The sequence below is a fragment of the Rhodococcus sp. ACPA4 genome (genome assembly GCF_002300185.1).
Classification (GTDB): domain Bacteria; phylum Actinomycetota; class Actinomycetes; order Mycobacteriales; family Mycobacteriaceae; genus Rhodococcus_F; species Rhodococcus_F globerula.
Genome location: NZ_NSDY01000002.1, coordinates 1386675 through 1442668 on the forward strand (window position 1 = coordinate 1386675; position 55994 = coordinate 1442668).

General features: G+C 61.8%; 59 protein-coding genes and 1 riboswitch (2 of these 60 cut by a window edge). Of the genes, 29 read left to right on the forward strand and 30 right to left on the reverse strand.

Going from position 1 to position 55994, the window contains the following annotated elements; all coding sequences use genetic code 11:
* A protein-coding gene (locus tag CJ178_RS29590) for an MBL fold metallo-hydrolase (protein WP_143547553.1) crosses the window boundary here: on the forward strand, nt 1-564 show its 3' portion. Its footprint begins 507 nt before the window's first position; 564 of the gene's 1071 nt are visible here — the last part of the coding sequence; its start codon lies beyond the left edge, outside the window; it ends in the stop codon at nt 562-564.
* A gap of 17 nt (nt 565-581) precedes the next feature.
* On the opposite strand, the gene CJ178_RS29595 is transcribed toward CJ178_RS29590, so the two are convergent.
* The 3 genes from CJ178_RS29595 to CJ178_RS29605 form a co-directional block, all read right to left on the reverse strand.
* Complete coding sequence (locus CJ178_RS29595; protein ID WP_095888600.1) at nt 582-935, reverse strand: UBP-type zinc finger domain-containing protein; 354 nt, start codon at nt 933-935, stop codon at nt 582-584.
* 61 nt (nt 936-996) lie between these two features.
* Complete coding sequence (locus CJ178_RS29600; protein ID WP_095888601.1) at nt 997-2436, reverse strand: ATP-binding protein; 1440 nt, start codon at nt 2434-2436, stop codon at nt 997-999.
* A gap of 9 nt (nt 2437-2445) precedes the next feature.
* Complete coding sequence (locus CJ178_RS29605; RefSeq protein WP_095888602.1) at nt 2446-4122, reverse strand: FAD-dependent oxidoreductase; 1677 nt, start codon at nt 4120-4122, stop codon at nt 2446-2448.
* Nucleotides 4123-4313: 191 nt separating this feature from the next.
* Here CJ178_RS29605 and CJ178_RS33755 point away from each other — a divergent pair, with 191 nt between their 5' ends.
* From CJ178_RS33755 to CJ178_RS29625, 4 genes are read left to right on the forward strand one after another with little or no spacing between them, the layout of a single operon-like run.
* Nucleotides 4314-4826 (forward strand): DUF3558 domain-containing protein, encoded by a 513-nt coding sequence (locus tag CJ178_RS33755; RefSeq protein WP_373557495.1) that lies wholly within the window; start codon nt 4314-4316, stop codon nt 4824-4826.
* 26 nt (nt 4827-4852) lie between these two features.
* The gene (locus tag CJ178_RS29615; RefSeq protein WP_179300864.1) at nt 4853-5254 is read left to right on the forward strand and encodes a hypothetical protein; all 402 of its coding nucleotides are present in this window, start codon (nt 4853-4855) and stop codon (nt 5252-5254) included.
* 19 nt (nt 5255-5273) lie between these two features.
* Complete coding sequence (locus tag CJ178_RS29620) at nt 5274-5774, forward strand: DUF3558 domain-containing protein (RefSeq protein ID WP_095888605.1); 501 nt, start codon at nt 5274-5276, stop codon at nt 5772-5774.
* A 19-nt stretch (nt 5775-5793) separates the two neighbouring features.
* A complete protein-coding gene (locus CJ178_RS29625; protein WP_257013535.1) occupies nt 5794-6135 on the forward strand; it encodes a hypothetical protein in 342 nt (113 codons plus the stop codon).
* Between the two features lie 56 nt (nt 6136-6191).
* On the opposite strand, the gene CJ178_RS29630 is transcribed toward CJ178_RS29625, so the two are convergent.
* Nucleotides 6192-6653 (reverse strand): 6,7-dimethyl-8-ribityllumazine synthase, encoded by a 462-nt coding sequence (locus CJ178_RS29630; protein WP_033236033.1) that lies wholly within the window; start codon nt 6651-6653, stop codon nt 6192-6194.
* A gap of 46 nt (nt 6654-6699) precedes the next feature.
* A complete protein-coding gene (locus tag CJ178_RS29635; protein ID WP_033236034.1) occupies nt 6700-7212 on the reverse strand; it encodes an Lrp/AsnC family transcriptional regulator in 513 nt (170 codons plus the stop codon).
* Nucleotides 7213-7421: 209 nt separating this feature from the next.
* On the opposite strand from CJ178_RS29635, the gene CJ178_RS29640 reads away from it, so the two are divergent.
* Together CJ178_RS29640 and CJ178_RS29645 are read left to right on the forward strand one after the other, a co-directional pair.
* Nucleotides 7422-8540 (forward strand): Glu/Leu/Phe/Val family dehydrogenase, encoded by a 1119-nt coding sequence (locus CJ178_RS29640; protein WP_095888749.1) that lies wholly within the window; start codon nt 7422-7424, stop codon nt 8538-8540.
* Nucleotides 8541-8690: 150 nt separating this feature from the next.
* Complete coding sequence (locus CJ178_RS29645) at nt 8691-9809, forward strand: methyltransferase (RefSeq protein ID WP_095888606.1); 1119 nt, start codon at nt 8691-8693, stop codon at nt 9807-9809.
* A 10-nt stretch (nt 9810-9819) separates the two neighbouring features.
* Here CJ178_RS29645 and CJ178_RS29650 read toward each other — a convergent pair whose 3' ends face one another.
* Nucleotides 9820-11166 (reverse strand): T3SS (YopN, CesT) and YbjN peptide-binding chaperone 1, encoded by a 1347-nt coding sequence (locus tag CJ178_RS29650; protein WP_095888607.1) that lies wholly within the window; start codon nt 11164-11166, stop codon nt 9820-9822.
* A 147-nt stretch (nt 11167-11313) separates the two neighbouring features.
* Between CJ178_RS29650 and CJ178_RS32945 the strand changes: the two genes are divergently transcribed.
* Nucleotides 11314-11592, forward strand: a complete 279-nt coding sequence (locus tag CJ178_RS32945) for a hypothetical protein (protein WP_179300865.1) — start codon at nt 11314-11316, stop codon at nt 11590-11592.
* Nucleotides 11593-11943: 351 nt separating this feature from the next.
* On the opposite strand, the gene CJ178_RS29660 is transcribed toward CJ178_RS32945, so the two are convergent.
* From CJ178_RS29660 to CJ178_RS29680, 5 genes are all read right to left on the reverse strand, one after another.
* Nucleotides 11944-12552, reverse strand: a complete 609-nt coding sequence (locus CJ178_RS29660; RefSeq protein ID WP_045071421.1) for a LysM peptidoglycan-binding domain-containing protein — start codon at nt 12550-12552, stop codon at nt 11944-11946.
* Between the two features lie 226 nt (nt 12553-12778).
* On the reverse strand, nt 12779-13582 hold the full coding sequence (locus CJ178_RS29665) for an ABC transporter ATP-binding protein (protein ID WP_095888609.1): 804 nt from the start codon (nt 13580-13582) through the stop codon (nt 12779-12781).
* On the reverse strand, nt 13579-14382 hold the full coding sequence (locus CJ178_RS29670; protein ID WP_045071416.1) for an ABC transporter permease: 804 nt from the start codon (nt 14380-14382) through the stop codon (nt 13579-13581). Before CJ178_RS29670 ends, CJ178_RS29665 begins: the two co-directional genes overlap by 4 nt.
* Nucleotides 14360-15379 (reverse strand): ABC transporter substrate-binding protein, encoded by a 1020-nt coding sequence (locus tag CJ178_RS29675; protein WP_045071414.1) that lies wholly within the window; start codon nt 15377-15379, stop codon nt 14360-14362. The genes CJ178_RS29670 and CJ178_RS29675 overlap by 23 nt, the downstream gene beginning before the upstream one ends.
* Nucleotides 15376-16134 (reverse strand): TenA family protein, encoded by a 759-nt coding sequence (locus CJ178_RS29680; RefSeq protein WP_095888610.1) that lies wholly within the window; start codon nt 16132-16134, stop codon nt 15376-15378. The genes CJ178_RS29675 and CJ178_RS29680 overlap by 4 nt, the downstream gene beginning before the upstream one ends.
* Nucleotides 16122-16217: riboswitch (TPP riboswitch) on the reverse strand. It overlaps the preceding gene by 13 nt.
* A gap of 105 nt (nt 16218-16322) precedes the next feature.
* Between CJ178_RS29680 and CJ178_RS29685 the strand changes: the two genes are divergently transcribed.
* Entirely contained in the window at nt 16323-17891 is a 1569-nt protein-coding gene (locus CJ178_RS29685; protein WP_095888611.1) for a carboxylesterase/lipase family protein, read from the forward strand.
* Nucleotides 17892-17894: 3 nt separating this feature from the next.
* Here CJ178_RS29685 and CJ178_RS29690 read toward each other — a convergent pair whose 3' ends face one another.
* Together CJ178_RS29690 and CJ178_RS29695 are read right to left on the reverse strand one after the other, a co-directional pair.
* Nucleotides 17895-19142 (reverse strand): MFS transporter, encoded by a 1248-nt coding sequence (locus tag CJ178_RS29690; protein WP_233364420.1) that lies wholly within the window; start codon nt 19140-19142, stop codon nt 17895-17897.
* Between the two features lie 134 nt (nt 19143-19276).
* Nucleotides 19277-19552, reverse strand: coding sequence for a GNAT family N-acetyltransferase (locus CJ178_RS29695; protein WP_095888612.1), 276 nt, complete (start codon nt 19550-19552; stop codon nt 19277-19279).
* A 559-nt stretch (nt 19553-20111) separates the two neighbouring features.
* On the opposite strand from CJ178_RS29695, the gene CJ178_RS29700 reads away from it, so the two are divergent.
* Nucleotides 20112-20441, forward strand: coding sequence for a hypothetical protein (locus CJ178_RS29700; protein ID WP_033236037.1), 330 nt, complete (start codon nt 20112-20114; stop codon nt 20439-20441).
* A 23-nt stretch (nt 20442-20464) separates the two neighbouring features.
* Here CJ178_RS29700 and CJ178_RS29705 read toward each other — a convergent pair whose 3' ends face one another.
* Nucleotides 20465-21106, reverse strand: a complete 642-nt coding sequence (locus CJ178_RS29705) for a Type 1 glutamine amidotransferase-like domain-containing protein (RefSeq protein ID WP_095888613.1) — start codon at nt 21104-21106, stop codon at nt 20465-20467.
* A 13-nt stretch (nt 21107-21119) separates the two neighbouring features.
* Complete coding sequence (locus CJ178_RS29710) at nt 21120-21938, reverse strand: maleylpyruvate isomerase family mycothiol-dependent enzyme (protein WP_095888614.1); 819 nt, start codon at nt 21936-21938, stop codon at nt 21120-21122.
* Nucleotides 21939-22100: 162 nt separating this feature from the next.
* Here CJ178_RS29710 and CJ178_RS29715 point away from each other — a divergent pair, with 162 nt between their 5' ends.
* Entirely contained in the window at nt 22101-23639 is a 1539-nt protein-coding gene (locus CJ178_RS29715; protein WP_095888750.1) for an AMP-binding protein, read from the forward strand.
* A 7-nt stretch (nt 23640-23646) separates the two neighbouring features.
* Here CJ178_RS29715 and CJ178_RS29720 read toward each other — a convergent pair whose 3' ends face one another.
* Entirely contained in the window at nt 23647-24012 is a 366-nt protein-coding gene (locus CJ178_RS29720) for a DUF488 domain-containing protein (protein WP_095888751.1), read from the reverse strand.
* A gap of 276 nt (nt 24013-24288) precedes the next feature.
* On the opposite strand from CJ178_RS29720, the gene CJ178_RS29725 reads away from it, so the two are divergent.
* The 3 genes from CJ178_RS29725 to CJ178_RS29735 are packed head-to-tail and all read left to right on the forward strand — an operon-like array spanning nt 24289 to nt 27151.
* Nucleotides 24289-25398 (forward strand): Re/Si-specific NAD(P)(+) transhydrogenase subunit alpha, encoded by a 1110-nt coding sequence (locus CJ178_RS29725; RefSeq protein ID WP_045071404.1) that lies wholly within the window; start codon nt 24289-24291, stop codon nt 25396-25398.
* Nucleotides 25398-25721, forward strand: a complete 324-nt coding sequence (locus tag CJ178_RS29730) for an NAD(P) transhydrogenase subunit alpha (RefSeq protein ID WP_033236042.1) — start codon at nt 25398-25400, stop codon at nt 25719-25721. Before CJ178_RS29725 ends, CJ178_RS29730 begins: the two co-directional genes overlap by 1 nt.
* On the forward strand, nt 25721-27151 hold the full coding sequence (locus CJ178_RS29735; RefSeq protein WP_033236043.1) for an NAD(P)(+) transhydrogenase (Re/Si-specific) subunit beta: 1431 nt from the start codon (nt 25721-25723) through the stop codon (nt 27149-27151). Before CJ178_RS29730 ends, CJ178_RS29735 begins: the two co-directional genes overlap by 1 nt.
* A gap of 58 nt (nt 27152-27209) precedes the next feature.
* Here the strand turns inward: CJ178_RS29735 and CJ178_RS29740 are convergent, their stop codons facing one another.
* From CJ178_RS29740 to pdhA, 5 genes are all read right to left on the reverse strand, one after another.
* Nucleotides 27210-27848, reverse strand: a complete 639-nt coding sequence (locus CJ178_RS29740; RefSeq protein WP_095888615.1) for a hypothetical protein — start codon at nt 27846-27848, stop codon at nt 27210-27212.
* Nucleotides 27849-27888: 40 nt separating this feature from the next.
* Nucleotides 27889-28989, reverse strand: coding sequence for an MFS transporter (locus tag CJ178_RS29745; protein ID WP_245006186.1), 1101 nt, complete (start codon nt 28987-28989; stop codon nt 27889-27891).
* 113 nt (nt 28990-29102) lie between these two features.
* The gene (locus tag CJ178_RS29750) at nt 29103-30116 is read right to left on the reverse strand and encodes a dihydrolipoamide acetyltransferase family protein (RefSeq protein WP_095888616.1); all 1014 of its coding nucleotides are present in this window, start codon (nt 30114-30116) and stop codon (nt 29103-29105) included.
* A complete protein-coding gene (locus tag CJ178_RS29755) occupies nt 30113-31090 on the reverse strand; it encodes an alpha-ketoacid dehydrogenase subunit beta (protein WP_095888617.1) in 978 nt (325 codons plus the stop codon). The genes CJ178_RS29750 and CJ178_RS29755 overlap by 4 nt, the downstream gene beginning before the upstream one ends.
* Entirely contained in the window at nt 31087-32181 is a 1095-nt protein-coding gene (gene pdhA / locus CJ178_RS29760) for a pyruvate dehydrogenase (acetyl-transferring) E1 component subunit alpha (RefSeq protein WP_095888618.1), read from the reverse strand. Before pdhA ends, CJ178_RS29755 begins: the two co-directional genes overlap by 4 nt.
* A 233-nt stretch (nt 32182-32414) precedes the next feature.
* On the opposite strand from pdhA, the gene CJ178_RS29770 reads away from it, so the two are divergent.
* The gene (locus tag CJ178_RS29770; RefSeq protein WP_095888619.1) at nt 32415-33443 is read left to right on the forward strand and encodes a phosphotransferase family protein; all 1029 of its coding nucleotides are present in this window, start codon (nt 32415-32417) and stop codon (nt 33441-33443) included.
* On the opposite strand, the gene CJ178_RS29775 is transcribed toward CJ178_RS29770, so the two are convergent.
* The 3 genes from CJ178_RS29775 to CJ178_RS29785 are packed head-to-tail and all read right to left on the reverse strand — an operon-like array spanning nt 33440 to nt 35634.
* Nucleotides 33440-33904 carry an acyl-CoA thioesterase gene (locus tag CJ178_RS29775; protein ID WP_033236050.1) on the reverse strand — a complete coding sequence of 155 codons (465 nt, stop codon included), beginning with the start codon at nt 33902-33904 and terminating at the stop codon, nt 33440-33442. The two genes, CJ178_RS29770 and CJ178_RS29775, sit on opposite strands and share 4 nt — an antisense overlap.
* Nucleotides 33901-35124, reverse strand: coding sequence for a benzoate/H(+) symporter BenE family transporter (locus CJ178_RS29780; protein WP_095888620.1), 1224 nt, complete (start codon nt 35122-35124; stop codon nt 33901-33903). Before CJ178_RS29780 ends, CJ178_RS29775 begins: the two co-directional genes overlap by 4 nt.
* A gap of 36 nt (nt 35125-35160) precedes the next feature.
* On the reverse strand, nt 35161-35634 hold the full coding sequence (locus tag CJ178_RS29785) for an Lrp/AsnC family transcriptional regulator (RefSeq protein ID WP_045071385.1): 474 nt from the start codon (nt 35632-35634) through the stop codon (nt 35161-35163).
* A gap of 102 nt (nt 35635-35736) precedes the next feature.
* Here CJ178_RS29785 and CJ178_RS29790 point away from each other — a divergent pair, with 102 nt between their 5' ends.
* Together CJ178_RS29790 and CJ178_RS29795 are read left to right on the forward strand one after the other, a co-directional pair.
* Complete coding sequence (locus tag CJ178_RS29790; RefSeq protein ID WP_095888621.1) at nt 35737-36360, forward strand: LysE family translocator; 624 nt, start codon at nt 35737-35739, stop codon at nt 36358-36360.
* A 24-nt stretch (nt 36361-36384) separates the two neighbouring features.
* Entirely contained in the window at nt 36385-37221 is an 837-nt protein-coding gene (locus CJ178_RS29795; protein ID WP_033236133.1) for a sulfurtransferase, read from the forward strand.
* A gap of 3 nt (nt 37222-37224) precedes the next feature.
* Here CJ178_RS29795 and CJ178_RS29800 read toward each other — a convergent pair whose 3' ends face one another.
* Both CJ178_RS29800 and CJ178_RS29805 read right to left on the reverse strand, forming a co-directional pair.
* Nucleotides 37225-37686 (reverse strand): DUF6328 family protein, encoded by a 462-nt coding sequence (locus CJ178_RS29800; RefSeq protein WP_033236054.1) that lies wholly within the window; start codon nt 37684-37686, stop codon nt 37225-37227.
* 13 nt (nt 37687-37699) lie between these two features.
* Complete coding sequence (locus tag CJ178_RS29805) at nt 37700-38518, reverse strand: shikimate 5-dehydrogenase (protein WP_033236134.1); 819 nt, start codon at nt 38516-38518, stop codon at nt 37700-37702.
* Between the two features lie 129 nt (nt 38519-38647).
* Here CJ178_RS29805 and CJ178_RS29810 point away from each other — a divergent pair, with 129 nt between their 5' ends.
* The gene (locus CJ178_RS29810) at nt 38648-40219 is read left to right on the forward strand and encodes a molybdopterin-dependent oxidoreductase (RefSeq protein WP_095888622.1); all 1572 of its coding nucleotides are present in this window, start codon (nt 38648-38650) and stop codon (nt 40217-40219) included.
* A 1-nt stretch (nt 40220) separates the two neighbouring features.
* Here the strand turns inward: CJ178_RS29810 and CJ178_RS29815 are convergent, their stop codons facing one another.
* A complete protein-coding gene (locus CJ178_RS29815) occupies nt 40221-40919 on the reverse strand; it encodes an HNH endonuclease family protein (protein ID WP_095888623.1) in 699 nt (232 codons plus the stop codon).
* Nucleotides 40920-40957: 38 nt separating this feature from the next.
* The gene (locus CJ178_RS29820) at nt 40958-41914 is read right to left on the reverse strand and encodes an NADP-dependent oxidoreductase (protein ID WP_095888624.1); all 957 of its coding nucleotides are present in this window, start codon (nt 41912-41914) and stop codon (nt 40958-40960) included.
* A 40-nt stretch (nt 41915-41954) separates the two neighbouring features.
* Here CJ178_RS29820 and CJ178_RS29825 point away from each other — a divergent pair, with 40 nt between their 5' ends.
* The 3 genes from CJ178_RS29825 to CJ178_RS29835 all read left to right on the forward strand — a co-directional run bounded on the left by CJ178_RS29825 (nt 41955) and on the right by CJ178_RS29835 (nt 46392).
* Nucleotides 41955-44771, forward strand: coding sequence for a DEAD/DEAH box helicase (locus tag CJ178_RS29825; protein ID WP_095888625.1), 2817 nt, complete (start codon nt 41955-41957; stop codon nt 44769-44771).
* Nucleotides 44768-45538, forward strand: a complete 771-nt coding sequence (locus CJ178_RS29830) for an SWIM zinc finger family protein (RefSeq protein WP_095888626.1) — start codon at nt 44768-44770, stop codon at nt 45536-45538. Before CJ178_RS29825 ends, CJ178_RS29830 begins: the two co-directional genes overlap by 4 nt.
* 107 nt (nt 45539-45645) lie before the next feature.
* Nucleotides 45646-46392, forward strand: a complete 747-nt coding sequence (locus tag CJ178_RS29835) for a GntR family transcriptional regulator (protein WP_045071374.1) — start codon at nt 45646-45648, stop codon at nt 46390-46392.
* Between the two features lie 61 nt (nt 46393-46453).
* On the opposite strand, the gene CJ178_RS29840 is transcribed toward CJ178_RS29835, so the two are convergent.
* Entirely contained in the window at nt 46454-46915 is a 462-nt protein-coding gene (locus tag CJ178_RS29840; RefSeq protein WP_095888627.1) for a PTS sugar transporter subunit IIA, read from the reverse strand.
* On the reverse strand, nt 46912-47142 hold the full coding sequence (locus CJ178_RS29845; RefSeq protein WP_045071371.1) for a glucose PTS transporter subunit EIIB: 231 nt from the start codon (nt 47140-47142) through the stop codon (nt 46912-46914). The genes CJ178_RS29840 and CJ178_RS29845 overlap by 4 nt, the downstream gene beginning before the upstream one ends.
* A gap of 295 nt (nt 47143-47437) precedes the next feature.
* On the opposite strand from CJ178_RS29845, the gene CJ178_RS29850 reads away from it, so the two are divergent.
* The 8 genes in view from CJ178_RS29850 to CJ178_RS29885 are tightly spaced (at most 57 nt apart) and all read left to right on the forward strand, a layout consistent with a single transcriptional unit that may run on beyond the window.
* Nucleotides 47438-48781, forward strand: coding sequence for a PTS transporter subunit EIIC (locus CJ178_RS29850; RefSeq protein ID WP_095888628.1), 1344 nt, complete (start codon nt 47438-47440; stop codon nt 48779-48781).
* A 3-nt stretch (nt 48782-48784) separates the two neighbouring features.
* The gene (ptsP, locus tag CJ178_RS29855; protein ID WP_095888629.1) at nt 48785-50467 is read left to right on the forward strand and encodes a phosphoenolpyruvate--protein phosphotransferase; all 1683 of its coding nucleotides are present in this window, start codon (nt 48785-48787) and stop codon (nt 50465-50467) included.
* Nucleotides 50464-51666 (forward strand): N-acetylglucosamine-6-phosphate deacetylase, encoded by a 1203-nt coding sequence (nagA, locus tag CJ178_RS29860; RefSeq protein ID WP_095888630.1) that lies wholly within the window; start codon nt 50464-50466, stop codon nt 51664-51666. Before ptsP ends, nagA begins: the two co-directional genes overlap by 4 nt.
* Nucleotides 51666-52445, forward strand: coding sequence for a glucosamine-6-phosphate deaminase (nagB, locus tag CJ178_RS29865; RefSeq protein ID WP_095888631.1), 780 nt, complete (start codon nt 51666-51668; stop codon nt 52443-52445). Before nagA ends, nagB begins: the two co-directional genes overlap by 1 nt.
* Nucleotide 52446: 1 nt before the next feature.
* A complete protein-coding gene (locus tag CJ178_RS29870; protein ID WP_033236065.1) occupies nt 52447-53181 on the forward strand; it encodes a copper homeostasis protein CutC in 735 nt (244 codons plus the stop codon).
* 57 nt (nt 53182-53238) lie between these two features.
* The gene (locus CJ178_RS29875) at nt 53239-54756 is read left to right on the forward strand and encodes a CoA-acylating methylmalonate-semialdehyde dehydrogenase (protein WP_033236066.1); all 1518 of its coding nucleotides are present in this window, start codon (nt 53239-53241) and stop codon (nt 54754-54756) included.
* A 14-nt stretch (nt 54757-54770) separates the two neighbouring features.
* A complete protein-coding gene (locus CJ178_RS29880; protein ID WP_033236067.1) occupies nt 54771-55928 on the forward strand; it encodes an isobutyryl-CoA dehydrogenase in 1158 nt (385 codons plus the stop codon).
* Nucleotides 55925-55994: the 5' portion of an enoyl-CoA hydratase/isomerase family protein gene (locus CJ178_RS29885; protein ID WP_033236068.1), read on the forward strand. Its footprint extends 989 nt past the window's final position; only the first 70 of its 1059 coding nucleotides appear in the window; its start codon is at nt 55925-55927; its stop codon lies beyond the right edge, outside the window. The genes CJ178_RS29880 and CJ178_RS29885 overlap by 4 nt, the downstream gene beginning before the upstream one ends.

The window sequence follows — 55994 nt, forward strand, 5'->3', positions numbered from 1 at the left end:
TCCAACGGTGTTGCCGTGCACTCTGTTCGACACTTGCACTCCGCGCTGCGTGCCCCGCGAGGCGAGCAACCACCACTTGTTCTTGTGCCCGATTTCAGTCCGGCCATCGAACATCCGCCGACACCTCACGACACTGCACACCTGGCGTCGCATTTCAACGACGCCGAGGGTGGATCGTTGCTCTACCAGTTCGTGGTCGGTGACTTCGTACTGACCTGGCACGACAGCACAGGGCCGCTCTTCACCGACGCTCCGGAGATCCTGGACGCTATGCGTGCGTTGCCTGTGTCCACAGTTCAGATCGGGTCTATTCAGGGTTACAACCAATACACGAACGGGCTCAGTGACCCGCTCGACTACATCCGAGCACTGCGGCCTTCGCTCTTCGTTCCGGCGCACCATGACAATTGGCTCGCGCCGCTCTCCGCGCCGGCCGTCGCGTACGAAGAGCGGCTGCGTCAGGCACTCGCAGGCTTGCCGACGTCACCCGAACTATTACTGCTCACCGATCCGGCAGACTATGTCCAGCCACCACGGCTCACGTTCGACATACCGGTGAAGTGACAGACGTAGATTCAGATTCAGTGGATGTGCTCCTGCCAATCAGCTGGCACTCGGCCGGCCGGACCAGGAACCGGCTGGTTGGTGGGATGCGAAGTGGGCGGGGCTAATTCAGGTCCGTCGTAGGCTTCCTGCGTTTCGAAGCTCCAGAACCAATCCTCGCCAGGCTCGAAGCTCTGCATGAAGGGGTGCTTGGTAGCCGCGGCGTGAGCGCTGGCATGTTGTGACGGGGATGAGTCACAGCATCCGATGTGACCGCACTGAGTACATCGACGCAGATGCACCCACCAACCGCCAGCAGCGTCGCATTCGACGCACCCGGCACCGCTCGGCGGCACACTCGGATCAATTCCAGCTGGAAGTCCGTCGGTCATGGTCAGTCCCTTCGTTGAAGTGGCTCTGCTTATTCATCGTGCGCGCCGAGTCGGGCGTGCGCTACTCGGCATCGTCGACATGGTTGCGCTCTGGTCCAGAGATCGGCAGGAGAACACGGAAGCGGGTGTCCCCGGGTTCGGATGTGACCCGAAGTTCACCGTGATGTTTGCCGACAACGATTCTCCACGAAATGTCCAGGCCCAAGCCCGTTCCCTCGCCGACCGGTTTCGTGGTGAAGAAGGGCTGGAAGATTCTGTCGATGACGTCGTCGGGGATTCCCGATCCTGTATCGCAGATTTCGATGCAGACTCGATCGCCGTCGCGGCTGGTGCGAACAGTCAAGGTCCCAGTGCCATCCATAGCAGCGACAGCGTTGTCGATCAGATTGGTCCACACTTGATTGAGTTCGCCTGCATACGCATCGATGGGTGGGAGTGCCCGGTCGTATTCCTTGACGACGGCGATGTCACCGATTTTCTGTCCCAACATGATCAGCGTGCTGTCAAGCAATTCGTGAACGTCGATGGTCTGGAAGGGCGCGCGGTCCATTTGCGAATACTGTTTGGCCGCACCGACAAGCGTGGAGATTCGGGTGGTGGAATCGGCGATCTCGTTCATCAATAGCTCAGACTCGATGGTGTAGTTCAACCAACGGATTGCCCCCTCGAGCACGGACTCGTCCACTGCTGCGGCAACAGTCTCCAGCCAGTTGGTGTCGAGGCCAGCTTGGACGAAGGTTGGTGCTAGGTCCCAACCTTCGCGGATGGAATGGTCCTCGAACCATTCACCCAGGGAGTCTTCTCGATCGGATGCTTCAAGGGGCGTGAGCGTCGGAGCCTTGGCAACAACTTCGGCGACTTCCTCTTGCATATGCATGAGGGTGACAAGTGAGTCGCGATCGTAGAAGCCTGAGGCGATCATCCCCAGTTTGCGCCGCATGCCGGCGACGCGTTCGCGCAACGACGCGGTCGCCCGCACTGCGGCGGCCGCGGGATTGTTCAGTTCGTGGGTCAATCCGGCGGAGAGGGAGCCGAGGGCGAGAAGACGCTCACGTTGATCCATGATCTGGCGGGTGTTCTGGTTCCCGAAGAACACTCCTTCGAGAAGGTGCACAGCCATCGGAAACCATTCGCGCACTACAGCGCCGAACTTGTCGGCGTCGAGAACGAAGAAGGTCGACGGCTTCGTTACACGCAGCGACGCCGAATAGATTTGCGGGACACGATCACCCAAGTACGACGTCCAACCGCCGGAGTAGACGCCTCTCTGGGAGGTGCGCACCATCTCGATGTCTTCGCCGCCGGAGAGTTTCGACATGATTAGCTCGCCCTCGATCAGGACGTAGAAGCACGATGCCGGGTCGCCTTCGAGGTAGACCTGGCCGCGGTCGATTTCAGTGATGTGGCCACTCTGGCAGAGTGTTTCGAGTTGATCGTCGGTGAGCTCCTCGAACAGGAACAGTGTGCGAAGAAGTTCTGGACTGCATTCTGGGACAGACATCAAATCTCCCTATTGTTGAGCGAGATAGCGGTGGACGAACATCACGGCCATCGCTCCTTCACCGACAGCCGACGCGACCCGCTTGGCTGATTCGGCATGCACGTCACCGGCGACAAAGACTCCGGGAACACTGGTTTCGAGGTGGTGGGGTGCTCGGTCGAGGGGCCACCCTTGCGGTGTGATGCCGTCGGCGGCGAGGTCGGGGCCGGCGACGATAAATCCATGTCGATCGCGAACAACAACGTCGCCGAGCCAATCCGTCAGCGGAGCGGCGCCGATGAAGATGAACAGCCAATGTGCGTCGACGATCTCTTCTTCACCAGTTGCTCTGTTCAGCAGCGTGATTCGCTCGAGGTGATCGTCACCGTCAGCGGCGATTACTTCGGTGCAGGCGCGAACCGATATCTTCGGATTTTTCTCGATCTGCTGAATCAGGTAGTAGGACATGGATGCTTCGAGTGAAGCGCCCCGGATGAGGATCGTGACGGATCGTGCACCGCGTGAAAGATAAACAGCTGCTTGGCCGGCGGAGTTTGCCCCACCCACGATGTAGACATCCTGCTCGCTACATCGCGCGGCCTCGGTGACAGAAGACCCGTAGTACACGCCTCGGCCGGTGAACGTGTCGAGCCCGGGAGCCGAAAGTTGACGGTACGAAACACCCGTGGCCAAGATGACAGAATGCGCATCAACGGATGTGCCGTCGTCGAAACGAACTGTGCGGGCAGAGCCGTTGATTTCGAGACCCGTCACATCGCGGGCTGTGATGACCTCAGCGCCGAACTTTGTTGCCTGCCTCCGCGCGCGATCGGCCAACTGTGATCCGGAAACACCGTCCGGGAAGCCGAGATAGTTCTCGATACGCGAGCTTTGACCGGCCTGTCCACCTGTGGCGCGTCGTTCGATGAGGACAGTTCGCAAACCCTCCGAGGCTCCATAGAGAGCAGCACCCAACCCCGCCGGTCCACCGCCGATGACAACCAAATCGTAGAAGTCCTCGGACAGGGTGGTGCTCAGGCCGAGTTTGTCCGCGAGTTCGGTATCCGTCGGCTCGACCAGTACGTCACCATTGGGAGCAATGACGACGGGAAGGTTTAACTCGTCGACCCCTGCGGCGGTAAGGAGTCGTTGTCCCTCAGGCTCGTCCGACATGTACCAGCGGTAGGCAAGTTGATTGCGTGCCAGGAACTCTCGAACATCAGAGGATCGTCCAGACCAACGATGACCGACGACTTTGGTTTCCTCCGCAGGGTGGTGACTGGAGCCGGCCCAGGCGTCGAGGAGAGCGTCGATGACCGGGTAGAGCTTTTCTTCCGGTGGGTCCCAGGGTTTGAGCAGGTAGTGATCGAGGTCGACGACGTTGATGGCGTCGATCGCGGCCTCGGTATCTGCATACGCAGTAAGTAGAACGCGCCGAGCTATGGGGTAGAGATCCATTGCCTGCTCGAGAAATTCGATTCCGCTCAAACCGGGCATGCGGTAGTCGGCGACGATAACGGCGACAGCGTCTCCGCGAAGCTTCATTTCGCGCAGAGTTTCGAGCGCCTGATCGCCCGATTCGGCGCGGATGATCCGATATTTCTCGCCGTAGCGTTTACGAAGGTCGCGGACGACGGCGCGGGAAACCCCGGGGTCGTCGTCGACGCTGAGAATAGCTGGTTTGGCAGGTGCTTTCGGCGCGCTCACTCGGTGCCCTCCCGACGTTGTAGTCAACCCCTCCAGTATGCGACTGTCACGAGCAGCGTCAATCGCTACAGATGCGCTGCAAGCGAACATGGGGACGTGAACTGGGAATTTGTCGGTAGCGGGAACCGATTGAGTCGCCGGCGCATCAAATAGAGTGTGTTCATACCGAAGGGGGCCCGATGAGAATGTCGATGGGGGGTCGGCTTCTCGTGGCAGGGATATTGGTATGGGCTCTGGTCGGATGCGGCTCAGCCGTGGAGGGGGAGGCTGAGCCGCTATCCGGTCAAGCGGGACTATTCGATCCGTGTACGGACATTCCGGATTCTGCGATCAGGGGCGCCGGACTTGATCCGTATACGAAGGAGGTTGATATCGCCGGTGTTGAAATCCCCGGATGGAAGCTCTGCTCGTGGAAGGGCCCGTGGTACTTCGTTGTCGTTTTATCGAACGTGTACTCATTGCAAGATGTTCGGGCCAACACCGATTTCACCGGATTTCACGATGTTGAAATTGGCCAGAGGCAGGGTGTTCAGTACTCCCGAGCTCAGGATCAAGTTGGTGCGTCCTGTTATATCGCGACGCCAGTTAAGCAGGGTTCGATCTGGCTGCGGGTCTCCCGGATAGGCCTGCGTCTGATTGAGGAGCCCACCTGCACGCTTGCTGCGCGATATGGAGCCGAACTTGAAACCTATTGGCCACGTTGAAGATCAAATGAATGATGGGAGTTGTTGTGGCAAATCCTGATGGGTCGTTAGATGGCTCGCGACCGTCACAATGGGTAACTTGGAAAGGCGAAGTTGAAGGCGGCGCTATCGAAGTGGACTTTGAAGTGGCACGCAAACTCCGTGGCATTTGTGGGGCATTCCGAGCGGAGCTGGAAATGGCCTTTGGCGAGATCGATTCGGTATCAGATGTGAAGGGAATGGGCACGCTTCAATCGGGAATTGACCTGGCGCGCAAATTCTCCCTGAAGGCGTCCGGTGGCGAGGACTCGCTCGAGAAGTCGCTCCTCAGTCACATCGACGTTCTCAAGGAGATGGAAGCGTACTTTCAGGCATGCGTGACCCGCTATTTCGCTGTTGAGGCGGAGAATATGGATCGTCTAGCGCGACATGAAGTATCGGGATCCTAGATTGGCGCGCCTTCGGCTTATGCTGGCAGCCATTGTCATTGGGCTGTTTGCGGTGGGGTGTGATTCAACCGTCGAGGGTGAGCCTGAGCGCGCGTCTGGTCAGGAGGGATTGTTCAACCCCTGTACGGACATTCCGGACTCGGTGATCGAGGAGGTCGGTCTCACCCCTTCGACGGAGCTCATCGATATTGACGGTGTAGAGCAACCAGGATGGAAGATGTGTATGTGGAAATCGACGTGGTACTTCTTCACGATCATGTCGACGAAATACACGCTTGATGATGTGCGAAGCAATTCGGATTACACAAAATTCGATGAGTCGATAATTGCTGATCGAGTTGGACTGTGGTTTCAGCGGGAATCTGACGAAACCATCGACGGGTGCTACCTAGCGTTTGCGGCATCTCAAGGTTCGGTGTGGCTCAACATCGAAGCAGACGCGGGGACGCCGCACCAAGGCTCTACCTGTGGACTTGTCGAAAGTTTTGCATTGCAGCTTGTTTCGTCCTTGCCCCGATAAATCTCCGAGAGTAGGTCCAGTGGAGAGTCAGGAATCTGGCGAACTGTTCGTCGATCCGAAAGTGGCCAAACCAATGGTTGCAGCGTGTGACGCATGGATAGGTGAACTTAAGCTGATGGTCGTGCTCTGCGAGCGACTCAGCGACGTCAAAGGCATGGGAACTCTGGAATCGGGACGCGCCTTGGCGGACAAGTTTGCAAAGAAGGCCATTGGTGGCGAGGACTCGCTGGAGAAATCTCTCGACAGCCATATCGCCGTGGTGAAGGAGATGCGAGCCTACTTCCAAGCCTGCATCGACCGCTATGAATCCGTGGACACGGAGAATGCCGCCGCCCATGGGAGGCTCGAGATCCCCGGATAGGCACAAAAAATCTCGCTGAGCCGGAGGGCATCCGACTCAGCGAGACTGTGGAACGACTAGGCGGTGGGCAGAGACTTCAGCGAGGTGACCGTAGCGTCCACGGCGCGCGCTGCTTCGGCGCCCTTCTTCACGAAATGGGTGCTGAAGTAGTCGACATGCTCGGCATGCTCGTGGAAGTTGTGCGGCGTCAGAACGACCGAGAAGACCGGAACATCAGTATCAAGCTGCACTCGCATCAAACCATCGATGACGGCGGTTGCCACAAAATCGTGGCGGTAGATGCCACCGTCGACGACGAGGCCAGCAGCAACAATTGCCTGGTAACGGCCCGTCTGCGCCAAGCGGCGCGCATGCAGCGGGATCTCGAAAGCGCCCGGCACCTCGAAGAAATCGACTGAATCGCGGGCATAGCCCAAACCGACTATTTCGTCTGTGAATCCGTCACGTGCACGGTCCACGATGTTGCGATGCCACGTCGCCTGAATGAACGCGATGCGCTGTCCCTGGATGTCACTCATAACGACAAAACTACTGCACCAGGAAGCGTCGTCGCGAATGCATGTCTCAATCCTGCTGCCGCGGGAACGCCGTGGATCGCCCCCAGCCTGCATCGTTGGTGAGGTGCTCGAGCAGCGGCTGGATTCGGTAGGGAAGAGGATTGGTCAGCGCGATCGTGGTGGTGGAATGAGTGACACCCGGAAGGCTGACGATCTGCTCCGCCAACTTCTGCAGCGCAGCGTGGGTGGAGGTGGCTACGCGCACCAGCAGATCTTCGCGTCCCGTGGTGGCATGAATTTCGATCACCTCGGGCAACTCGGCCAAGCTCCTCGCGATGGCGCTGATCTTTCCCTGCTCCAGTTCGAGGCCCACAAATGCCTGGATGGGGATGCCAACTTCGGGGAGATCGAGATTGGGGCGGAACCCGGTGAGGATTCCGCCTGATTCCATGCGCTTCATCCGAGCCTGGACAGTGTTCCGGGCGACTCCCAACGAGTTTGCGAGTTCGGCGACACTCATGCGCGAATCCTTGCTGAGCAATCCGAGTAGCTGGACGTCGAGCTTGTCGATGCTGAGCACTTTGTGAACCTTTCTTCAGTGATCGAGGTCACTGGATGATCGTATTGCTTAGTTCAATAGATTTGCATTGACCAAATCGTAGCTCAGGAAGAGCATTGGTTCTACGAATTGCTCAGCGGAACAGTTTGCGTAGATCACTGTACCCATCGACGATTCGTCTCGATCTCACGCCTGTGTCGTACAAGTCCTTTGGAAAGGTCTATCTCACAATGACTCTCACCGCCGAGCCTGTGAACTCCGCCCACATCTCCGACGACACTGCCGGCGTATTCGATCGCGCAGACTATCTTCGCGATTACCCGCACGAGCAGGTGAGCTTCTTCCAGGATCCGGCGAGCGGACTCAAGGCGATTGTTGCAATCCACTCCACGACGCTCGGGCCGGCGCTCGGCGGCACCCGCTTCTACCCGTACGCGGACGAATCTTCCGCTGTCACAGACGTTTTGCGGCTCTCTCGCGGAATGACCTACAAGGCCGCGGTTGCGGGTGTTGATCTGGGCGGCGGAAAGGCCGTCATCATCGGCGACCCGGCAACGGCGAAGTCTGCCGAATTGCTCGGCGCCTACGCAAAATTCGTTCAGACACTTGGCGGCCGCTACATCACGGCCGGAGATGTGGGGACCAACTCGGACGATCTCGACGTGATCGGGCTCGGAACGGACTTCGTGGTGGGGCGCAATGCGAAGGCGGGCGGCTCGGGCGACAGCGCGCCGATGACGGCACTCGGCGTTTTCCAGTCACTGTTGGCGGCTGCGCAGGCTCACTGGGGCTCGCGTGATCTGGCCGGAAAGACGGTGGGCGTCGAGGGCACCGGCAAGGTTGGGTACGAACTCATCAAGCTGCTCCTGGCCGACGGCGCGACCGTCCTGGCCACTGATGTCAACGCGACGGCACTCGACCGCGTGAAGGCGGATTTCCCGCAGGTGCAGATCGTGGACAGTGTCATCGACGCCGATCTCGATGTTTATGCGCCCTGCGCAATGGGTGCGACGCTTTCGCACGCCACAGCAGAGGCAATCACTGCCGCGGTGATCTGCGGCGCAGCCAACAACCAGCTGACCGAACCCGAGGTCGAGTCCGTTCTGAGCGAGCGCGGCATCACGTGGGTACCTGATTATGTCGCCAACGGTGGTGGCCTCATTCAGGTTGCGGGCGAGCTGAAAGAGCATACGGCTGAGCAGGTCAGGGCTCAGGTGGAGAAGATTTTCGACACGGTAGCCGAGATTCTTGCCAAGGCGAAGGCTGAAGCAATCCTCGCGGGCGATGCAGCAGACTCCGTCGCCGAGGCGCGTATCGCACAGGCAGTTCGTTTGCGCACGGCGAGCTGAGACGCCCCGCGCGAGGTCATTAATTCGGCCGGTCCCGGCTAGTGTGGAACCAGACAAGCAGATGTGCAGAACTGGAACACGCGAGCCGGGACCGGCCGCAGTGCGTCGAACGCCCTATCCGCTCCATGTCCGACGCCGGAAGGGCCTTTGATGACCGAACAGTACGTTGTGTGGACCGAGAACGATACTGAGCGCCGTGCGCTCTGGGGGTCCACGAGCGGGGCACCGGCCCCCAAGCGGATACTGGTCGCAGACGACACGATGAAGGCGGACGAAGCCTACCGATTGGCGTGCGAGGGAACAGCCCTTCTATGGCGCGGTGACTTCCAGAATGCGCGTCAACTGTCCAAGGCTGTGGCTGCCCGGATGGATCGCAAACCGCGCAGAGACTCGGATGATCCGGCACAGGCCTTCCATCTTCACCGCCAGACACAGGGCCGGCGCGCACAGATTCTCGGCATGCTCCTGATTCCCCTCGACGCGGATCTCTCGATCCCATTGCGTCGTGCGCCCGACGCCCACGTCGCGTTCACCGAGGCATTCGGCGTCACGGATCAGCCGTCGGTTCGTTCGCTGCGTGATCTGTTGGGTGCAGTCGGCGCGCACGAGTGGAACCGCAAAGGCGTTCTGATTCCCGCGTTGGACGCTCGGATCCATCCGGCATTCGGAGTGTTCTCGCCCGTGCGCGGTGAGTACATCGACCTGGTGGCCGCTGCGCCGTTGCCGTCGACTGAAAGCGCTTTCGACATCGGCACCGGCACGGGGGTGTTGGCCGCTGTGCTCGCTGCGCGTGGAGTCACAGAAGTGACGGCGACGGATCAAGATCCCCGGGCCCTGCAGTGCGCGCGGTCCAACCTCGACAGGTTGGGTTACAGCGATCAGGTGACAGTGATCGAGGCGGATCTGTTCCCGGAAGGTGTTGCGCCACTAGTAGTCTGCAATCCGCCGTGGATTCCGGCAAAGGCAACCTCACCGATCGAGTACGCGATTTACGACCCGGCCGGAGCGATGTTGAAAGGCTTTCTGACCGGAGTGAGGGATCATCTCGCGGAGGGCGGCGAGGCCTGGCTGATTCTCTCCGATATCGCCGAACACCTTGGCCTGCGCACGCGGACCGAACTGCACGCGATGATCGCAGCAGGTGGATTGACGGTGATCGATCGCATCGACGTCAAACCGACGCACGCCAAGGTGAGTGACCGAACGGACGCTCTGCATGCCGCGCGTGCGCGTGAAACCACCTCGTTGTGGCGGCTTCGTCGGCGCTGAATTTTCGACGTCAGGACGGGTCGTCGAACAGCGTTTCCTGAGTGGGGTCGGCAAATAACCCCATTTGTTCTGGCTGCGGTTTTGCCGGCGGATCCGACTTGGCATCGGGCAACACAACCAGACGAAGTGCACCGCGCAGGCGATCGACCATGCGTTCCCACGTACTGACCTGATCATTGAATCCGGCGGCTTCTTCAGCGTCGTCGCGGCTATGTGCGTCGACGGCTTGGCTCCGCAACTGGATCTGCCACTCGTTGCTGATGTGCAGCAACTGCAGAATCAGGTCGCGGTCGCGTCCGCACACGTCGGCGACGGCCTCGAGGTCATCGGCAACATCGAGATCGAGATGAAGCAGCGTCTCGAGTTCCGGCGGCAGATCTTCCATGGTGAGCTCAGGCTGAAGTGTGCCAGACTCGCCGCCCTTGTTCGCGAAGAAGAGATCGCCGCCCAAGCGCGACGCGAACTCGTCGTCGACGGTACGAAGGAACGACGTCAACGAGGCGCACGTATCGGTGAGATGTTTGGGCACAAACGGTGAGCCCGCGACTTCGAGGAAGACGGACAACCTGTCGTCGATCAGAACAAACTTGATCCGGGACCATTTGCGGTTGAGGTCCGCGATGACCTCGCTGGCACGGGTGCGATCGCTGATGTCCTGTACCAGCGGTGAGAACAGTTGAACGTCAAGCGAATCCGAGAGCGGTCCGACGAACATGACGGTGGAGCCGACGCGAATGGGGATGTCTCCGTCGCTGTCGCGTTCGGGGAGACTGCCGAGCATGGGAACCAGGGCAAGGGTGACAAGTTCTTTGAGATGGTCGACGTCGTTGGGCAGGTACGCCGCACCGGGATCGAGCAGCGGTAACTCGTCGACGGTGGTGACCGACGGATCGAAATCCGGTGTCAGCTGATTGCCGGTGAGATCACTGGACAGAAACGCAGGGTGATGGACGCCGAAAACCGTGCGAAATGCCGCAACGGTCATCGAAGCCAGTTGGTCCGACCAGTTCTGCCTCTTGTCGACGCAGAAGGCGGGGGAGCTGTTGTCGGTATCGGGACCGTCCGACGGGGGAGCCCAGCCGAGCGCGACGAGAGTCTCGAGGCCGGACTCGTCGAGGGCGAACCGCGGGTGCAGAAAATTGTTGGAGGGAACCTCACACCGCACCATGTCGGTGTCCCAGATCAGGAACTGGACGCAGGGCGCTCCGCCTTCAGCGGTGTCGATGTCGGAGGTTGCAGCCTCGACAGCAAGGACGTCACCGTCCACCATGATCGAGATGTGGTCGGCCAGGCGTGCCTGAAATTCCGCCCACGCTCGGTCGACACTGATATCGAGGTCGAATCCGTGCACGGCCATCAGTCACCTCCTAACGCAACGCTGAGACCTATACGGTAACGCGAGGTGCCGACAAAGCAGCTGTTTGCAGGTAGGGGATGTAACGCCGGTCACCGTGATAGTTCACGGTGAATGTCTCAGTCTCCGCTGGACGGGCGCTCTGAATCAATGGTGACGACCGGGATTCCCGTGCTGGTCGGGACCGTCGTAGAAGTCACGGTCCCGGACGGGCGCGCTCTCGACGGCGTCGCTGACGCAGGAGTGGACGAAGCAGGCGTCGATGACACCGCAGTGGTGGAACTGGTGCTTGATACAGCGGTGGTGGACGTTGTCGTCGACGCCACTACGGATGTCAGCGGTACGTTGCGCGGGGCCGTGAGCTCGGGTGCGACCTGCCACGTCGGTGTCGGTGGAATCACGACGGTAGGTACGACTATCGAGGTGTAGAACGAGGCAGGTTCGATATCCGCAAGTGAGTCGACGGTGACGGTGGAAACCAGCGCTGGCGGGGTGACGATCGGGCCGCCGCCGCCGAATGCTCCGGCTGCTCCACCGAAGAGGAAGCCGGAAGCGACAGAAATGCCGGCAACTGTGAGCGCGCCGACCATGACAGTTCTGTCTCTCATGCACAACCTGTTCTCCGGGAGCAGTACGCAAAGCACTGTAGGCGAAATCGAACAGTAGTGGCACATCGAAAACTATTGGGTGGGACGCGAATAAGTGTGTTGTAGAACACAAAGGCCGCTTCATGTGCAAAACCCCGGGCGTTGAACGCCCGGGGCCTCGCGGCGAAACAGGCTATGCCGGGATGGTCAGAACCTGGCCGGCGTTGATGAGATCCGGGTTGGCAATACCGTTGGCATCGGCGATGCGCTGGTACTGGTTGCCGTCACCGTAGAAGCGTTCGGCGATCGCCCAGAGGGTGTCGCCGCCCTCGACCGTGTAGGTCTGCGCTGCCGGAGCGGCGGGAGCCGGTTCGGGCTCCGGTGCTGCCGGGGCGGGCTCCGGGGTGGGCTCAGGTGCGGGAGCTGCGACGGCGGTGTCAGTGGACCACAGGATGCGGTCGCCTGCGGACAGAACGACGTTGCGATCGTCCTGCACCGAGAGGGAGACCCCTTCGTTGCCGGAGGTCTGCGATGCCCAGACTGCGTCCCCGTCCTTGTAGAGGACGAAGTTGCCGTCGGCCTGCACGTCCGCGCGGTTAGCGCCCGATCCGTTTGTGCCGGCTGCCCAGACTGCGCGGCCGTCCTCGGAGAGAACCAGGTTGCCGTCTTCCTGCAGGGTGAGGGCGTAGGAACCGTTGTCGGACTTGAGTTCCTGGCCGATAGCGAGACTCTGGCCTGACTGCAGTGTGCTCACACTGTCCCTTTCCAAATCTGTTGCGGTGGGGTCCTGCCACGCAAGCATCACTCGCCAGTTACCTTGCGGTGAGTGGTTGCGTAGGCGGTCCACACTACGTTACCGGAGAGTTTTGTGGAACGTCCGACACACATACTTGAATTTCGGCGAGCGCGATCTCTCTGGTAGTGAGCAGTTTTGGTCGCCGAGAGATTCTTCCGAGGGTTGACCTGGGCGTCGATCAATCGGTCTGGCCTGAACTCTCGGTGAACTGCGTGTGACTCTCAGCTTATCTTCAGTAATCGCCAGGAGGGGACTGATCGGACAACGCGGCCAAAGTCTCGCTGTGCAGCACCCGGAGCAATTCGCGCTCGACCGCGGCAAATTCTGGCGAGGTGATCATGTCCAGTTCGCGGGGACGCGGAAGTGGCACGTCGACGACGCGTTTGACCGTGGCGGGCCTTGCGGAGAGAACGACGACGCGATCGGACAGATAGATGGCCTCACGAATGTCGTGGGTGATCATCAGAACTGTCCACCGATACTGCTGCCACACATCCTGGAGCCAGGACTGCATTTCGGTTCGGGTCAACGAGTCGAGGGCGCCGAACGGTTCATCGAGCAGCAGAACGGGCTTGCCCTGAACTACGGTGCGCAGCAGGGCAGCCCGCTGGCGCATGCCTCCCGACAGCTGCGACGGAGTGGCATTCTCGAAACCCGATAGTCCGAAGGCGGCAAACAGTTCTCGTGCCTTGTTGCGTGCGGTTTTCCGCGGCACACCCTGTACTTCGAGTCCCAGTGCGGTGTTGTCGAGAACCGAACGCCACGGAAACAGGAGATCCTTCTGAGGCATGTAGGCAGTCGGGATGCCGCTTCCCGAGTCCGGTAGACCAACGGAGACGGTTCCCGACGTGGGTGTTTCGAGTCCGGCCAAGACATTGAAGATGGTGCTCTTGCCGCATCCACTCGGTCCGATGATCGACACGAATTCGCCTGGGGCAGCGTAGAACGACACGTCGTCGAGAACCTGTCGCGTGTCTGCCCGGGTGCTGAATTCCTTGCTGAGTGAGGCCACGTCGACAATGCGTTCGGTGCTCATCGCGGTGTCCTTTCGCTCAGAGCCCACGGCGCAACGACGCGTTCCACCGCAAAGGTCAGTAGGTACAAGGTGACACTGATCAGAGCGGTCACCAGAACCGCAGCAAGGACCAGGTCGGTGCGGAAGGAATTCTTCTGGGTGCTCATGTAGATGCCCAAACCGGAGGTCGCGCCGACGTATTCGGAGAACACCGCCCCCACGACGGCGTAGGTGATACCGATGCGCAGCGCCGTGAAGAACCGTGGAATTGCCGACGGGAGTCGCACGTACCGGAATTCTTGCCAGCGCGAGGCACCCATGCTGCGCAGGAGGGCACCGGCTTCACGATCGGCCGCGGCAAAACCCTCGATCAAACCGATAGTCATCGGGAAGAACGTTGCCAGCGCGATCACCAGAACCTTCGGCAACAGTCCGAATCCGAACCAGATGATCATGAGTGGGGCGATCGCGATGATCGGCAACGTCTGCGAGACGACAAACAGTGGAACCAACGCGCGCGAGAGCCATGGTGAAAAGTCCACCACCACAGCAAGAATCCATGCGAGTGCCAAAGAGACGGTGAATCCGATCAGCGTCACCTGAAGCGTCGACAACGCATGGCCGGAGATCACGTCGCGGTTGTTCCACCCCTGCGAGAGCACTCGGCCTGGCGACGGCAGAACTTGGGGACGGATACCGCTGACATCGACGTAGATCTGCCAGGCCGCAACGAGCAGGATCACCACGGCGAGCGCAGGCAACGCTCGCCGTGTGACGGATCCCCATCGAGTCGCCACTTCAGGGCGCGTCGAGGTACTCATTGGTGAAGTATTCCGACCAATTCGGTTTCTGAGTCAGCGTATTGCCGTCCGGGCCTGCCAGTAGGCCGTTGTCGAAGAGGAAACCCGAATAGCCGGACCATGTTTCGAGATTCTGGGTTCCGACAACGCCGTTTGCGTCCAACATGTAATCAGCGGCAAGCATCCGTTGGCTGTCCCGCACGAGGTCCTCGTCGGTGAAGGCGCCGGGATTGGCATCGATGAGATCCTGTGCAGCGCGATCGGGATCCTCGGCGGCGGTCTGATATCCGCGCTGCACGGCCTTGACGAACTTGGCAGCTTCCTCGGGGTGATCCTTCATCCACTGCTGATTACCGTTGATCACAATGGAATACGCGTCGGGAAATCCGTAATCGGTGTACTGGAAGTAGCGCATCGGGGTTCCGTTGCGCTCCGCTTCGAGACCTTCCCACGCAAAGTAGGACACCGTGAAATCAGCCTGCCCCGAATACACGGCTTCGTAGGCCGACGTACCCAACGTGACGGTCGTGAAGTCGCCGGTCCCGCCGTCATTGCGAATCACCTGTTGCAGCGTTTCGACCTCGCCGGGATCGCCGAAGCCGGCGTAGACCTTGCCGTCGAGATCACGCGGACGGGTGATGTCCGATCGGTCGGCTTTGACGCCGATTCCCGTGGCACGGTGCTGAAGTGGCGCGATGACGGAGACCGTGTCCGCGCCCGCAGCGCGAGCGAACGTCGCCTGGCTCTGGGTGCTGATCCCGAACTCGGCGTTGCCGGCATCCACCAGGGTGTCGGGGGAGGTGTTGTTGTAGGGAAGGATCGACACGTCCAGTCCGGCGTCGTCGAAGTAGCCCTCCTGCATCGCGACGTAGAGCCCGGTGTGGTTGGTGTTGGGAGTCCAGTCGAGTGCAAACCGGATGGCATCCGAAGATTCTGTGCCACTGGAACATCCACTGATCATGGTCAGTGTGGCTGCGAGAGCTGCGGTCGTGGCGAGAACACGCCTTACCGAGATCATGACGCGGGCCAAGGCTGCGGGTGCAATGCCGAATCCCAGAACATCAGCTCGAATCGACTTGCGATTCGGAACGCCTCGCTCATCGCTTCTCGATCTGCTTCGGTAGCGGCGTCGGCTGCTGCGTCGACGAGCTCCCGTGCCTTCGCGACGGACTCGTGGAACTCCGGCGCGTCGTAGGTGCTGACCCACTGCGCGTAGGGATGCGTCGGATCTGCGTCCAGAACTTCCCGCGCTGACGCGGCGAGGTCGCGCCCGACCTCGGCGTAAATCCAGAAGCAGGGGAGTACTGCAGCGGCCGAGACGGCGTACGGCGCGGTGGCGGCAGTCGCGATCAGATAGGACACGTATCCCAAGCAGGCTTGTGAATGCTCGAGCCGACTGGTCTCGGCCGGCAGAATCCCGCCGGTGAGAAGGCCGTCATGCAGTGACGACTCGACCGTGGCTGCCGTGGATGCGGAGTTGGACCAGAATCCCGCTGCCTGCGGGTTCGGGGCGTGAGCGGCAACAAGAGACAGCGCTTGGGAGTACCCCTCGAGATAGAGCTTGTCTTGCTCGATGTAGGTGCGGAACGCGTCGAGCGGCAAGGTGCCGTCGCCGAGTCGGCGCAGGAATTCGAGTGAGTCGATGGACTCACGCAGCACTTTGGTCTCGTCCCAGAGGCGGTCGGTGAATCGGTCCGAAGTCGATTCGATGAGCGCCGTGTTCGAGACGGACGTATTTTCGGCAGAACTGTATGCAGGCTGTGTGGTAGCCATGACATCCCTTCGTCAGCATTACCTGATCAGGTTCCCGGGTTTGATCTCAGCCCCGCCCATGCGGAGCACCCCGTGTCAGAACAAGGCGACCTTAACACCGCCGCTTTCCGTTGCTCGTCCCCACCTCTCGGAAATTGGTAGGTTTGGGACAGATTCTCTCAAAGTCGAGGTCGTGAGGAGATTCAGGCATGGACACCGAAATTCGACCGGGAGACACAGGCGAGAGCACCCTTGTCGTCCACACCCCAGCCGGTGACGTCCGGGGATATGCCGATGGTTCGGTTTTCGCCTGGAAGGGTATCCCGTACGCGGCCGCCCCGACCGGGGAGCGAAGGTTCCGAGCGCCACTACCGGCCGAACCATGGGATGGCGTGCGGGATGGCCGCGCCTTCGGTCCCATCGCACCGCAGGGGCAAAGCCCGGCGGTGCCGATAGATCGGGCGTTTGTGGTCGACGAGGATTGTCTGTCCGTCAATGTGTGGGCGCCACGACCAGACGGCACGCCGCGGCCGGTCATGGTGTGGATTCACGGCGGTGCCTATTGTCTGGGTTCGGCAGCCCAAAGCATCTACGACGGTCGGCACCTGGCGGAGACCGGTGACGTTGTTCTCGTCTCGTTCAACTACCGCGTCGGCGCGATGGGGTTCCTTGACTTGTCTTCCTTCTCGACACCGGACGTGGTGTTCGAGTCGAATTGTGGCTTGCGCGACCAGATTGCAGCGCTCGAGTGGGTGCGCGACAACATTGCTGCGTTTGGCGGTGACCCGGGCGAGGTGACGGTATTCGGGGAGTCGTCGGGTGCCGGTTCCATCACGACGTTGATGACGTGCCCAACAGCCGAAGGCCTCTTTCATCGCGCGATCGCTCAAAGTCCACCGGCCACATCGGTATACGGCCGCGAACGCGCCCGCGCGGTGGCCATCCGCTTCCTCGAACTGATCTCGATTGCCCCAGGCGATGCCGGCGATCTGATCGACGCCGATCTCGAACTGATCATCAAGGCCGGTGACGAACTGGTCAACGAAATCCCGACCCGCATTCCAGGAACCCTCGCCATGGCCCCAGTGGTGGATCGAGATCTGGTGCCGCACTACCCCGTTGCAGCTTTCCAGAAGGGGTACGCCCACAGAATCCCACTGATCATCGGATCGAACAAGGACGAGGCGTCGATCTTCAAATTCATGAAATCGCCGTTGATGCCGGTGAGTGCGCAGTCGGTGGAGGCGATGCTGCAGGCGCTGGCCGACGACCACCCGGACATTTCGCCGACGCGGCTGGCCGAGATCATGTCCGCCTATCCTGATCACGCCAAACCCAGCGGCGCCTTGGCGCTCTCGCGTGACGCGGCGTTTCGGATGCCGACACTATGGATTGCCGACGCGCATGCACGGCACTCGCCGACGTGGCTCTATCGATTCGACCACGCCACGCCCATGCTCAAGGCCGCGCGCATCGGAGCCGGGCACGCAACCGAATTGCCGTATGTATTCGGCAATTTCGGAACCCTGGACGTCGATCCGACATTCTGGTTGGGTGGACGCAAGGCTGCAATGGAGGTGGCCGGTCGGATGCAACGACGGTGGCTGGCATTTGCCCGGCATGGAGTGCCGGCCGCGCTCGACGGGTCCAAACACTGGCCGCCGTATGACGAAGAGGCTCGATCCACGCTACTGATCGATTCGCCGGACTCGTTGGTCCACGACGCTGACGAGGTGCTGCGCATCGCCTGGGGGACCGAGGTGATGGGATTCAAATAGCGGTCAGGGGTGATCGAGTTCGCGCAGCACCGGAAGCGCCGCGCACACGATCGCGATGACAACGATCGGAATCGACAGTGCCACAAAGGTTGATGCAATACCGAGCTGATCGAGAAGTGGGCCGACAACGAGGTATCCGAGTGGACCGGCGGCGTAGGCCGTCGACGTCATCACACCGACAACCCGGCCTCGCATGTGCTCGGGGCTGCGAGTCTGCATGGCGTAGTTGGCTATCGGCCCCACCGGGCCGTACACAAGACCTTGCAGGCCCGCCAGGACCAGAATCACCCACAACGGCGGGAGCAGGGCCATCGCGAGCATGGCAACGCCGAGCACGCCGACTGCACAGATCATGATCAGTCGCCGAGACATCAGGGGAGCAAGCGGCGCGTACGCCAAGGCGCCCACGATTCCACCGATCGCCAACGCCATCAACACCGACCCGAGCTGTGCGGGTTGATCGAGCTCGGTGAAGTACACGGGGAAAACAACACTCTCCACCGGCATGTACAAAGCCACGACGGCCATGTCGACCAGTGCCAGAGTTCGGAGAAGCTTGTTGTTCCACACGAACTTCAAGCCCTCGAGTGTGCCGTGCCAGATGGACGCCGGACGTAGGCCGGGGTCTGGTGTTCCGGCGTCGGCCAGACGGATGAAGGCAACGACGATGATCGAAAGCACGAACCCCGCCGCAGTCACCCAGAGGGTGCTGACCGCGCCGATCGTGGCGATCAGGACGCCGCCGACTCCGGGACCGATCAGATACGCGACGTTGTAGTTCGCCTCGTACAGGCTGTTGGTCCGATCGAGCTTCCACCCCGCGGCGCGCGTCGCCGCCGGCAGCATCGATTCTCGCGCTGCCATGCCGGCCGGATCGAATGTTGCACCGAGCGCAGCGAGAGCGGCGATCACCGGAATGCTCAGACCTGAGGTGACCGCGAAGATGGGAATGGCCGAAGCCGACACAGCGGACAACGCGTCGGACACCAGCGAGGTGCGCCGACGACCGAATCGATCGACGAGAGTGCCGGAGAACAAACTTGCGATCAGTAGTGGCACGGCGGCGGCACCGGCAACAATTGCCGCGTCGGTGGCGCGCCCGGTGCGCTCGAGAACGAGCCAGGGGATGACCACCATGGAGATGCCGTTTCCGATTGCGGAGAACAGCGTCGCGAGGTTGATCAGAACCAACGGAAGGTAGTGGATCTGTTCGGACGTGCCCGCGCGTCCGAGTCGGGGCGTGACAGTCACGGACATTCCTTCCGGGCAGCGGGGCAGCAAAAGTGCTGTTTCCACCAACACTGCCCGACGCGCGTCATGTCCGCGACTGATTTTTGACGGCTCGCTCGGCCTCGGGGTCAGTTATCCCCGAGGCAACAAGCGAGTTACAGGAGGATCTGAAACTCCGGATTCTGCGCGACGAACTTTTCGACGTACGAGCAGGACGGGACGATCTTCTTGCCGTCCGACTGCGTTTGTGTGAGGGCTTGCCGCACGACGACGGCAGCGAGCCCACGGCCACGGAACTGCGGGTAGGTGACGGTGTGGTGGAAATCGCGCACACCATTCGATTCGGAATACTCCGCAAAACCTGCGAGTTCGTCGTCCGAATAAATATCGAAGCGGCTCTCGTCGACGTTGTGCACGATCTTGTCGGTCATTGTTGGTGGCTCCGTATCGGTGAGGGATGTCTCCTCGACGGTACCCGGGTCTGTGGACGGCGCGGGAGGCGCTTCGAGTCAGCGCTCTTCGATTGCTGCTCGCCCAATTGGACAGCCGTTCAAAGCTGATCGTGTAGGGCGTTGTGTCGTCAGAAATAGGCTGTGTACTAGGGATTCTTGGTGTGAAGATGCATGGGAAAACGGCGATACACATGATTTGCTACCGTAACGATCCCACCTGATGAGATAGTTGAAAAAGATTTTTTCGCAACCGGGCGTGTTGCTCTCATGGAGGCCGAAAAAACGGGCAAATCGCAGGTCAGGCCGACTGGCTCCAGATATGGACCAATGTCGTGAAGGCGATGGCCTTAGGTCTCGAATAGGCACTGACACGGCAACGTTTTCCAGAGCGCAACCCAAACGAAGCCTTGGGGGGTTAGCGTGTGCATCGTCGGGGATAAACGAAGCGTTACAGGGTCACCGGAAAAAAGGTCTCGGGTGTATCCAGGCAACGGGCAGTCGTCACATCGTCGTCGAACACTTCGAGGAAGGAACGCACATGATTTTCGGACAGCGTGAGTCGAACAGTTACCTGGCTGCAATATTTTCGTACGACTTCCTCGATGAGCACATCGGATACGAGACGATTGCACGCATTCACCGCGGCGAGATCGATGACTGGATCCGCGACCTTGCGGCATCCGGACTCTTTTCCGCGGCCGAGGTTCGCGCGGCAGAACTCGCGTGGCACAAGAACCCACGACTCCTTCTCGACGCGCTCCTCGAAGATGCGGACGAAGTGTCGGTCAAGCGGTGGGAAATCGCGTGGGCGCGACTCGATCGCCAGTCACATAGCGTTCACCCGGCGCCCGTCGCCGAGCACGGTTGAAGGGCAACTGACGACTGAGGTCGTCAGATGACGTCTGCCTCGCCGCCGTCGACAACCACAACCTGCTGATCGCTCAGCACCCTAAACGGAATCCGTTCTTTTGTAAGTATGACGATTGTTCGTGCCGTGGCCGCAGGATCCTCGAGTACAGAACCACCGCCGTGCGGAACAATCGCGAAATCGACGAGTCCGAGCCCGGTCCACACCGGCTCGATTCCGCACGTGGCCAGTACATCGGACGGATCATCGGTGACGTCCAACCCGGTCAAGGTCGGTGTGGCCACAGCAGCGCCGGCGCTGTATCCCGCGTAGGCAAGATCTCCATTACGGACAAGGCGTTCGAGGACGTCGTCCGCTCCCGTCCGCGCTAACTGCGCCCGCAGGACAAAGGTATTTCCGCCGCGGACCCAGACGCAGTCGAACGTCCGCAGTGCGCGCTCCAGTGCGTCGGGTGAGTGAGCGTAGTCGCGGATGTCGAGTTCCTCGGCGTCGTATCCCGCTCGGCGTAGTGGCGTCAGTTCGCTGGTGACCGCGGACGCTCGGGCGGCGGCCGGCCACGCGTCGGCGGCCGCCGCGATGACGGCGATCCGAGCGCCAGGGCCGACCAGTTCCGCGAAGCGTGTGTGGTGGTCGCCGAACCGGTACGACGCCAGGAACAACTTCATCGGACGGCGTGGTTCAGATCGTGAACGCAAGGTTGTCGAGGATGCGTTTGCCGAGCGCGTGATCGCCTACGATCGTGACCTCGTCAAGATGATCAGCCGCGCGGACCCGTCCGCAGGCAAGTCTCGTGAAGAGCGCGGAACTCATCCGCACGGTCACGGTGGGCGGCCCATCGAGCGTGGGAACCAGAGCGGCGCGACCGTCGACGGCGATGTGTAGTTCGCGGGCCAGCGGGCCGCCGAGATCGAAGGTGATGCGAGAGCCGTCCGGTGCCTTGCCCCGTTTGCCGACAACAAATCCGAGGGAACTCGAGATTTCCTTGAACGCCATTTCCGCGCGCGGACCGCCCTCGTCTCCGGGAGCGCTGACGGCGTCGCGGATGTCGAGCTCGTGGAGCCAGCAGTCGAACAATCGGATTCGCATGAAGCGGCCGTACGGCGCCGGGCCGACGGGAGTGGAAGACTCTGCATTCCAATCGGATTCGCTCAAAGTGCGAAGGGTAGCGGTGCGAGCAGACGTGATCTCGCGGTACTGCTCGAGTAGTTGCGGTGACGGGACTCGTCGAAGTCCCTCCACCCAGCGCTCGTTGAATGCGCCGATCTCGTTGTGAACGTGGGGGAGGGCGTGAACGTTGACGTCTGTGGTCGGCGGTTCGATTCCCGAGAGAAGCGATTCGGTTCCGATCAGGTGCGCGGTGATGTCGTGCACCGTCCACCCCGGCAGATTGGTGGGGGAGAACCAGCCGTCACCGTCGAGGGCGGAGAGAAGCGAGTCGATGACCTGCCATTGCTCGATCAACAAACCGGTGACGGATTCCTGGGGCCAGTCGCTCATAAGACTTTTCTCCGTAGATTTCGATGGTTCACTGACTTCTCACTGTAGGGCCAGAAAGTTCGGCCGCCGATCCAACGGTGCCGTTCTGCCGAAATCGAATCGGACCGCGCCGCCTTGTGATAGACCGGGGTGGACGGACGAGAAGCTGATTGAGGAGTGCGCGTGTTTCCTGGAAATTTTGTTGCTTCCACACCGGACAAGCCGGCGATCATCCGTCCGTCGACCGGTGAGTCGATCACGTATCGGGAACTCGACGAGCGATCGATCGCACTGGCCCGGCATCTGCGCGGGCTGGGAATGAAGCCTGGCGATCACGTTGCACTCATATCGAACAACGACCTGCGTGCGTTCGAAGTGTATTGGGCCGCACTGCGGTCCGGCTTCTACATCACCGCAGTCAACTGTCATCTGACGGCGCAGGAGTCGGCGTACATCGTCGACAATTGCGAGGCGAAAGTACTGATCGCGTCCGCTGGAGCAGCACACGCTGTTCCGACAGATCCGGCGCTGACGCCGCGAGTTCTCCACAGATTGGCGTACGGGGGTGAGCTGGCAGGATTCGAGGACTACGACGCGGCTGTTTTGGCGCAATCGACGGAGCCTTTGGATTCGCAACCCCGCGGCACCGACATGCTGTATTCCTCGGGAACAACCGGTCGCCCCAAAGGGATCAAGGGAGACCTCCCGGAAGGCGAGGTCGACGTAACGATGGATCCGTTCACCGCGGTGTTCGCACCGATGTACGGATTCGATTCCAGCACAGTCTATTTGTGCCCGGCGCCGATCTATCATGCTGCGCCGCTGCGGTTCTGCGGAGTCATCAACTCGGTGGGCGGCACTGTGATCTTGATGGACAGCTTCGACGCCGAGACGGCGCTGTCTCTGATCGGCGAGTACGGCGTCACGCACAGTCAGTGGGTGCCGACGATGTTTGTGCGGATGCTCAAACTTCCCGAGGAGACACGACTCGGATACGACGTGTCGAGTATGAAGGTGGCCATTCATGCCGCGGCGCCGTGCCCGCCGGAGGTCAAGGCGTCGATGATCGACTGGTGGGGTCCGGTGATCAACGAGTACTACGCGTCGACGGAAGGCGCGGGCGCGACATTCATCAACAGTGAGCAGTCGCTGTCGCACCCAGGTTCGGTCGGTCGCGACGGAGTAATGGGAATTGTCCATATCTGCGACGATTCCGGCGCGGACCTTCCCGTCGGTGAGATCGGCACAGTCTTCTGGGAACGTGAGAAGCTGCCGTTCCGCTATCACAACGATCCGGAGAAAACTGCGTCCGCGCAGCACCCCGATCATCCGAACTGGACCACGAGCGGCGACATCGGGTACATCGACGACGAGAGGTTCCTCTATCTGACCGACCGGGCGGCATTCACCATTATTTCGGGTGGCGTCAATATCTATCCGCAGGAGTCGGAGAATGTTCTGACTCTCCATCCGAAGGTTTTCGACGTCGCGGTAATCGGAGTTCCCGACGAGGAGATGGGCGAACAAGTCAAGGCTGTCGTCCAGTTAGTAGACGGAATTGAACCTTCGGCAGATGTCGCCGAAGAATTGCTGAAGTACGTGCGCGATCGCGTTTCGCATTTCAAGGCGCCGCGTTCCATCGACTTCGCCGACGAATTGCCTCGAACTGCCACGGGAAAACTTGTCAAGCACAAGCTGCGATCCCACTATGTGAACAGTTGACCAATCGTTACACGATTGTGCGGAGATAGTCGGCCAGTACCGACGCGTGGCTGTGGGCGAGGTCCTTGCTCGCCGTGAGCAGCACGATGGGGCGCGTGTCCGCTGTGGGTGTGACGCGCTCCAGGTACTCGCGGACGGGACGTGCGTCGAGTTCTGCGAGATATTTCGCGGAAAACGTGTCGAAGCGAGTCGCGTCGTGGCCGTACCACTTTCGTAGTTCGGTAGAGGGCGCCAATTCCTTGGCCCAGTCGTCGAACGGCAACTCGTCGCGTCGTATCCCGCGCGGCCAGAGTCGATCCACTAACAGTCGCACTGACTTTTCGGCGTCGGACATTTCGTAGACCCGTTCTACGACAATTTTTCGACGCTTCACGATCGACACCTCATGCATCGATTGTGGTTCACATCGTGGAATAGGTCGACACCTCGATGTGATGGGGCTCACATTATAATGACTTGTATCTAGGTAAAGATACTGTTCGGACTCGATTCAGATGAAGAAAGTAGTTCTCCGTGTTCACTTTCCACGGAGAAGTCTGGCTAGTATCAGTCACCATTCACCCAAAAGCGGGTCATCTTCCGCTCATCCCATGTTGGCCGCCGCTCATCGCAGCAGGCGAACCACCAACCGCAGAAGGTAATGGAACAAATGGAAACATCGAAGAGCGCACAAGTGCGTCCGTCGGTCGGCGTCCCTCGGGAGTCGAGTGACGGTGAGCGTCGGGTCGCGTTGGTGCCGAAGATCGTCGCGGCTCTGATCGGTAAGGGCGTCGACGTTGTTGTCGAGTCCGGTGCCGGTCTGGGTGCCTTGATCCCGGACGAGTTGTACACCGCTGCCGGCGCGAAGATCGGCGATCCGTGGACCGCCGATGTTGTTGTCAAGGTCGCGCCGCCGTCGTCGGACGAGATCGGCAAGATCAGCTCCGGCGCGAAGTTGATCGGGTTCCTGAACCCGCGCAACGCGGACAACCGCATCGCCGAGCTCAAGGCTGCCGGGATCGAGGGGTATGCGGTGGAAGCTATTCCGCGTATTTCCCGCGCCCAGGTGATGGACGCTCTGTCCTCGCAGGCAAATGTGTCCGGCTACAAGGCTGTATTGCTGGCGGCGTCGGAGTCGACGCGATTCTTCCCGATGCTCACCACGGCCGCCGGTACGGTCAAGCCCGCGACGGTGCTTGTTCTCGGTGTCGGTGTTGCCGGTCTGCAGGCACTGGCCACGGCGAAGCGTCTCGGTGGCCGCGCCACCGGCTACGACGTGCGACCTGAGGTAGCCGATCAGGTGCGCTCGGTGGGCGCTCAGTGGCTCGATCTCGGTATCGACGCAGCCGGTGAGGGCGGATACGCCCGTGAGCTCACCGACGACGAGCGCGCGAAGCAGCAGCAGGCTCTCGAAGACGCCATCAAGGGTTTCGACGTCGTGATCACCACGGCGTTGGTTCCGGGTCGTCCCGCTCCGCGTTTGGTGACCGCGGCCGCTGTGGAGGGTATGAAGCCCGGCAGCGTTGTCGTGGACCTCGCCGGTGAGACGGGTGGAAACTGCGAGTTGACCGAGCCGGGTCAGACCGTCGTCAAGCACGGCGTCACGATTTGCTCGCCGCTGAATTTGCCGGCGTCGATGCCCGAGCATGCCTCGGAGCTGTACTCGAAGAACATTTCCGCGCTGATCGAACTGATGTTGGTGGAAGGCGCACTCGCGCCCGATTTCTCCGACGAGGTTCTGGCCGGTGCGTGCGTCACCCGTGAAGAGAAGGGCGCCTGATGTACACATCGTTGTTGTCGAATATCGCGATCCTGGTGTTGTCCGGGTTCGTCGGTTTCGCGGTGATCTCGAAGGTCCCGAACACTCTGCACACCCCGCTGATGTCGGGTACCAACGCCATCCACGGCATCGTCGTCCTCGGCGCACTCGTGGTTTTGGGCAAGGTACACGATCCGTCCATCGGACTGCAGATCATCTTGTTTGTCGCACTTGTCTTCGGAACGGTCAACGTTGTCGGTGGCTTTGTGGTCACGGACCGCATGCTGGCGATGTTCAAGGCCAAGCCCGCCGCCAAGACTGTTTCGAAGGATGGTGACCAGTAATGGAATACCTGGTCAATGGTTTGTACATTGTCGCGTTCTCGATGTTCATCTACGGTCTCATGGGTCTTACCGGCCCGAAGACCGCGGTGCGCGGCAACCAGATCGCCGCTGTCGGCATGCTCATCGCCGTCATCGCGACGCTGATTTCCATCCGTGACACGGAGATGGGGAACTGGATCCTCATCGCGGCCGGTCTGATCATCGGTGTTGTGCTCGGTGTTCCGCCGGCGCTGCGCACGAAGATGACGGCCATGCCGCAGTTGGTGGCACTGTTCAACGGTGTCGGCGGCGGTACTGTCGCGTTGATCGCGTACGCAGAATTTCTCGACTCGGACGGTTTCACCGCGTTCCAGCACGGTGAGTCCCCGACGGTGCACATTGTCATCGCATCGCTCTTCGCTGCGGTGATCGGTTCGATCTCCTTCTGGGGCAGCGTGATTGCGTTCCTGAAGTTGCAGGAAACCCTGCCGGGTCGCCCGATCGGCATCGGCAAGTTGCAGCAACCCCTCAATGCTCTGCTGCTCATCGCCGCTGTTGCGTTCTCGGTGATCATCGGTATCAAGGCGATCTCCCCGGAAGGCCCGACCAGTTCCCTCTGGATCGTCGGTGTCCTCGTACTTTCGGGCATCCTCGGCTTGATGGTGGTGCTGCCTATCGGCGGCGCCGACATGCCCGTCGTGATCTCGCTGCTCAACGCCCTCACCGGTTTGTCGGCTGCTGCAGCAGGTTTGGCGCTCGACAACCAGGCCATGATCGTGGCCGGCATGATCGTCGGCGCGTCGGGCACCATCTTGACCAACCTCATGGCGAAGGCCATGAACCGTTCCATCCCGGCTATTGTTGCCGGCGGTTTCGGTGGCGGCGGCGGAGAAGCCGCATCCTCCGACGGTGTCGTGCGCACCGCGAAGGCGACCTCCGCGGCCGATGCTGCTATCCAGATGGCGTACGCCAATCAGGTGATCGTGGTTCCCGGTTACGGTTTGGCCGTGGCGCAGGCTCAGCACGCCGTCAAGGACATGGCGAAGTTGCTCGAGTCGAAGGGCGTCGAGGTCAAGTACGCCATTCACCCCGTTGCCGGTCGCATGCCCGGCCACATGAATGTTCTTCTCGCCGAGGCGGATGTCTCGTACGACGCGATGAAGGAAATGGACGACATCAACGACGAGTTCTCCCGCACCGACGTCACGTTGGTGATCGGCGCGAACGATGTCACCAACCCGTCGGCGCGTAATGATCCGAACTCGCCGATTCACGGGATGCCGATCCTGAACGTGGATCAGTCGAAGTCGGTCATCGTGCTCAAGCGTTCGATGAACTCCGGCTTCGCCGGTATCGACAACCCGCTGTTCTTCGCCGAGGGCACGTCGATGCTCTTCGGTGACGCGAAGAAGTCCGTCGCCGAGGTCACGGAAGAACTCAAGGCTCTGTAAGTTTTTCTGCTTCAGAAAAGGGCGCCTACTCACGAGGGTGAGTAGGCGCCCTTTCGGTTTACAGGTGGATGCTCCGATCGCGGGAGAATGCGATGGCTGCCGTATCCGGTCGTGCTGCTTCACGTTTGGCGGCGACCGGCGAGTGCTCCATCAGAATGGCTGCCACACAACCCCAGGCTGCTGCGATCAGGAGCCCGGCAACCACACCGAATATTCCGCTCATCTCGGTGGCGACCACACTGACCGCTACCGCGGCAACAGCTGAGATGCCCAGTCCGACAATGACGGGCCGCCACCGCGGCGCAGAGATCAGAACCGCCGAACCGTACAGCGCTGCTGCGGCAACAACATGCCCGCTGGGAAGCAAGGCCGTCGGCGCATCCGTGAGCCATGAACCCAGCGCAGCACTGGTCAGATTTGCGCCCACCCCGAGCATGAGTATGGCGCCGATACCGTACGGCAATGTGCGGATCATCGAGACCGCGGCGAGGGCGGCGGTGGCCGTCAATACCGCCGTGACGTCCACGATGCGGACGATCTGATCGGCAATGGATCTCAACGATTCCGGAACAGTGACCGTCGGTGAATCAGGTCGGAGAAAGTACAAAATACCGAGCGCTGCGGCACACAATGCGGCAAGGGCGAGGAAGCGGGTTGTAGCGGATGGGGAGTGGGGGGCGGAGGTCGAGACGGTCACATGTCCAGCATCCCTGCTTTGTCTGTGACAAGCGTGAGGATCAGCTGTGATCTCGGTGGGTGGTCGAAGAATCGCGACGAACGACACCGGCGGACAGTGCTGCGACCAGCACACAGAGAAGTGGGATGAGCATCGCTGTGGTGAGTGGCACAATCTGTGTCGCCCAGCCGATCGTCGCGGGGCCGGCAAGAAACCCGATGTAGCCCAAACCCACAACCCGAGACATGTTGGTACCAGCAGATCCTGAGCCCAGGTTGCCGGCGGTCGTGAAGATCTGGGGGATGCATCCGGACAGTCCGGCGCCGAAGAGTGCCCAGCCGAACAGCGTGAGCGGAAGCCACCCGGACAGAACGACTGTCAACATTCCCACCGAAGCGATCATGGCGCCGTAGCGAACAACCGCGACGGGGCCGAGTGCGGCACTGATTCGATCTGCCGTGAATCGGCCGACTGTCATCATCGCCGAGAAAGCTCCGAAGGACAGGGCTGCAACGGCATTCGAGACGCCGAGATCTTCCTTGACTTGTAGTGCACTCCAATCGTTTGCCACACCTTCGGCGAGCATGAGGACAAACGCCAGTGCGCCCAGTGCAAGCACCTTGGCAGAGAAGTGGCCGTGCGGTTGTTCCGTTGCGACGTCGTCGGCGTGGTGCAGGGCACGGGGCAGCAGTGGCCGGGAGCAGATTGTGACGGCACCAAAGCCGACCAGTGATGCGGCGGTCAGCGTAACGGAGGGTGCAAGGCCGAGTGCCAGAGTGCCCGCTCCGATGACCGAACCCACCACTCCGCCAACAGAGAACATGCCATGGAATGCGGACATGATCGGCCGCCGGTACAACTGTTCGGCCTCGACGGCTTGGGAATTCATCGAGACATCCAAGGCGCCGTTGGCAAAACCGAAAGCCACCAGTGCAGCGCCCAATTGCCACGCGTTGGTGGCAAATCCCGGACCGAGCACGGCGGCGGACAGGCCGGTTCCCGCCAGGATTACCATCCTTCGGCTCCCGTAGCGGTCGGCGAGCGGGCCACTGAGCTGCATGCCGGCAATGGCGCCCACGGCCAGCAGGAGAAGCAGAGACCCCAGCGTGGAGTGGCTGATGCCGACGCGGTGCTCGATCGACGGGATGTGCACCACCCACATCGCGAGCAGGAAGCCGTTGATACCGAAGATGCCGAAAATGCCGGCGCGTGCGCGAATCAGAGTGGGAGAGGGGGCGATGCTCACCGTGACAGTCTGCCAGGGCTGAGAGTGCGTCACAGATGGGCGAGTAGGACCGCGGGGTCGGCGAGCATCGACGCCACGAGCGTGAGGAACTGCGACGCCTGTTGTCCGTCGAGGGCGCGATGGTCGAATGTCAGCGAGAGCGTCGCAACATGTCGAATGACAATCTGCCCGCCGCGAACCCACGGTCGCTCGTTCACGCTCCCCAGAGCGAGGATGGCAGCCTCGCCCGGATTGAGGAGTGCAACACCACCGTCGACGCCGAAGACCCCGACATTCGTGATCGTGACCGTGCCGCCGGTGAGATGCTCGACGTCGGTTCGGCCGGCGCGGGCCGTCGACGTCAGTTCGGTGATGAGGCGTGCAATTTCTCGTAGTGTCAGGCTGCCTGCGTCTTTGATGTTGGGAACGAGGAGTCCGCGGTCCGACGCCACGGCAATTCCCAGATTGATCCGTGGATGCTCAACACTGCGTTCGGCCGCCTCGTCCCACGTCGCATTGATACTCGGGTGCGACGCTATGGCCGTCACCAGAGATTTCGCGGCAAGAGTCAACGGCGTGACCGAGCAGTTCTCGAAGTCGGCGGATGTGCGCAGTGTGTCTAAGAGTTTCATCGACGCGGTGACGTCGATCGTGACGAATACCGTTGCCTGGGGTGCGCGGGCGCTGCCGGTCATCGCCCGTGCCATCTCTCTGTGCTGCGCGGGTGCGGGCGGGACTCGCTTGCGTCGGCGGCTTGCATGAGCCGTCTGCGGCCCGTAGCCGACCAGGACAGGCGGAGTCGACGTACTCGCACCAGCCGAGTCCGTACTCTCGATGCGAATGATCGCCGCCCCCACTGCCACGGACTCGCCGGGTTCGGCAAGAAGTTCGGTGACAACTCCGGCGTACGGCGACGGAAGTTCGACTTGTGCCTTGGCGGTTTCGACGTCGGCAATCACCTGATCGATGCGCACGTGTTCGCCGACATCAACGTGCCACGACACCAATTCGGCGCTTGTGAGACCCTCACCGAGATCGGGAAGTCGGAACTCCGCGGTAGTCATGCGGCCAGCACTTCATCGAGTGCGTCGAGGATTCGATCCGCGTCCGGTAGGTGGAACTGTTCGAGTTTGGCTGGGGGATAGGGGATGTCGAAACCCGTCACGCGTCGCACAGGAGCCTTGAGGTCGTAGAAGCACTCGTATGCGGCATGCGCGGCGATTTCGGCGCCCATCCCGAGAAACATCGGTGCCTCGTGGACGATGACAAGCCGCCCGGTCCGTCGTACCGACTTGTCGAGCGTGTCGAAGTCGATCGGGGAGAGCGATCGAAGGTCGATCACTTCGAGGTGATGGCCTTCGTCCTCGGCGATTTCCGCTGCTTCCAAGGCTGTAGCCACCATAGATCCGTAGGCAACAACAGTGGCATCGCTGCCGGGGCGGATTACCCGCGCACTGTGCAGTGGCAGTGGCGGTTCCGCGCTCAGATCCACCTCAGCCGAGTCCCAGTAGCGCCGCTTCGGTTCGAGGAATACCACCGGATCGTCGGACTCGACGGCTTGCCGGATCATGTGGAACCCGTCGGCCGGATTGCTCGGGTACACCACCCTCAGCCCCGCAGTGTGGGCGAAGTAGGCCTCCGGTGATTCCGAATGATGTTCCACGGCACCGATTCCGCCGCCGCTGGGGATGCGAATCGTGATGGGTGCGCGCACCCGACCCTGGGTGCGGTAGTGGATCTTCGCGACTTGCGAGACGATCTGGTCGAAGGCCGGGTAGACAAATCCGTCGAACTGTATTTCGCACACCGGCCGGTAGCCGCGCAGCGCCAGGCCGAAAGCGGTTCCCACGATGCCGGATTCGGCGAGTGGCATGTCGATGACTCGGTTCTCGCCAAAATCCTTCTGCAGTGCATCGGTGACCCGGAAAACGCCGCCGAGCCGGCCGACGTCCTCGCCGAGGATCACGACATGGTGGTCACTCTCGAGTGCGCGTCGTAGCCCGGTGTTGAGGGCGGTCACCAGATTGACGAGCGTCATGACACGACCTCCTGATTGTCGAAACTTGCCAGATACTCCTGGTGCTGCGCACGTTCGTGATCGATCAACGGATGGGGTCCGGTGTAGACGTGATCGAACAGTGCCGAGGGCGGTGGATCAGGAAAGCCGATTGTGTTGCGTCGTAGAACGGAAGCGACTTCGTCGGCAGCCGAGGCAATCTCGGTGGCTACCTTGTCATCGAGAAGTCCGCGCGAGGTGAGAAACAACCGCATCCGCTCGATCGGATCGCGGGCCCGCCACTGCGCCATGTCCGTGTCGGAGCGGTACCTCGATGGATCGTCGGAGGTGGTGTGTGGACCCATGCGGCAGGTGATCGCTTCGATGAACGTCGGCCCGCTTCCCTCACGGGCGTGGGCCAGCGCCTTTCGAGTGACTGCCAAGACGGCGAGTACGTCATTTCCGTCAACGCGATACGACGGAATGCCGTAGCCGTCGGCGCGGTGTGAGATCGGTGTGCGGGACTGCAGTGAGACCGGTTCGCTGATGGCCCACTGATTGTTCTGACAGAAGAAGACAACGCCGGCGCGGAAGCTGGCGGCAAATCCCAGTGCTTCGGCGATATCGCCCTGGCTGGTGGCGCCGTCACCAAAATAGGCGATGGTGGCGATTTCTGCGCCGTCGAGGTGAGCACCCAGTGCGTAGCCTGTTGCGTGAAGTCCCTGGGACCCGACAACGATTGCCGGGTTGGTCACATTGAATTCTTCTGGGTCCCAGGCAGAATGGGCACACCCGCGCCACAAGACCGTCAGCGCGTGGGGCGGAACTCCGCGGCAGTAGGCGACGGCGTGCTCACGATAGGAGGTGAATGCAAAATCGTCAGGCTCCAGAGCGCGTGCTGATCCGACCTGCGCGGCTTCCTGGCCCAAGAGCGGTGCCCATAAACCGATTTCGCCTTGGCGTTGAAGTGTTACCGCGGTGGTGTCGATTCGGCGACTGATCACGAGGTCGCGGTACAACGACAGGTAATCGTCTCGATCCAGGTTTGCGATCAGACGGTCGTATTCCGGTCGGCACACCCGCGCGCCGTCCGGTTGAATGAGTTGGACTGGATAATCGAGGTTGTCGATCATCGTGAGTTCACCTCGGTTTCTGCTCCTGCCCGACGCGCCTTGTGGGCGATTCGAGCAATCCCGATGCGATATTCAGTTTTTCGGTGCTGTACTTCCAGCATCCCCCTCGACGCAGAATCCGCAAGTACTTGCGGGTTTCGAAGAGGGACAGACCGTCACAGTTTCCGAACCGGTGGGTAACAAAGGTGTCGGAACCACCCGCCGCAACGATTTCTCCGGCTAGCATCGGTGCGGTGAACGCAGTCGGACTGAACGAAGATGCTGTTTCAGGGTGGATCGCCGAGCTGGGCGTCGGCGCCACCACGCCACTGACTTTCGAGAGGATCGGCAACGGTCAATCCAATCTCACGTATGCCGTCACCGATGCCGGCGGTGCACGGTGGGTGCTGCGCAGACCTCCGCTCGGCACCTTGTTGGCCTCGGCGCATGACATAGTGCGTGAGCACCGAATCCTGTCGTCGCTGCAAGGTACGGCCGTCCCGGTGCCCAAGATCATCGGAATCACCGAGGATCCGGCTGTGACGGATGCGCCGCTGGTTCTCATGAGTTACGTCGACGGGGTTGTCATCGACGGTGTACCGGTTGCGCAGAAATTGACGGTAGAGCAGCGGCGGAATGTCGGGTTGGCGTTGCCCAAGGCTCTCGCCACTATCCACGGAGTAGATCTCGAAGAGACTGGACTGGAAGATCTGGCCAGTCGTAAGCCGTTTGCGGAGCGGCAGCTCAAGAGATGGTCAGCGCAGTGGGAAAAGTCGAAAACCCGAGATATCCCCGACGTGGAGCGGCTCGCGGACATTCTGCACCGAAACATTCCCGAGCAGACCGAAGTCACCCTGGTTCACGGCGATTTCCACCTCAACAACATCATCACCGATCCGGCTCGAGGCCAGGTGCTGGCAGTGGTGGACTGGGAACTGTGCACGCTGGGTGATCCACTGGCGGATCTTGGTGCGCTACTGGCGTATTGGCCCGAAGCGGGCGACAAAGTTGCCGGGCCGTTCATGGCGTCGACGCTCGAAGGTTTCCCCACTCGCGACGAATTGGTCGACGCCTATGTTGCCGCCACCGGTCGCGACGTGTCGGCCGTGGGCTACTGGCACGTGCTGGCGCTGTGGAAGCTGTCGATCATCGCCGAGGGAGTACTGCGCCGCATTCTCGACGACCCACGCAACCGCGCCGAGCACGGCGGTCCGACCTCGACTCTGATCGACGGAGTTGTTGCGCGCGCAGTCGGGACCGCCGAAAAGCTGGGATTGCACTAAGCGGGGCTGACTTCATTGGCAACAAGCGAACCGGCCGCCTCTTTGATCGCGGCCGGTATCGCGACCGGTGTGCGAGTGACTGCGTCGACGTAGACGTGGACGAACCGTCCCGTGGCAGCGGCGACCCATCTCCCCGCGGCGTCTTCGTGGAAGATCGCGAGCGCGTACACGATGCTCTTGGTGCCCAACTTTTCAATCGAGATGCCGACCTGCAACTGCTCCGGGAACGTGAGTTCACTCAAGTACCGGCACGATGTCTCCGCTACAACCCCGATGGCCGGCAGCGTGCGGATGTCGACGCCGGTGGCGGACATGAGCCACGCGTTCACGGCTGTGTCGAAGTACGAGTAGTAGGTCACGTTGTTGACGTGGCCGTAGTGGTCGTTGTCGTCCCAGCGGGTCGGTACCGGCCAGCGGACGGGAAACTGCTCGATCGAGATGACGGTATCTGCTGCGCTCACGATCTCGACCTTAGCGAGGTCAGTGGACCACTCGTCAGCACGGCTCGGACGATCAACCCGACGAGCAGTGCCCAGAATGCCGATCCGATTCCCAGAACGCTGACGCCGGACGCGGCGATGAGGAACGTGACCACCGCACCTTCACGTTCGGTGGCGTCGCTGAGCGCAGCGGTCAACGACGCTGCCAAGGTTGCCATGAGTGCAAGCCCGGCAACGGTTTCCACTACACCGGCTGGTGCCGCAGCAACAAGAGCTGCGACTGCGGCAGAACCTGCGGCCAGCACCAGGTAGGCCCAACCGGCTGTGCTCGCCGCGATCCACCGCCGCTTCGGATCAGGGTGCGCCGTCGGCGCTGCCGCGAGGGCGGCGCTGATCGCGGCGAGGTTGATGGCGTGCCCGCCGGCGGGGGCTCCGAGAACGGTGCCCAGGCCGGTCACGATCATGGACGGTCGCCACGGAACCGTGTATCCGAACGATTTCATCACCGCCACACCGGGGATGTTCTGCGACGCCATCGTGACGATGTACAGCGGAATCGCGATTCCGATCAGCGCCTGCCACGACCACGACGGCATGGTGAGATCGACGCGGGGAATCATCGCACTGACGTCGAGCGTGTTGTTGTCGGTGGTCGTCAGGCTGATGCAGATCACGACGGCTGCGGTCAGAAATGCCAGTGGAACCGCCCACCGTTTGGAGAACCGTTGTGCCGCAAGCCAGACCACGATGACCGGCACTACAGCCAGCGGTGCGTCCCGGACCGCGAATATCGGAGCCAGGCACAGGGGGAGGAGAACCCCGGCGAGCATTGCCTGTGCCAGCGGTGTCGGGATCGCCGCGATGATCTTGCCCAGTGTCGGCCACAGTCCCGTGAGAACAATGGCAATTCCGACAACGACAAATGCGCCGACCGCAGCAGGCCATCCGCCGTGCACCGCGCCGGCGCCGGCCAGCAGCGCCGCACCCGGCGTCGACCAGGCCAGGGTGATCGGAATCTTGTACCGGCGGGAAAGCCACAGCATGCCCAGTGCTTGAGTCACACACAGAACCAACAGACCTGATGCAGCCTCGGTGGCGTTGGCGCCCACGGCGCTGAGGCCGGTGAGGAGTACTGCGAACGAACTGGTGAATCCCACGAGCGCTGTCACGATCCCCGCGCTGATGGGCTGTGCGTTGCTTACCGTCGCTTCCGGTTCGGTCGTAGATGGGGAGTCCGACATGGTCAGTGATTCTGCCCGACGCCGGAGCAACGGTTCTCAGCGATCCGGTCGGATGGGCGCTGTGACCGCTTTGCCGTAGATGAGGTGAGTCTGCGCGTGCCACACTTCCGGATGGGCGGCCAGGTGATCGATCAGCACCCTCTGCAGATGCGCACTGTCCCGCACGGCGACGTGGAGAAAGAAGTCTTCCGGTCCCGAGACATTGAACAGCGCAAGCGTTTCCGGAAGCGCCAGCGCATCGGCAGTGAACCGGTCGACAAGATCGCGGCGGTGGGGACGCAATTGCACGGCGATGATCGCCTGCATCGACCGGCCAACGGCGGCCGGGTCGACGACGGCATGGATTCCGCTGATCGTTCCGTTTGCCCGCAAGCGCCGCACACGTTCGTGGCACGAGGACGTCGCCAGACCCACTCGGTCGGCCAGAACCTTGTTGGTGATCGACGCATCTTTCTGCAATTCGGCCAAAATCTTCCAGTCCACCGAATCCAGAGGCTCATTTTTAGTCATCTGCCGGATTGTATCCGGATCTGTTTTGAACTGCCCGGATCTGGTTGCACACTCCCTCTATGAACGCATGTGTCGAATCCACTCGGGCGTGAGGCAATTCGTATGAGTCTCACCGAGTGGCTTGCTTTTGGCTCCCTACTTTCCATCGTCTTGTTCACACCTGGCCCGGATTTTGTCCTGATCCTGCGCCATTCCCTGGCAGATCGTCGGACCGGTGCCGTGGTCGCAGCTGGCGTGATCACGGGATTGGTTGTCCATACGGCCGCCGCGTCGCTCGGCCTGTCGGCTCTTGTCGCGACTCGACCGCAACTGCTCTCGGCCCTCACCTATGCCGGCGCGGCATATCTGACCTGGTTGGGGATCTCCGCAATTCGTAGTGCATTCAAAGCTCGAAGTGGTGGCGACACGTTAGTGGCCGCGTCGGAGCCGACCCCGCCGCTGCGGGCATACCGTTACGGGTTCCTGTCCAACCTTCTCAATCCGAAGGCGCTGTTGTTCTTTCTCGGCCTGCTTCCACAGTTTGTCGAACCAGGCGAGGGCGCGGGCCTGCGTACCCTGACGTTGGCCGGCGCCACAGTGGTTGCCGCTGCGCTGTGGTGGGCAGTCGTGGTGGTGCTCGCGGCAGGTGCCGGACGTAAGCTGCGCCGACCTGGCGTCGGAAAGCGCATCGACGTGGTGAGTGGAGTCCTACTTGTCGCGCTTGGTGCTTTCTTCGGTGTTGCTTGAGACGATCGTGCAAGTATGAAGGACATGACTGCACCCGTTCTTGTCGATGTCACCGAACTGGCCTCACTGATCGAGGCCGGCGCCGCGCCGGTCCTGCTCGACGTTCGCTGGGCGCTGGGTGATCCCCACGGCGCCGAGCACTTCCAGTCAGGGCATATTGCCGGAGCGGTATTCGTGGATCTCGACACCGAACTGGCCGCTCCGGCGTCGAGGGAATCGGGGCGTCACCCCTTGCCTGCCATCGAGGACCTGCAGGCCGCGGCACGTCGATGGGGAATCAACGACGGAGATTCGGTGGTCCTGTACGACGCGACGGGGAACACCGCCGCGGCGCGCGGGTGGTGGCTGTTGCGATGGGCCGGACTCGCTGATGTCCGTCTGCTCGACGGTGGGTTGCAAGCCTGGGAAGCGGCCGATTTCCCGGTTGCGGTCGGTGCCGGTTCAGCAATCACCGAGGGCAACGTGACGCTCGACGCCGGACATATGCCGGTTGTCGATATCGACGAGGCGGCCGGGTGGTCGGCGAGCGGTGGTGTGCTTCTCGACGCGCGAGCCGTTGAGCGGTACCGCGGCGAGGTCGAGCCGATCGACCCAGTGGCCGGGCACATTCCCGGTGCGGTCAGTGCACCGACCGGTGAGAACATCGACGGCAATGGAAAGTTTGCCGGCACCGTAGCCTTGCGTGAGCGGTTCTCCGCAGCGGGTGACGGGGACCGCTTTGCCGTGTACTGCGGATCGGGAGTGACTGCGGCGCATCAGATTGCGGCCCTGGCGATAGCGGGCTACGACGCAGCCTTGTTCCCCGGTTCGTGGTCGCAATGGTCCAACGACAGCTCGCGCCCGATAGCCACTGGAGCGTAGTTCTCAGCTGTCGTCTCGTCTGATCAGTGCGGGGACGAAGAACCAGAGCGTGGTGAACATGACGGCGGCGCAGGCGGCCAGAATCTTTGCGCCGACGCCACCCACAGCGATCTCGGCGATCAGGAGCACGGTGCCGGTCATGGACGCCGCGAGAAAACCGGTGCCGCACAAGGCAAATCGGTTGGATATGGTCAGGATGCGCTGACGGTATCCGCCCCGAAAGAGGACTCGATGCCACACTGCCGGTGCCATCAGTAGGCCGAAGGAAATGGCAACCAGCATGACCGTGACCAAGTGAATGGTTTTGATGTACGTCGATTCGTCCTCGTAGCGCTCGGTGAAGGCCACGGCCAGCAGAAACGCGAACAAGATCTGAACACCGGAGAGAGCGACTCGTAGTTCTTGCAGCAGCTCGTTGAAGTTCCGAGCGAGTTGCACGGGAGGGCTCTCCCCGGTGTCGTTCATAGTGTCGAGTTTGTCACGCCCGCGAGTATTCAGAGGCGCGTTGGATCTGTTCGGCACTGGGGCGGACCCCCGTGTACAGCGCAAACTGCTCGGCAGCCTGGAGTGCGATCACCGAGGCGCCCGTGATCACCGTCTTGCCGAGTTCTTCTGCCAGGAGGATCAGGGGAGTGTTCTCTGGCATTGCCACCACGTCGAAAACGACCTGCGCGCCGCGCACCACGACATCCGGGAACGACAGCGCGTCTGCTTCGGGGCCGCCCGCCATCCCGATCGGAGTGGCGTTGATCAGAACGCCGGGACGCAGATCGTCGAGGTCTTCCCGCCACTGGAATCCGTACTGCGAGGCGAGCGCGTCACCGGCAGACTTGTTGCGCGCCACCACGGTGACGTCGGTGAAACCGGTGTCGCGAACCGCCGCGACGACGGCTTTGGCCATGCCGCCGCTGCCGGAGACCGCGACGGAGAGTGATGTGTCGACCTTGTTCTCGCGCAACAGGTTTGCCACAGCCTGGTAGTCGGTGTTGTAGGCGTGCAGGATGCCGTCCTCGTTGACGATGGTGTTGACGGAGTCGATTGCGGACGCGCTGTCGTGCATGACGTCGACATGAGCGATCACCTGCTCCTTGAACGGCATCGACACTCCGCAACCGCGGATGCCCAGTGCGCGGATACCGGCAACCGCTGCGGGAACGTCAGTGGTGGTGAATGCCTTGTAGACGAAGTTGAGGCCCAATTCCTCGTACAGATAGTTGTGGAATCTGGTGCCGATGTTGCTCGGTCGTCCGGATAGCGACATGCACAGAAGTGTGTCCTTGTTGAGGTCGACAGTCATGGCGTCAACTCTAATCCGGGCTACCGTGAACTTCAGGACCGTGATGAGACCCATCCACGCCGGGATCTGCTCCGAATACGAGGTAACCGATCCCACGCATCACTCGTACCTAGCAGAACCGAGACGCATATGGTCACTGACAGCATCGAGGAACACCCGGCCGCGCAGTCACGGCCGCGTCGCAGGTTTGCAGCCCGTGCCATCTCCGGTGTACTTGCCGTAGCCGTGGTTCTGGGGGTAGGCCAACTGGTCGCCCTGCTGATCAATCCGGACTCCTCGCCGTTCTATGCAGTCGGTTCGACCACGGTGGATCGAACGCCGGCATGGGCACGCGAGTTTGCGATCGAGACCTTCGGGACCAACGACAAACCCGCGCTCTTCATCGGAATGTCGATCCTGATCGCGCTGCTCGGCGCACTAGCGGGCGTACTCGAGCGTCCCCGACGCCCGGTGGGTAGTGCGATCCTGATTGCTCTCGGATTGGTGGGTGTCTATGCGGCCTTGAACCGTCCGACGGCTGACGCGATGTACGCGTTCCCCACGATCGTGGGTGTTGTTGCCGGCGTCGTCACGCTGAGGTTGCTGATCGGGCAACTCGACGTAGCGCCCTCGCCTGGTATTCCCGAGACGTGGCTGCCGCGTCGACAGTTTCTGATGCTGGCCGGGGTTGCCGTTGCCGTCGCTGCGGCGGCCGGTGCTGCCGGAAAGTTCGTGGGGCAGCGCATCGCCGGGGCTTCCGCGAACCGTGCGGACTTCGTCGTTCCGACTGCTGCCTCGGCAGCGCCACCGATACCGGCCGCCGCGAACATCGGTGTTGCCGGTGCGTCGACGTACATCACCCCCAACGACGATTTCTATCGGATCGACACGGCACTTCTTGTCCCGCAGCTCACGACGGACTCGTGGGAACTGCGCATCCACGGCATGGTGGACCGCGAGCTGACTTTGTCGTTCGACGATTTGGTCGCCCGGACGCCGATCGAACGGGTCATCACCTTGACATGCGTGTCCAACGAGGTGGGCGGCAACCTCGCGGGCAACGCCACCTGGATCGGCTACCCGATGAAGGACATCCTCGAGGAAGTGGGCGTGCACCCGGACGCGGACATGCTGCTCTCGACCAGCGTCGACGGATTCACTGTCGGCACCCCGGTTGAAGTGGTGACCGACGGACGCGACGCCATGCTTGCCGTGGCGATGAACGGGGAGCCGCTGCCGTTCGAGCACGGATATCCGGTCCGTCAGGTCGTGCCCGGTCTGTACGGTTTTGTCTCCGCGACAAAGTGGGTCACGGAGTGGGAACTCACCAGGTTCGATCAGGTGGACGCCTATTGGACGCAACGAGGATGGGGTGCGCAGGCGCCGATCAAAACGGCGTCTCGGATCGAAGTTCCGGCGTCCTTGGCGCCCGTGAATGCCGGGCAGATTCAGATAGCGGGAACAGCGTGGGCCCAGCATCGCGGTATCAAGGCGGTGGAGGTTCGTGTCGACAACGGGCCGTGGCAACCCGCAACCCTCGCGCAGGAGTATTCGATCGACACATGGCGTCAGTGGTCGTGGATGTGGGACGCGGCGCCGGGGTTGCACACCGTGCAGGTCCGAGCGATCGATCTGGATGGAAACGTTCAGGTCGAGGAACGGACTCCGCCCATCCCTGGCGGTGCAACGGGCTGGCACACAAGGTCTTTTACGGTGAAGTAGGTCAGCAGCGCGCTTCTTCGAGTTCGCGCAGCGTTGTGTGGTCGGCTCGGCTGATCGGTAGTCCGTAACTCACGGCTACGGCGAGGTACTTCCAGGCGTAATAGCAGTGGTACGCAGGATTAGGTGGGAGCCACTGCGCGGGAGTGCTGTCACCTTTCGACTGATTGTCACTTCCCTTGACTGCCAGCAGGTTCAATTCCGTGTCGTTGGCGAACCGCAGGCGCAGGTCCATCGGCCACGTACTTGCCCCGAAATCCCAAGCCGCGGCCAGGGGATAGACGTGGTCGATCTGGACTGCACTTGCCTGGCTGCGATCGAACACGATTCGATCACCGGAGTACGGATCGGTCATCACACCGGACAGTACGACGCAATCGCGGGTTCCGGGCTTGAACGTTGTTTCCGAAAGGTCCTGAGCCAGAACGTTGTTACGGGTATCGCAGCCGTCGTGACCCATCGGGGCGTCCTGGTCGTCGGACCATGCGGGGCCGAAGACACACGCCTGCCCACTCTTGCAGCCGCGCTGATATCCGCCGGGGTGCGGGCGCTGATCGACGACGGATACCCGGTTGAGCAAATCCTCGAGCTGAGTGGTGGTGGGGCTGCCCGGTGCAGAACTCTCGTTGCCGATCCAGCCGCAGGACGTAAGCACACAGGCGAGGATCGTGACCACTATCGCCCACGAACCCCTGCGTCCCACCGTGCCCCTCTCGCTTGACCCTCGCACTTGATCGAGATTCAATCACCAGGTTCCGACAGATCGGCTTCGGATGCGTGGTCGAACTCGATTACCACTTTGCCCGCGCTGTGCCCACTCTCCACAGCAGCAAGTGCTGAGCCGGCCTGCTCGAAGGGAAAGCGCTGCCTCACGGCGGGGTCGAGGGAACCATCGGCCACCAACTCCGCGACCGCCGTGAACACCGCGGTGGTGCGCCGACGTTCTACTCCGCTGCCGCCCAGTTCGGTAGCAGCGACGGAATCGGCGATGCTGATAAGCGGGGCGCCCGGACGCCGCAATGAAGCGGCCCTCTGGAGAGTCTCCCCGCCGACCAGATCGAAGACACCGTCGACCCCGCTGGGCGCGAGAGCGGCAACGGCATCTGCCCACAGATCACCGGAGTCCACCCACAGCGATCCGGTTTCCTCGACGGCGTCCTGCTTGGCTGCGCTGGCCACACCGAGCACAGTGATGCCGCGCGCTCGGGCCAAGGTGAGCGCGCTGGTCCCGACTCCACCGCCCGCGCCGAGCACCAGCAGCGTGGCGCCGGCCGCGAGGTCTAGATCATGAAGGGCGTCGAACGCGGTTCCGCAGGCAACGGGTATCACGGCGGCGTCGGCCCAGGACGCCGCGGTCGGTTTGCGTGCGGCCTGGGAGGCATTGAGCACGGTTGCCTCGGTATATCCGCCGAATCCTGTTGCGGTGGAGCCGAAGACCTCGTCGCCGACGTCGAACTCCGTGACCCGTGGTCCCACGCTGGTGACGACACCTGACACCTCGCGGCCGAGCACTGCCGGCAGTGTCACCGGCACGGTGTCCTTGCGGGTTCCCGCCCGGACCTTCCAGTCCGCCGGATTGACGCCGGCAGCGCGGACGGACACCACAATCTGCCCGGCGCCAGGTGGCGGCAGGGAAACGTCGAAGAACGATTGAGTCTGCGGACCGCCGTACTCGGTGAAACCGTATGCCAGGACCATGACAACAGCCTATGTCGGTAGCACCTGATTGGATGGTCGGATGCTGCATGGACTCTGGTCACCGGGATCGGGGCTCAAACTGTGGGTAGACGGACACGAGGGCGCCGGGGTCGATGATCCCCGCGACCCGGTCAGTGCTGTCCTGCACCGAAAATTCCGTCATCGAGTGAGTATCGCGATGCCTTCCGTGCCGGGTGGGCCGCTGCAGAGTGAGTACGCGGCGGTGGCGCTGGCGCCGGGTGATGCCGTTGACCTGCTGCTTCGGATCAAACCTGCGGACGACCGGGTTGCCGGCGACCTGCATTACCTTGTCCACGTTGTTCGGGGGATCGAGCGTTGGGTGCGGGCAGGGCGGGTTGTTCCCGAACTGGGCCGTGCCGAGGGCAGTTGGTGGCCGCGCTGGCGGCTGCTGATCGACGAGCGTCAGCGCGCGTGGCTGGGTGAGTTGGTTGTTGCGATGCCCCCGGTGCAGCGCGCAGTGGGATCACCTCGAGCCGTTTTGGACGACGTTGTTCTCGAACTGACCGATTCGGTTGTTCGCCGAGTGCTTGGCGAGTCGGTCGACACTCCCACGACCGGGCTGTGGGCGGCATTGGTGCGCGGCGACGCGTTCGACAATGCGGAATTGCGAGTTGCGTCGTCTCTGACGGAATGGCGCGGCACTCTCACCGCACATGAGCCCGACTTGGTCCTGCGGTTGATCGAACCGGAACTGAGCGAGGACGCCGATATCGATGCGGAAGCACTCTGGCGACTGCAAGTGTGCCTTCGGCCGGAAGGTGAAGCCCCCGAACGGATCAGGCTGCACCGTGCCGATGCCGTGCGCCTGCAAGTAGGTAGCCGCAAACTCGAGGAAGCCATCGCTGCCTACCCGCGCTTTCGGGATGTGCCGCGCGACGACGACAGCTTGGACCTTCTACTGCCGACAGCTGTGGTGATGGATCTGGTCGGCCACGGCGCTATCGCCTTGCAGGAGAAGGGAATTACGCTCCTACTGCCTCGGGCGTGGAGCGTCGTGTCGCCGTCGTTGCGCGTGAAAGTCACCTCGGCGTCTTCACCGATCGTTGCCGAGAATCGTACGGTCGGCCTGGATCAGTTGGTGGAATACGACTGGGAGTTGGCGCTCGGAGACAAAGTGCTCACGCCGGAAGAAATGGCGCGCCTGGTCGACGCGAAATCGGATCTTGTTCGCTTGCGCGGTGAGTGGGTCCAAGCTGACCGGGAGGTGCTTGCCCGGGCCGCTCGTTTTGTCGGCGAGCGCCATGCGAGTGGCGACCGGGCCATCATCGAATTGATCAAAGACCTGATCGCCGACGACCTCAAAGACCTTCCCGTCGAAGAAGTGACGGCAACGGGGTGGGCGTCGGCGCTGCTGAACAATTCGGTCGAACCGGCAGAGGTTCCGGTTCCGGCAGAAGTCAATGCCGTGCTGCGGCCCTATCAGCGGCGAGGGCTCAACTGGTTGGCGTACATGAGCGCTCTCGGGTTGGGTGCGGTATTGGCGGACGACATGGGGTTGGGCAAGACGCTCCAACTGTTGGCGCTGCTTGCGCACGAGAAGTCCACGACGCCAACGCTGCTGGTGTGCCCGATGTCGGTGGTCGGCAACTGGCAACGCGAGACGGCGCGGTTTGTTCCGAGCCTACGGGTGTACGTCCATCACGGTTCCGATCGCGCAACGGGCGCGGCGCTCGAGGCCGCAGTACGCAGCCACGATCTGGTGATCACAACGTACGCGTTGATGACGCGTGACGTCGCTGCCCTGAAGGATCTCGATTGGCGACGCGTTGTGCTCGACGAGGCCCAGCACATCAAGAATGCCAAGACATCGCAGGCACGCGCCGCTCGCAGCATCCCAGCGGCACATCGCGTCGCACTGACCGGAACCCCGGTGGAAAACCGTTTGGACGAGCTGCGATCCATCCTCGACTTTGCCAACCGTGGTGTGCTCGGTTCGGAACAGATGTTCCGCAAACGCTTTGTCGTGCCGATCGAACGCGAGAAGGACGAACTTGCCGTTTCGCGGCTGCGCGCCGTCACGTCGCCGTTTGTCCTGCGGCGAGTCAAAACCGATCCCGCTGTCATCTCCGATCTTCCGGAAAAACTCGAGATGACGGTCCGCGCAAATCTCAGCGAAGAGCAAGCTGCTCTCTATCGCGCGGTAGTCGACGACATGATGGCCCAGATCAAGGGCACGGAAGGTATGAAGCGCAAAGGCGCAGTGCTCTCCGCTCTCACCAAACTCAAGCAGGTCTGTAACCATCCGGCGCATTTTCTTCGCGACGGATCTGCGGTGATGCGCCGCGGTCAGCATCGTTCCGGCAAACTCGGATTGATCGAAGACATCGTCGAATCGGTGACTGCGGAAGACGAGAAGGTGTTGCTGTTCACGCAGTTCCGCGAGTTCGGGGAACTGGTGGTGCCCTACCTGTCCGAGCGGTTCAGCACGGGGGTCCCGTTCCTGCACGGCGGTGTGTCGAAGGCCGGCCGCGACACCATGGTCGAGGAGTTCCAGAGTGTCGGCGGTCCGCCGATCATGGTGCTCTCGCTCAAAGCCGGCGGAACGGGACTCAATCTGACCGCCGCGAATCACGTTGTCCATATGGATCGGTGGTGGAATCCCGCGGTCGAGAATCAGGCCACCGACCGTGTGTTCCGCATCGGTCAAAATCGAAATGTCCAGGTCCGCAAGATGGTCTGTGTCGGGACATTGGAAGAACGGATCGACACGATGATCGACACGAAGAGCGAATTGGCCGAGCTGGCCGTCGGAACAGGGGAGAACTGGGTGACGGAGATGAGCGTCGAACAGCTCGGTGAATTGCTCCGACTTGGTGATGATGCGGTGGGCGAATGAGTCCGCGCCGTGGAGGTCCCGATTTCAGTGAATACACCGGCGCGCGTAAGCGAGCGGCGCCGATCAAGTCTCGCCCCGCTTTCGGTCGGACGTTCTGGGGCAAGGCATTTGTCCGGGTCATCGAGCAGATCGGCGACAAGGGCCGGGTCTCGCGAGGTCGAACTTTTGCTCGCTCAGGCAAGGTCTTGCCGCTCGATATTCGGCCGGGACGCGTGACCGGTGAGGCGTGGGGGACACAGCTCGAACCGTTCACCGCCACTCTCGCAGTCAGCACTCTCGACAACACGGATATCGACGACATCATCACCAAACTCCGCCGGGTCCCAGGCTCATTGGCCTCGCTGGTCTCCGGGGTGGTTCCGGACATGCTCGCCGCGCAACTCCTGCCGGACGGGCCGGGCGCGTTCCAATTCGACTGCACCTGTCCCGACGAGGGATGGCCGTGTAAACATGCTGCGGCCGTGGCCTTCCTGACTGCCGAGCGGATCGATACCGATCCGCTGCAACTTCTGATCCTGCGCGGGGTCGATCTCAGCGATCTGATCGGGGGAGTGGAAGACGAGACCACGATCGCGGTCGACGTAGAAAGCTGGTTCGGGGACTCGTCCCTTCTGCCAGGATTGCCGCGAGTCGAATTCCGGGCTGCGATAGACGATCTGGACGTGAACGCGTTGCGGGCCTCGGTGGCTGCGCTGGGATTGGATGTGGCACAGCAAAACGTCGCGCTCGCCGAACTGCGGGCAATTTACCGGCAATTGGACTCCTGAGCTCAACCACTAGGATCCCGGTGCCTGTTCCAGTATCGTGAGGTGGATAGGTCCGGTAGGGACCTGTCGACGATAGATTCTTTCACTTCACGAAAGGGGCAGCCGCCGTGATGCCCGTACATCTGCGCGACAGCGCTATACCCAAACACGAGCAACTGCGAAACATTCTGCTGCACAAGTGCACCCGCGAGTTGCAGCCGGGCGACTTGATGACCAGTGAGCGAAACCTGATGCAGGATTACGGCGTCAGCCGAATCACGGTTCGTGAGGCGATCGGTCAACTTGTCAACGACGGATATCTTGTGCGCGTGCGTGGCAAGGGAACCTTTGTCGCTCACCGCCAGGTTCAATCCAAACTGCACCTCGCGTCGTTCACCGAGGAAATGCGAGCCCAGGGACACGTTCCCACCACTGTGGTCCTCGTCAACGAGGAAGACACCGTGCCCGATGCCACGGCGTCGGCGCTCGGAATGGAGCCGGGATCGTTGGGCTACCACGTCAAACGCCTGCGCTTGGCAGACGGTGAACCGGTGAGCGTCGACGACGGTTGGTACAACCCGCAGCAATTGCCCGGGCTCACCGACCTCGACCTGACCGGGTCGATCTACCGTGCGACGGCCGACAAGTACGACAAGCCGATCGACCGCGCGGAACAGACCGTCAGCGCCGACGGTGCAACTATCGAGATCGCCACTCTGCTCGGGACGAAGAAGGGGGCACCCGTTCTGTACTTCGATCGAGTGTCCTTCAGCGAGGGCGCGCCGATCGAGCACACGTGCAGTTGGTACCGCTCCGACCGTTATCAACTGCAGATGGAAGTACAGGGAAACGAACGAGCAGGCACACGCGCCTGATCACAATCCGAACAGCAGGCGGGCGCATCCTCTTTCGAGGGTGCGCCCGCCTCGCTCGTATTCAGGCAGACCAGTCGAACAAGATGTCGCCGGTCTTCACTTCTTCTCCCACAGAAGGGGATTCGACGGTATCGGGTTTGGAGTCCATGACTACAACCGGGCAGATTGCCGAGTAGCCGGTGGTATCGATGAACGCCGGATCGAAGCTGACGACAGGGTCGCCGGCCGCGACGATGTCACCCTCGGATGCGATGAGCGTGAAGCCCTTGCCTTCGAGTTTGACGGTGTCGATTCCGATGTGAACCAGTACGCCCGTTGCCTTCTCGCCGAAGATGACGAATGCGTGGGGATGGAGTTTAAGGATCTTCCCGGCGATGGGTGCGACAACGGTGAGGTGGCCCTGGTCGCGGGCGGGTTCGAGGGCTACCCCTGATCCGACCATCTGCTGGGCAAAAACCGGGTCGGGAACGTCGGCAAGTGCGAACACACGGCCGGGAAGCGGAGCGAGGACGGAGACGGTCACAGGATGTCCCCGATGTCCTCGGCGAGGATGTCGGCCTCGGGTCCGACGATCACCTGGACGACGGAGCCGGCCTTGAGCACGCCGTGCGCGCCTGCGGCCTTGAGAGCGGCTTCGTCGACCTTGGCGCCGTCCTTGACCTCGGTGCGCAGGCGGGTGATGCACGCTTCGATTTCGACGATGTTCCCGGCGCCGCCGAGGCCCTTGATGATTGCTTCCGCTTTCGACATTGCTGCTCCTGTGTGTGGTCGTAAATGCGTCGGTTGTTGTCGCTGGTGAAGCACTCTGGCTGATAGCGGGACGTGAGTCAACACGTAACTTAAATCACATTCCGGTCTTGACATCTGCGCTTCATCAGGCAAAACTACAACTGGTTATGACCGGACAGTACCCGTTAGCGGTGCAACGCCACAACAGTTTCGGCAAAACGATTTTCCGGCTCCTCGCGGTGGGCGAGGCGTCCACTTCACGTACCTAAACCAGCAGGCCGACCCGTTGCGGCCCAGCGAGCAGAGAAGGTCAACGATGACGCTCGACGACACTCCCAAGAAGGAATCAACGTTCTTCGCCGGCGTACAACGCCTCGGCCGAAGTTTGATGTTGCCCATTGCCGTTCTCCCGGCAGCCGGCATCCTTCTGCGACTCGGCCAGGACGACCTGCTCGGCCGGTTCAGTCCGCTCGAGAGCGCGGCCACGGTGATTTCCGCTGCCGGTCAAGCCGTGTTCACGTGGCTGCCGCTGATCTTTGCCGTCGGCATTGCGATCGGGTGGGCCAAGAAGGCAGACGGATCCACCGCCCTTGCCGCAGTGGTCGGGTACATAGTGATCGACGGTGTCTTCAAGGCCATGTCGCCGATCGTTCTCGAAGGAAAAACCGATCCCAACGGGGATCAGTCGTTGATCAATTACGGCGTACTCGCCGGCATCGTGATGGGTCTACTCTCCGCAATTCTGTGGCAGCGCTTCTATCGAACAAAACTGCCCGACTACCTCGGATTCTTCAACGGCCGACGTTTGGTTCCGATCCTGACCGCCGTTACCGGCCTGCTCGTCGGCGTCCTCATGGCGTTCTTGTACCCGCTGTTCAACTCCGGACTGAACTGGGTCGGTGAAGCAGTTGCCTCGAATACCGTTGTCGGCGGCGGCATCTACGGCGCAGCCAACCGTCTGCTCATCCCGACCGGCCTGCACCACATCCTCAACTCGGCAGTGTGGTTCCTGATCGGCGACTACCAGAACGCCAGCGGTCAGATCATCCGCGGCGACCTCAACCGGTTCTTTGCCGGTGACCCCACTGCCGGGACGTTCATGACCGGATTCTTCCCGATCATGATGTTTGCCCTGCCGGCGGCGGCGTTTGCCATCTGGCGCAATGCCAAGCCCTCTCAGAAGAAGCTTGTCGGCGGCATCATGCTCTCCACCGGCCTCACCGCCTTCCTCACTGGCATCACCGAGCCCCTCGAATACTCGTTCATGTTTGTCGCGTGGCCGCTGTACGTCATCCACGCGCTTCTGACCGGTACGTCGATGGCGTTGGTCAACGCACTGGGAATCCACGACGGATTCACCTTCTCCGCCGGTTTCTTCGACTACGTCCTGAACTTCGGCAAGGCCACCAACGCCTGGATGCTCATCCCGATCGGACTTGGGTACGCGCTCATCTACTACTTCCTCTTCAGCTTTGTCATCAAGAAGTGGAACCTGCGCACCCCAGGCCGTGAGGAAGAAGCCGAGGTTGCGGCAGGCGAGCCTGATGCTGCGCTTCTCGAAGCCGAAATGGCGCTCGCTGCCGAAGGCGACACCCGGACCGACGCACCACTCGTCGCGGAAGTGGAGAAGAAACTCGACAAGGAACTGGAAGGGCGCTGACACATGACAACGGCAACAATCACCGAGCGGAACCAGATCAGTGCACTCGGAGTCAGTGCCGGAGTCGTCTGCGCACCCTGGTTGAGTTTCGCAGTGCCCGAACGTACTTCGGCGCAGGATCCGATCACCGGCGAGCCGGAGTCCGAACTGGCCAGAATTCGAGCGGCGCTCGACACCGTCAGTGCGGAACTCCTGCGCCGCGCCGAATCCGTCGACGGTGTCTCCGCGGACATCCTGACCACGTCGGCGGCGATGGCACGGGATCGGGCCATCGTCGGCGCGGCGCAGAAGAACCTCGAATCAGGTCTGCCGACAGCACATTCGGTGACGGTTGCCTTCGACGGATTCTGCGCCAAGCTCGACGCGGTTGGCGGGTACATGGCCGAGCGGGCAACAGATCTGCGTGACCTCGCTCAGCGGGTGGTCGCAGTGCTGCGCGGCGAACCGATGCCAGGAATCCCCAACCCCGGTTACCCGTACATTCTGGTGGCCCGGGATCTGGCGCCCGCCGATACGGCAACGCTCGGCGACACCGACGTGGTCGGATTGCTCACCGCAGAGGGCGGGCCAACCAGTCACACCGCCATCCTCGCCAAGTCGCTCGGCATTCCGGCGGTGGTGAACTGCGCGGATACCGATCGGCTGATCCCGGGCGCTGTTCTGATCCTCGACGGTTCGAGCGGGACGGTGACGATCGATCCGAGCCCCGAGCAGTGCAGTGAGGTCGCCAGGGAAGCATCGGCCCGTGCTGCTCGCGCCGCGACTGCACGCGGTCCCGGACGTACCCGCGACGGTTTTGCCGTGCGCTTGGCGGCAAACATCGGGACCGTGGCCGATGCCGAACGTGCGGGCGCCGCCGACTGTGAGGGCGTTGGCCTGTTCCGTACCGAATTCTCGTATCTCGGTCGCCACGATGCACCCTCCGTGGCGGAGCAGACCGCAACGTACAGAGCTGTTTTCGAGCACTTTGCCGGAAGCGCCGTTGTGGTGCGGACCCTCGATTCCGGTTCCGACAAACCGTTGCCCTTCCTGGATCTCGGGGTCGAGGAGAATCCGGCGCTCGGAATTCGGGGGCTCCGCGTGGCAAATCTGTATCCGGACACTCTGGTAACCCAGCTCGACGCACTGGTTGCGGCTGCCGATGCAACCGGCGCGGATTTGCGCGTCATGGCACCGATGGTCGCGACGGCCGATGAAGCTGCGGGCTTCGCGGAACTCGCCCGATCCCGTGGGGTCGGCAAGGTGGGCGCGATGATCGAGGTTCCGGCTGCGGCCCTGCGCGCAGGAGATCTCCTCGAACATCTGGATTTCCTGAGTATCGGAACCAATGACCTGAGCCAGTACACCTGTGCGGTCGACCGGATGACGGGCAGCCTCGCACACCTGCTCGACCCGTGGCAGCCGGCAGTCCTCGACCTGATCGCGATGGTCGGTCAGGCCGGAGCCGTCGCAGGCAAACCTGTTGGTGTGTGCGGGGAATCGGCGTCGGATCCGCTGTTGGCGCCGGTGTTGGTCGGTCTCGGGGTGTCGAGTCTGTCGATGTCCGTCGCAGCGATCGGGGCCGTTCGCGCGGAACTGTCGGCGCTCGATCTCGAGGTATGCCTGCAGATGGCGTCGGCGGCTCGTAGTGCCCGAACGCCGGTCGACGGCAGGGCGGCGGTCGCGAGCATCAGGAATTCCTCGTGACCGAGTCACTCGTGCTGCGCGGCACCGTTGTCGGCGGTTCCTCCGGGAGCATCGACGACGGCATCGTTGTGGTCGACGGTGAGCTGATCAGCTGGGTGGGGGCGGCAAAGGACTATGCCTTAGCTGATGGCCCGGATCCCGCTGATGTTCCGGACGCAACCGACTGCGTGATTCTTCCCGGGCTGATCGACGTCCACAGTCACGGCGCCGCGGGAGCGGGTTTCCCCAACACCGACGCGGCGGGCGCCCGAGTGGCCGCGTCGCATCACCGTGAGCACGGGACGACCGGTCTGTTGGCAAGTTTGGTGTCGGCGCCCCGTGCGGATCTGATGCGCCAAGCCGCGATGTTGGCCGACCTGGTTGAGGACGGCGAGATTCTGGGTATCCACCTCGAAGGGCCGTTTATCAATTGTGTTCGATGTGGTGCCCAGGATCCCGCAGCCATAGTTCCCGGGGACCCTGACCTGCTCGAAGAGATGTGCAACGCGGCCCGCGGGCACGTGCGTTCGATGACTCTGGCACCGGAGACGGAGAATTTCGAGAAACTGCTCGACGTCATGCGTCGACGCGAAATTCTGCCCAGCTTCGGACACACCGACGCCGATGCGGCGACTACGTCGACCCGGATCGGACAGGCGGCTCGCAGCGGTCGGGTGAGCGCAACACACCTGTTCAACGGGATGCCGCCGTTGCATCACCGTTCGCCGGGTCCGGTGGCGGCGTGCCTCGCGGCCGCCGGGAGAGGAGAGATGGTGGTGGAACTGATCGCCGATGGAGTGCATCTGGCTCCGGAAACGGTGTCCATGGTGTTCGATACCGTCGGCGCAGACCAGATCACGCTGGTCAGTGATTCCATGGCTGCCGCCGGAATGGCCGACGGAAACTATCAACTGGGCGCTCTGGATGTGGTGGTGAGCGGTGGCGTCGCCAGACTTGCCACATCCGACGGTTCGGACGGGGCCATAGCCGGCGGAACGGCACGACTGCTGGATGTGCTGCGTAGCACCGTGTTCGACAGCGGAGTTGCACTCGCCGATGCCGTCACCGCTGCCACTCGTACCCCGGCAACACTGCTGGGACTGCACGATTCACATGGATCGCTGACTGCCGGCTACCGCGCCGACATCCTGGTCACCGATCGTCACCTGCGCCCGGTGCGCGTACTACACGGCGGTCGGGCCGCCGGAAAGGAAATCTGATGGAAATTGTCATCATGCCTACCCCGCTGGAGGTCGACTCGACGGCAGCAGACATCGTCGAAGGCTATGTCCGACGCGGTGCTACGACGCTTGGGCTCGCAACAGGTTCGTCGCCGATCGGGACGTACCGCGAGCTGGCGCGTCGTCACCGGGTGTCGGGACTGGACTTCTCGCAGGCTCAGGCATTCTTGCTCGACGAGTATCTTGGACTGCCGAAAAGCCATTCGCAGTCGTACTATTCGGTGATTCGCGCCGAATTCGTCGACCACGTCAATCTGGATCCGGAACGGGTGTTCAGCCCAGACGGTGAAGCAGCAATTCCCGATGCCGAAGTGGAACGCTACGACCGTAGTATCGCCGAAGCCGGGGGAGTGGACGTCCAGCTGCTCGGAATCGGCACCGACGGACACATAGGTTTCAACGAACCCGGTTCCGCCCTGTCGTCGCGAACCCGGGTCAAGACGTTGACGGAGCAGACGCGAATCGACAACGCTCGTTTCTTCGAGCGTCCTGACGATGTTCCTCATCACGTTCTCACCCAGGGCCTCGGAACTATCAGTGATGCACGGCATTTGGTGATGATCGCGACCGGCGAAGGCAAGGCCGACGCGATTGCTGCAGCCGTCGAAGGCCCATTGACGGCATTTTGCCCCGCATCGATCCTGCAGTGGCATCGCCACGTCACGGTGGTCATCGACGAAGCTGCTGCCGGGCGGTTGAAGTTGGCCGACTACTACCGGTACGCGCTCGAGAACAAGCCACCCTGGCAGTCGTACTGACATGAGCGCTCTCGAACTTGCCGTTCAGGATGTTCGTGGGGCGCAGATCGCACTCGCCGTGGGGGCGGCGCGTGTTGAACTCTGTGCGGCACTGGGGGCAACCGGTGGTCTCACCCCCAGCTACGGATTGATCGAAGCAGTTGTGGCAGTGGGTGTTCCGGTGCATGTCCTGATCCGGCCACGGGCTGGTGGATTTGTATACTCTGCCGACGAGATGGTGGTGATATGCCGTGACACACGCGCCGCAGTGGCAGCAGGTGCGTCCGGGATAGTGATCGGCGCTCTGACCGAAACCTCCGCGGTCGATGTCGACGCGATGCGTTCGATCATCGACTGCATCGACCCGTCAACTGTCGAAGTCACCGCACACCGCGCCGTCGACGTGGTGCCGGACAGAAATGTGGCACTCGACATCTTGGTGGATCTCGAAGTAACCCGGGTCTTGACGTCGGGCGGTGCCCCGACCTGCGCCGAAGGGCTGGCGGAGTTGGGGACCCTGGTCGATCACGCCGCGGGGCGGATCCAGATCATGGCCGGTGGCGGCGTCCGGATTCCCGATATTGCCGCAATTGCGGCGACCGGAGTCGACGCGATCCACTTGTCCGCTCGCGCGATCGTCGAAGGTTCCGGTGGGCCGGGCGGTGGTAGCGGTGGATATGAGGTCACCGACCGGGAAATTGCGCTGTCCGCGGCTTCGGCCCTAGACATACATGGACATCCAACTATAGGATGGTAGACATACTCGGCGCTGCTTCTCGGGCAGTCCACAACGAGCAAGGAACGGGTTAGCACAATGGTTGACAATGCGGCAGTTCAAGAGTTGACGCACTTCGTCGGTGGCAAGCGGGTTCCCGGAGCTTCCGATCGATTTGCAGACGTCTTCGATCCCAACACCGGTAAGGTTCAGGCGCGCGTCCCGCTCGCAAGCAAGGCCGAAACCGAAGCCATCATCGCCAATGCAGAAGAGGCGCAGAAGGTCTGGGCTGCTTTCAACCCGCAGAAGCGCGCCCGCGTGCTCATGAAATTCCTCCAGCTCGCTCAGGCTGAGATGGACTCCCTCGCTCGTCTCCTCTCGTCCGAGCACGGCAAGACCGTCGCTGACGCCAAGGGTGACATCCAGCGTGGCCTCGAGGTCATCGAATTTGCCGTCGGTGCTCCGCACCTGCTCAAGGGCGAATTCACCGAGAGCGCAGGCACGGGTATCGACGTGTACTCGATGCGTCAGCCGCTGGGCGTCGTTGCCGGCATCACGCCCTTCAACTTCCCCGCGATGATCCCGCTGTGGAAGGCCGGCCCGGCCCTCGCCGCAGGTAACGCCTTCATTCTCAAGCCGTCCGAGCGCGACCCCTCCGTGCCGCTGCGCCTGGCCGAGCTGTTCCTCGAAGCCGGACTGCCCGCTGGCGTGTTCAACGTGGTCAACGGTGACAAGGAAGTTGTCGACGTCCTGCTCACCGACGACCGCATCAAGGCTGTCGGTTTTGTCGGCTCCACGCCGATCGCCCAGTACATCTACGAGACCGCCGCAGCTCACGGCAAGCGTGCACAGTGCTTCGGTGGTGCCAAGAACCACGCGATCGTCATGCCCGACGCAGACCTCGACGAGGTTGCCGACGCCCTGATCGGTGCCGGCTACGGCAGCGCCGGTGAGCGTTGCATGGCCATCTCCGTTGCCGTTCCCGTCGGCGAAGAGACGGCAGATGCGCTGGTTGCCAAGCTGAAGGAACGCGTCGCGAAGCTGAAGATCGGTCGCAGTGACGACGAAGGTGTGGACTTCGGTCCCCTCGTCTGCCAGGACGCCCTCGACCGCGTCAACAACTACGTGCAGATCGGCATCGACGAGGGCGCAACGGCAGTCGTCGACGGCCGCGGCTTCACCCTCGAAGGCCACGAAGGCGGATTCTTCGCCGGCGCAACCCTGTTCGACAACGTTACGTCGGATATGCGCATCTACAAGGAAGAGATCTTCGGACCCGTACTTCAGGTTGTGCGCGCTGCCGATTACGAAGAGGCACTGCGTCTTCCGACGGAACACGAGTACGGCAACGGCGTTTCCATCTTCACCCGTGACGGCGACACCGCGCGTGACTTCACGGCCCGCGTCAACGTCGGCATGGTCGGCGTCAACGTGCCGATCCCGGTCCCGATCGCGTACCACACCTTCGGTGGCTGGAAGCGCTCCGGCTTCGGTGACCTGAACCAGCACGGTCCCGACTCCTTCCGTTTCTACACCAAGACCAAGACGGTGACGCAGCGCTGGCCTTCCGGCAAGAAGGAAGAGACCAACCACTTCGTCATCCCCACGATGAACTGATCGGAACACTTTCCATGTTTACTCTGACCGATGACGAGCGGGCGATTCGTGACACTGCCCGCGACTTCGCGGCCGAGCATCTGGCACCGAATGCGGTGGAGTGGGATCAGACCAAGCATTTCCCGGTGGACGTTCTCCGCAAGGCGGCGTCCCTGGGGATGGGCGGGATCTACATTCGCGAGGATGTCGGTGGCAGTGAACTGACCCGCGTCGACGCCGCTCGGATCTTCGAGGAGCTCGCCAAGGGGGATCCGTCGATCGCCGCGTACATCTCCATCCACAACATGGTCACGTGGATGATCGACCAGTTCGGCAACGACGAACAGCGCCACAAGTGGGTACCCGGACTCTGCTCGATGGATCAGTTGGGCAGTTACTGCCTGACCGAGCCCGGTGCAGGTTCCGACGCGGCCGGCTTGAGCACCAAGGCTGTTCGCGACGGCGACGACTACATCCTCAACGGTGTCAAGCAGTTCATCTCCGGCGCAGGGACTTCCGATGTCTACGTCGTGATGGCCCGAACCGGATCTGCTGGTGCCAAGGGAATCACGGCGTTCATCGTGCCGAAGGATTCGCCTGGCCTGTCCTTCGGTGCCAACGAGATCAAGATGGGCTGGAACGCACAGCCCACTCGTCAGGTGATCATGGAGGACGTGCGCGTGCCCGCCGCCAACATGCTCGGCGAAGAAGGCAGCGGATTCCGCATCGCGATGAAGGGCCTCAACGGCGGTCGCCTCAACATCGCGGCGTGCTCGGTGGGCGGCGCACAGGCGGCGTTCGACAAAGCCGTCGGATATCTGGTGGACCGCAAGGCTTTCGGTTCGGCGTTGATCGAATCGCAGGCTCTGCAGTTCCAGCTCGCCGATATGCGGACCGACCTGGAAGCTGCGCGAACCCTGCTGTGGCGCGCTGCCGCAGCTCTCGACGAGGGCGCACCCGATGTCGTGGAACTGTGCGCGATGGCGAAGCGCTTCGCGACCGACAACGGTTTCGACGTGGCCAACCGGGCGCTACAGCTTCACGGCGGGTACGGCTATCTTGCTGAGTACGGGATCGAGAAGATCGTTCGCGATCTTCGCGTTCACCAGATCCTCGAAGGCAGCAACGAGATCATGCGTGTGGTCATCGCTCGCAGTGTGATCGCAGGGCAGGGAAAGCAGGGAGCAGCATGACCGAAGAGAACGAAGTTCTGATCGAGAAGCGCGACGGGCTGGGACTCATCACCCTCAACCGTCCCA

Coding starts and splice junctions, on each gene's coding strand:
- CJ178_RS32945 (WP_179300865.1), top strand. CDS start 11,314: ATGGTGACGACCGGGATTCCCGTGCTGGTCGGGACCGTCGTAGAAGTC.
- CJ178_RS29675 (WP_045071414.1), bottom strand. CDS start 15,379: ATGATCTCGGTAAGGCGTGTTCTCGCCACGACCGCAGCTCTCGCAGCC.
- CJ178_RS29790 (WP_095888621.1), top strand. CDS start 35,737: ATGAGTCTCACCGAGTGGCTTGCTTTTGGCTCCCTACTTTCCATCGTC.
- CJ178_RS29640 (WP_095888749.1), top strand. CDS start 7,422: ATGACTCTCACCGCCGAGCCTGTGAACTCCGCCCACATCTCCGACGAC.
- CJ178_RS29695 (WP_095888612.1), bottom strand. CDS start 19,552: ATGACCGACAAGATCGTGCACAACGTCGACGAGAGCCGCTTCGATATT.
- CJ178_RS29745 (WP_245006186.1), bottom strand. CDS start 28,989: ATGTGGGTGGTGCACATCCCGTCGATCGAGCACCGCGTCGGCATCAGC.
- CJ178_RS29645 (WP_095888606.1), top strand. CDS start 8,691: ATGACCGAACAGTACGTTGTGTGGACCGAGAACGATACTGAGCGCCGT.
- CJ178_RS29650 (WP_095888607.1), bottom strand. CDS start 11,166: ATGGCCGTGCACGGATTCGACCTCGATATCAGTGTCGACCGAGCGTGG.
- CJ178_RS29845 (WP_045071371.1), bottom strand. CDS start 47,142: ATGTCGAAAGCGGAAGCAATCATCAAGGGCCTCGGCGGCGCCGGGAAC.
- CJ178_RS29785 (WP_045071385.1), bottom strand. CDS start 35,634: ATGACTAAAAATGAGCCTCTGGATTCGGTGGACTGGAAGATTTTGGCC.
- CJ178_RS29875 (WP_033236066.1), top strand. CDS start 53,239: ATGGTTGACAATGCGGCAGTTCAAGAGTTGACGCACTTCGTCGGTGGC.
- CJ178_RS29660 (WP_045071421.1), bottom strand. CDS start 12,552: ATGCTTGCGTGGCAGGACCCCACCGCAACAGATTTGGAAAGGGACAGT.
- CJ178_RS29800 (WP_033236054.1), bottom strand. CDS start 37,686: ATGAACGACACCGGGGAGAGCCCTCCCGTGCAACTCGCTCGGAACTTC.
- CJ178_RS29810 (WP_095888622.1), top strand. CDS start 38,648: ATGGTCACTGACAGCATCGAGGAACACCCGGCCGCGCAGTCACGGCCG.
- CJ178_RS29600 (WP_095888601.1), bottom strand. CDS start 2,436: ATGTCTGTCCCAGAATGCAGTCCAGAACTTCTTCGCACACTGTTCCTG.
- CJ178_RS29705 (WP_095888613.1), bottom strand. CDS start 21,106: ATGAAGTTGTTCCTGGCGTCGTACCGGTTCGGCGACCACCACACACGC.
- CJ178_RS29665 (WP_095888609.1), bottom strand. CDS start 13,582: ATGAGCACCGAACGCATTGTCGACGTGGCCTCACTCAGCAAGGAATTC.
- CJ178_RS29735 (WP_033236043.1), top strand. CDS start 25,721: ATGGAATACCTGGTCAATGGTTTGTACATTGTCGCGTTCTCGATGTTC.
- CJ178_RS29725 (WP_045071404.1), top strand. CDS start 24,289: ATGGAAACATCGAAGAGCGCACAAGTGCGTCCGTCGGTCGGCGTCCCT.
- CJ178_RS29595 (WP_095888600.1), bottom strand. CDS start 935: ATGACCGACGGACTTCCAGCTGGAATTGATCCGAGTGTGCCGCCGAGC.
- CJ178_RS29680 (WP_095888610.1), bottom strand. CDS start 16,134: ATGGCTACCACACAGCCTGCATACAGTTCTGCCGAAAATACGTCCGTC.
- CJ178_RS29700 (WP_033236037.1), top strand. CDS start 20,112: ATGATTTTCGGACAGCGTGAGTCGAACAGTTACCTGGCTGCAATATTT.
- CJ178_RS29880 (WP_033236067.1), top strand. CDS start 54,771: ATGTTTACTCTGACCGATGACGAGCGGGCGATTCGTGACACTGCCCGC.
- CJ178_RS29710 (WP_095888614.1), bottom strand. CDS start 21,938: ATGAGCGACTGGCCCCAGGAATCCGTCACCGGTTTGTTGATCGAGCAA.
- CJ178_RS29780 (WP_095888620.1), bottom strand. CDS start 35,124: ATGTCGGACTCCCCATCTACGACCGAACCGGAAGCGACGGTAAGCAAC.
- CJ178_RS29820 (WP_095888624.1), bottom strand. CDS start 41,914: ATGGTCCTGGCATACGGTTTCACCGAGTACGGCGGTCCGCAGACTCAA.
- CJ178_RS29685 (WP_095888611.1), top strand. CDS start 16,323: ATGGACACCGAAATTCGACCGGGAGACACAGGCGAGAGCACCCTTGTC.
- pdhA (WP_095888618.1), bottom strand. CDS start 32,181: ATGATCGACAACCTCGATTATCCAGTCCAACTCATTCAACCGGACGGC.
- CJ178_RS29870 (WP_033236065.1), top strand. CDS start 52,447: ATGAGCGCTCTCGAACTTGCCGTTCAGGATGTTCGTGGGGCGCAGATC.
- CJ178_RS29630 (WP_033236033.1), bottom strand. CDS start 6,653: ATGAGTGACATCCAGGGACAGCGCATCGCGTTCATTCAGGCGACGTGG.
- nagB (WP_095888631.1), top strand. CDS start 51,666: ATGGAAATTGTCATCATGCCTACCCCGCTGGAGGTCGACTCGACGGCA.
- CJ178_RS29795 (WP_033236133.1), top strand. CDS start 36,385: ATGACTGCACCCGTTCTTGTCGATGTCACCGAACTGGCCTCACTGATC.
- ptsP (WP_095888629.1), top strand. CDS start 48,785: ATGACAACGGCAACAATCACCGAGCGGAACCAGATCAGTGCACTCGGA.
- CJ178_RS29750 (WP_095888616.1), bottom strand. CDS start 30,116: ATGACTACCGCGGAGTTCCGACTTCCCGATCTCGGTGAGGGTCTCACA.
- CJ178_RS29805 (WP_033236134.1), bottom strand. CDS start 38,518: ATGACTGTCGACCTCAACAAGGACACACTTCTGTGCATGTCGCTATCC.
- CJ178_RS29620 (WP_095888605.1), top strand. CDS start 5,274: ATGCTGGCAGCCATTGTCATTGGGCTGTTTGCGGTGGGGTGTGATTCA.
- CJ178_RS29850 (WP_095888628.1), top strand. CDS start 47,438: ATGACGCTCGACGACACTCCCAAGAAGGAATCAACGTTCTTCGCCGGC.
- CJ178_RS29825 (WP_095888625.1), top strand. CDS start 41,955: ATGCTGCATGGACTCTGGTCACCGGGATCGGGGCTCAAACTGTGGGTA.
- CJ178_RS29755 (WP_095888617.1), bottom strand. CDS start 31,090: ATGACGCTCGTCAATCTGGTGACCGCCCTCAACACCGGGCTACGACGC.
- CJ178_RS29730 (WP_033236042.1), top strand. CDS start 25,398: ATGTACACATCGTTGTTGTCGAATATCGCGATCCTGGTGTTGTCCGGG.
- CJ178_RS33755 (WP_373557495.1), top strand. CDS start 4,314: ATGGGGGGTCGGCTTCTCGTGGCAGGGATATTGGTATGGGCTCTGGTC.
- CJ178_RS29830 (WP_095888626.1), top strand. CDS start 44,768: ATGAGTCCGCGCCGTGGAGGTCCCGATTTCAGTGAATACACCGGCGCG.
- CJ178_RS29670 (WP_045071416.1), bottom strand. CDS start 14,382: ATGAGTACCTCGACGCGCCCTGAAGTGGCGACTCGATGGGGATCCGTC.